Here is a 57,671-nt window from a genome sequence, read left to right as displayed (position 1 = left end):
CGAGGAGGCCGCCGAGGGCATGATCGACATGCTGGAGGCCGACGCCAACAATGCATTGCGGCGCGTCATCTCCGGCCAGGGCATCCACCCCTCCGAATTCACGCTGCTCTCCTATGGCGGTTCAGGCCCGCTGCATCTGGCCGGCTGCTCCAGGGGAATCGGCTTCAAGGACATCATCACCTTCCAGTTCGCCGCCGCCTTCTCGGCCTTCGGCTGCACGACGGCCGATTTCATGCGCCGCCATTCGGTGTCGACGCAGCATGACATCGGCGCGCGCGCCAGCGATGAAGAACTGATGGCCTTCGGTGCGAAGGTCACCAATGTCTGGGACGAACTCACCAAGGCAGCCGTCGACGAGATGATCGAGGACGGCCATGGGCGCGACAAGATCAAGACCGTGCCGTTCCTGATGATGCGCTATACCGGCCAGCTCGAGGATGTCGAGGTGATGGCGCCGCTCTCGGCCATCCGTTCGGCCGACGATATGCGCGGTGTCATCGATGAATTCGAGGCCGTCTATGCCAAGGTCAACCACCGCGTCTCGCGTTATGGCGAAGCCGGCTTCTCGATCACCGAGCTTGGCCTGATCGCCACCGCCGACAAGGTCAAGCCGGTGCTGCTCAGGCGTCCGCTCGGCAAGTCGGATCCGGCAGCCGCCCACAAGGGTGTGCGCGAGGCCTATATCGGCGGCCGCTGGCACAAGGCCAATCTTTACGAGATGGATCTGCTGCAGCCCGGCCACGAGGTCACCGGCCCGGCTATCATCGAACATCCCGCCACAACGCTCGTCGTTCACCCGCAGGACCGTGTCCATGTCGATGAATGGACGCTGCTGCACTACACCCACGCTTGAGAAGGGCGAACGCCATGCTGGACAAACCCGCCTCCGCGCTCCGCATCCGCGAACGGCTGATCGAATCCGAACGGCTCATGGAAGAGACCGGCTGCTACGACGGCATCACGGAACTTTCGCTGCGCAACCAGGATCCGCTCAAATTCGAGACGCTGCACACCAAGCTGCGCGCCTATTGTGTCTCGGCCCGCGAGATGGCCCGCCGTATCTCCGCCTCGCCCGGCGTACGTGAGGTCGGGGAGATGGTGGTCGCCATCTACACGCCGGAAGGCGATGCGATCGCACTCTCCAACGGCATCATGGTGCATGTGCACACGATGAGCCGCTTCATCAAGTGGATGATCAGACAGGGCTATGAGGAAAACCCCTGCATCCGCGACGGTGACATCTTCGCCAACAACGATGCCTTCATCGGCACCGTACAGGTGCCCGATGTGATGGACGTGGTGCCGATCTTCCACTCGGGCAAACTGGTCGGCTGGGCGGGCGCGGTCTGCCACGAGCTCGAGGTCGGCGGTATCACGCCCGGTGGTGACGTGGCGCTGGCGCAGGAGCGCTTCACGGAAGGGCTGTTCGTCTGTGCCGAAAAAATCGGCGAGAACGACGAGATCCGCCGCGACTATGTCATCCGCTGCGAGCGCAATCTGCGCATGCCGATCTATTGGGTCTTGGACGAGAAGGCCAAGGTCGCCTCCTGCATCGACATGCGCGAAAGCGTCAAGGCGCTGATCGACGAGATCGGCTTGGACTACTGGATGAAGGTGTCGAAGGAGTTCATCGAGGAAGGCCGCCGCGCCCAGCTCGCCCGCACGCGCCAGCTCACCGTGCCCGGCATATACCGCGGCCACACTTTCTACGGCCACGTCACAGCGGGCAAGCCCGGCTACCAGCCGCTCGGCGACCCCGACTGGCTGTACAACATACCGATCGAGATGGAGATCACCACCGACGGCAAGATCATCATGGACTTCGAGGGCACGCAGCCCTGGGGCTACCATTCGATGAACTGCACTCCGGCCGGCATGGATGGCGGCATGTTCGTGACGCTCACCCAGCACATGAATTTCGAGGGGCTGGTCAATGACGGCGCCTGGATGGCGACCGAACTGAAACTGCCGCACGGAACATGGACCAACCCGGACAACGAAATGGTTGCGACCGCCACCTCCTGGGCCTTGCTGCTTCCGGCCTATGGCGTGTTCCAGCGGCTGTTGTCGCGCTCCTTCATCGGACGCGGCTTTGTCGAGGAAGCCTTCGTCGGCCAAGTCAACAGCCCGATGATCGAGATGGGCGGCACCAGCCAGTACGGCAAGCTGTTCGGCATGGCGCATTTCGAATGCGCGGCCGCCGGTTCCGGCGCGCTGGCGATCAAGGACGGTCTCGACACCGCCTATGTCGGCTGGAACCCGGAATCCGACATGGGCAATATCGAGATCTGGGAACAGAACATGCCGATGGTCTATATCGGCCGCTCGATCGTTCCCAATTCCGGGGGCGCCGGCAAGTATCGCGGCGGCTGTTCCTTCCTGTCGACCTGGCTGGTCAGCAAGACTGATCATCTCAGACTGGTGACTTCGGAGCATTCGTCCCGCGTGTTCGACAATGGCGGCATGTGCGGCGGCTATCCGGCGCCGACCTGCCAGAAGCATCGCGCGGTGCGCAACTCCAACATCTTCGAGCTTGCCGAAAAAAGGGCACCGCTGGCGCACCACACCGGCACCGATCCGCATCGCTCGGAGCTTGAGCTGCGGCTGCAGGGCGAGCATGTGACGATGGAGGGCCCCTACATCACCGCCCCGCACAAGACCGGTGACGTCTTCACCCATTCCTACAATGGCGGTGGCGGCTATGGCGACGTGCTGGAGCGCGATCCGCTCAAGACAGCGTTGGATGTCGAGAACGGCTATCTCACCAAGGAAGCGGCCGAGGGCATCTTCGGCATCATCCTCGACGAGGATGGGGATGGCTATCCCGTTGCCAACATCGAGGCCACCAAGCGTCACCGCGCCGAGTTGCGCGCCAGGCGGATCGCGCAGGCAAAGCCGGTGTCGGAGTGGATCGCCACCGAACGCGACCGTGTCGAGAAGGCCGACTTCGCGCCCGAGGTGAAGAAGATGTACGCCAGCGCGATCGGGCTTTCCTCGCGCTTCACCAGGGAATTCAGCGATTTCTGGAACGTCGACGCTAAATCGATCTTCATGCCGGGAGCAAAGCCATGACCTCGTACAGCAAGGAAGTCATCGCCGATCTGGTCGCGGGCACGCTGCCCTGGCCGCAGACGCGCCGCGTGATGAGCGCCTACAAGGACGACGATCGTTTCTTCAAGTACGTCGCGGTGCTGCAGGATCGCGTCGGCTGGAAGGATCCGATCCTGCTGCCGGTCTCGGATCATCTGTTCATCTGCCAGAGCGGTGACGAGCGGGTGACCCGCTGTGAGTGCGGCCACTCCTTCGGCGACTATCGCGAGAACTGGAAGCTGAAGGCGGCGATCATCGTGCGCAACACCGAGGAGACGCTGCGCGAAATCTATCCTAACAGCGATATTCCCGATCCGCAGTGGATGGAGATCCGCGAATTCATCTGCCCGCAATGCGGGACCATGCACGAAGTGGAAGCGGCCGCGCCTGGCTACCCAATCGTGCATGATTTCGAGCCGGACCTCGAAGGCTTCTATCGCGAATGGCTGGGCAAGCCGCTGCAGCCTTGACCAAGCCGGTTGCCAAGCCTTGGATAGGTTCGTCGCGGCTTCCGAAATGACGGTCGGTGGCGACGCGTTGTGATTCGATTGCGGAGATCCAGTTCGATGACCAATCTCTCGGGCCGCGGGGCCATCGTCACCGGCGGTTTTTCCGGCATGGGCTTCGCCATCGCCACCGCGCTTGCCAAGGCCGGGGCCAATGTCGCCGTCGGCTCCTACGTGGCCGCGCCGGGCCCGGGAAGGACCGATGCCGCCTACTATCCGGGCGCCGGCGAGATCGAACGGGTACGCTCGGCTTTGGCGGCGCATGGCTCAAGTGTCCACGCCGCGCATCTCGACGTGCGCGACAGCGATCTCAGCAATCGTTTCGTGGCCGAGGCGGAGGCGGCGATCGGGCCGGCCGACATTCTCGTAAATGCCGCCGGCACCACCGCCGAGCAGCCGGTCGTGGGGCATTCGGACGAACTCTGGAACAAGATCGTCGACACCAATCTTACCGGTGCCTTCCGTGTCACACGCGCCGCGCTGCCGGGCATGATCGGACGCGGCTGGGGCCGCATTGTCAACATTGGCTCCACCGCGGCCTCGGTTGGCTGGAAGGACAATCCTGCCTATTGCGCCTCGAAGGCCGGTCTGCTCGGGCTGACGCGCTGCGTGGCGCTGGAAGGTGCCGCACACGGCGTCACCTGCGTCATGATCAGCCCGACCTGGGTGGAGACGGAACTGATGCGCCGCAACGTCGCGCAAGTGGTCGAGCGTGAGGGCAAGGGCCGCACGCCAGAGGAAGCCATGGCCGAAATCGTTCGCGGCAACCCGCAGCAGCGCATGCTGCAGCCGGAGGAAATCGCGGCGCTCGCGGTGTTCCTGTGCTCGGACGCCGCCAGGGGCATCACCATGGAGAACATCCAGGTGACCGGCGGCGCTTTGTGGTAACGCCGACGCGAGGATCCAATCGAATAATCTTGGGTTGGCGATTTGCCTGTAGATAGGCAGCATGACGACCGCCCCGAAAAGAGCGATGACTATCATCAGCCCGTAGCCTCGCCGGACAATTTCGCGCGGGCAACTTTCGCGACACCCAAACCAACGCCCGGCCGATGTCGTGCCGCTGTTGCCTTCCTATAGCTGAGCGATTTTGTACGAAATCGTACCATTGATTGATCGGCGTCTTGGACAAGATCAAGATGAAGCGGAGGGTGATGGGAGGAACCGCATGAGCATCGCCAGATGGGCAATAAGACCCGTCGGTACCGCTAGGGAGTTTCTGGCATCAGAGCTTCGAAGTGCGCGATATGGCGATATCGTCTCGGTTAAAGCGGCAATAGAGGCCGCTCGCAGGAATGCGCCCTATTTGCAAGATACGGATGACGAGTTGACGGAGAAGATCGTCGATCTGGCACGGGAACTGGGGCTAGCCGTCCTTTTTGACTCTCGCGAGTGATCGATGGCCGAGGGGCTTGGCGCTGGTCGATGCCCCTTGGTACGAAACCAACAATTGGCTCATGGCTGAAAATGCGCAATCCTTGGAAAATGGAACGCCGATTGGACGACAAGCTCGATTGCAAGGCATGCGGGACTATCCAGATGGACATTCCCGACGACGCCGAGGAGTCGACGCCAATTCACTGCAGCAAGTGCGGTGCCTTTCTTGGCGAATGGGGCGAACTGCAGGATGATTTCCATCGCCAGGCCCGCGGTTCCGAAGCCTTCGACCTGCGCAACGGAAACATTATCAAGAAGTAGCGGCAGTCGCTGGATTCATGCAGCTCGGTTCTGGGCAGCTCGGTTCTGGGCAGTCTGGTTCTGGGCAGCCTGGTTCTGGATTGCTGGCCGATGCCACCGACCCGCTCCACGAATGCCTTGTGGACATTTACAATCCTGACCGCCTCAATCTCCCGCTCTTGTCGGGGCATCACCGCGCGATAATTTCCCTGAAGGCGTGGGTGCTTCTCACTCTCGACAGGAGCCTGCCATGAAACATCAGACACTCGACCAACTGTACGCCGTCGCCAAGGTCGAATCCTCGGCGGCATATTCGGAGATGACGCGGAACCAGCGTATCGAACGTTGGGCCGAACTTCTCGAACAACATCCCGAGCGACGTCTTGCAGCGTTTACAGGCACCGAATATCTGCGCCTGGAGGAGCGTGACAGCGTGCGTGGGGAAGGATCGGCAATTGCTGTCGCCCTCGAAGATCCGGTGCTGCGCGCATCGGGCCTGAAAGACGACACCTATGGTGAGGCAAAACGCTTCTTCGGGCTGAGCGACTGGCAACTGCACGACATCGTCTGCGATTGTCACGTCGGCGCTACGATGAAGGCGGGCTGGGCTGCCAACCGGGTCCGCGCAACGATTGGCGGGAACAGGTTTATTGCCTGGCTAAGGCAAAGGATAATGCACTGAATGCAAGAGGGGATCGCAGCCTGCCACAGCACGATCCCCTGCCTTGCTCGACGCCCGAGTCAACTCTAATCAGGGTTTGGTCGCGGGAGAGCGCCGCCGCTTTTCCCCATGCTCCTCAAGCTGCCGGTTTCGCTGCCGCGGTTGCCACGCCCAGTCACAAATCCGGGCAGGGGGTTAGCGGTCCGATATCCAGCGTTGTGAGGGGCGTGAGATCCTTCAACCGCAGGGCCGGGCGGCCAAGCATGGGCTCCGCGATAGCTGTTCTGTATCGAAATTTCGCATTGGCCAGAACGGTCAGATGCTCTGCTTCTTCGCGCGAGAGGCCGTAGAGCACGTTGCAAGTGAATTCCGCCGGAATCTCGGAATGTAGATCATACACCATCCAGTTGTCGGCCGGATCTTGCAACGCGATGAACCTCAAGCGGGCCTCCATGGTCAGCTAGGCCCAATTTAAACGAGATGCGTTTTGTTCCGCCTCTCCATTCGGACAGTGGGCTTCCGCCATGGGGTGAAGCTCAGCGACCGAAGGGCTGAGGAACTCGCCACGTCATTCTCGCCACGTCATTCAGGACATGACGGGAGCTTGGCGATCGCAAGCACATGCAGCCAGCCGCTTAGGCCCAAGAACTGAAAAGCCATGATGGCGGCGGCCACGCGGCGAGGCTCTACACCTGCAGAATGCGGTCTCAAAACTCACCGCGCGCTGGCTGCGCCACATGACGCCGCTTCGCTCGTGCGATGATGAATCGTCAAAAACGTACCATCGCGACGGCCATGGAACATTAGGGTCATCTAATGGTTTTGGTGCGGCAGGGACCCAACGCCCGGCAAGTCCCAAAAATCCCAGGGGCGGCCCGTCGCTGCCGTGAATGGGGCGGCGGGTTTTCTTGGACTGGTCGCCTCGCGAACGCGGAAGGCAACGGGCCTCCGTGACGACAGGTTACCCGGCGGAATGGGGGCCGACACGATACTGCAACAAACTCTGGGCATCATTGTTGTCTCAACTTTCAAGGAGCCGTGACGAGGTCGATCAAATGCGAAACGATGGAGAATTGCTTGCAAGAGCATGCGCGTTGGGCATCAACATCTATCAACGCTCAAAAACAGTTTGGGTGGCCAGGGGAAGCTATCGTGGCCGTACTTTCGAGGTGAAGGGGCGTGCTCCAAAGCCAACGATCGCTTTGTGGAAGGAAGCGACACGTTATAGAGGTTCGGCGTTTTAAGCTCGAGCATCCACAGCCGCCACACAGCTCAAGCTCGGCGGCTCGCGGCAGGGACCAGAAGCGCGAATGGTCTGTCCCTGTTGCCGGGACGCGCGGACCTGACTTGGGTTGTGAACAGTTTTCTTCGCCAGTTGACTTTACGAGTTTTGCACGAAACCCTACAAGGAGTGCTGTCGTTAGCAAATATTATGGGCGCTAGCGCTTGGGAGCCATAGACTTACTCCTGCCCCACACGGAGGCATTGGAGCGATGTCCCAACAATCCGAAAATATTGCATCGCTGTTGCGGCAATTGCGGATGTTGGAAGAGCCCGCCGAAATCACATGTGCCTATGCCGAGGTGATACGGGGTGCTGCCGATGACATCGCCGATGAATTTCCATTCGACGATGTCGAAACGTTGGCAATGCTGATTGAAGACGATATCGACGACGATGAAGAGGCAGCGCGTACTGCTCGCGCTATTTCCCTGGAGCTCCGTCGACGATTGGCCGCTGGTGTGAGAAAATGGCCAAGACTGAAGATTATGTGATGAAACGAGACGGCAAGTCTTGGCTCCGTTTAGTCTTCGGCCGATTGAGCGTCCCATCGTCGATATGAACGGCTTGGCTGGCGTGTCGGCTGCTTGGATCGACTCCGGACCTTGCTCGTGCCGTCACGGGTCCGCGCCGCTCGCGCCATCAAATTGCAATCTGATCCAATCCGATCTCTTTGCGGCCTATCGACAACTCAGGTCTTTAGGTGGCGAGCAGATCGATTAGGCCACGCGGTGTCGTAAGGCGTCGCAGTCGAGATGTCATTGTAACCGTTTGACGACAAACGCGCGCTTTGGGAGCCAATGGCCGGTGCGGCTGCGCTGCGTTGGGCAGCTTGATTTGCGCCACACCGGCCACTGCGGGTTGGTTTGGGTGTCCCCCGCACTGCTCAAATTATAGACATATTAGCAATAATGCAAATAAGACTGAAGTCCCATGGGCGATGAGGGTGCGGCAGGCCGCTACCTACCAGGATCATGGCGTTGCACGGTCATAGCGACTGTTGGGATGCTATGACGGATTCGTACGAAGCGGGCATCTATGTCAAATGCAAATGACAGCGCCCCAATATGAACGTAGACCAAGCTATGGTTTGCCAATGAGGGAGCATCTTCGCCCGTAATTTTTAGGAGCCAAAGGCCAGAGCAAATGCATCGCGATCACGACGAGATTTTCCATCGGGCGGATGCTCTTGGGGTTACGATCCTTCAACGTTCAAAAACAGTGTGGGTGGCCACGGGAAGCTACCGAGGCCGACTTTTCGAGGTGAAAGCCCGCTCGCCCGCGATTGCACTCACGTTGTGGATGGAAGCCGCTCGGTATGCTGGTCAGCGGATTTAGTGACTGGATCTCCGACGCCTAAGCATCCATTCGCAGCCCAGGCGCCGGCCATCCCGGCTCATGCGTGGTCGGCCCGATTGACCTGTCGATCATCGGGCACAAGCCTTAAGACCGGGACGGATAGACGGAATTGCTATGTGCCTGCCCAAAGTGCAGCACTGCACGCAACCATCGCCACAACATTGTCAGATAGTTAACAAATGGTTGCCTCTGAACTTTGAGGTTTGTCGGTCCGGACGTCAAGAATGCGACGAACAGTCAAACCGAGCTGACGATCCAACTCCCCGGAGTTTTAAATAGATGCGTCATTTTCTACTTGGCGACGCCACACCGGAGCGCTGGTCATCGCGATCGATGTAGGTGACTGTTGCGACCGATCACATTGAGTTGCAAGTTTTAGGCAGATATCCAAGAAATCGCTAATACGCCTATTTTGAAAGAGAAATGAGTAAAATTGCGTCTGAAAATTTTTTCACTAATTATAAAACATGCCGACGGGCTCACCCTGGAACAAGACTCGATCTTCCCAAAAAAATACACGACAAGATCCTCAGGGGCTGAATGTCACCCTGTTAAGGAGGCTTATCATGATCATTCGCATTCTTACCGCAATTTCTCTTGCTGTATCTGTCGCATCCGTCTCGACGACTAGCTTTGCCGAATCGACGACCAAAATTAAGTCTGTGGAAGCAGGCAAGGCAGGTCGCGCCGCAGAACCCGGAAAGGCAGGGCGCGCTGCAGAACCTGGCAAGGCCGGCGGTGCTGGCGAAACCGGTGGCAAGGCCGGCGGCGCCGGTGAGTCCGGCGGCAAGGCTGGCGGCGCCGGTGAGTCCGGGGGAAAATCCGGCGGCGCTGGAGACGGTGGCGGCAGCAAGGGCGGCTGACCGCCCTGCCGATCCTGCCAGGTCGTAAAGAGCGCACCCTTGCCAGCGTGCATGCTGGCGGGGTGCCTTCGCTGTTGGTGACCGAAGACCAGGCTGGAAGTTTCGCTGCTTGAAGAAGATCACTCCGGATCGGGCGCCTGCAATTGGACTGCAGCGCCGGGAAGGGCCCAGCTGGTGCTCTCGACCCACGCGCAGTGATTCATGTTGGATACCCACGTGCGCTCGTGCGCTCGTCGAAATTCCAACAGCGCTTGCAATTCCACCTTGCCTCTCTCGTAGCTGGATTCCGGATCGCCGAGCGTAAGCTTGGCGGCAACCAAAGAGCACAATTTCGCGTGCTGCAATCCCAATTGAAGGAATTGCACCCGCCTTGACGCTTGCTGGTCTGCCGCCGCGGAGGAGGCTGCCTTGTCGAGCAATGCTTCGGCCGGCGCAAAGCTCTCCTCTGGATAGATCGCATGCGCCGCTTTCGCCCAGCTTCGCCAACGCGAAGCCCCAAGAGCCTCGAAGGTGTCACGCAGCCGGGCACGCCCACCGGACGTATACGCCTCCCAGAAGTCGAAATATTTCCTCACGTCAGCCGCCGCGGGTCCGAAGGCGGAGTAATATTCGGACAGCAGGGAGCTGGCAGGCATGTCGGGGTGGATCTGCAAGCGGAGCAACAGGTAAAGGTTTGGGCCTTGTGTCGCCCAATGACCTGTCAGCGAATCGAAATCGGTCCCGATCATTCCGTTGTTCGCGGCGCTCTGAAACTCGTCGGCGAACTGGCTGGAAAATATGTGCGGCATGCAATATCCGTCCAGAAAATAGTTCGTCCGCATGAAAAGCCTGGCCTCGGTTTCCGCCCATCCTCGCCACTGGGCTTTCATCCAATCCTGCTCGTCGCCGCTTCGGGGATAGAACCAGGATGACGGGCAAAATCCGATCATGATGTTCGGCCCCAGTTTTATGCCCGAGGTCGGAGCGGCGAAGTAGTTCATGTAGGCGTAGCCCACGACAACCGAGTTCGAATTGTATTTCGCGGCGATCTGCTGGATGGCTTGCCATGAACGCGCATATCTGTCGGATACGAAAGGCTTGCTGGCGATCTTTGATTTCGGCGGAATGAATTTTCGATAATCCGGTGGTTCCGGACCATCGAGCGCCTTGCATGCATCGCATTCGCATTGGCCAGGCGCGTCATTCTCGACAGCATTGACGAAGGTTGGAAGGTGTCCAGGGGTATCGCCTCGATGCTCGCGCCACTGCGCGACAATCTCTTCGCGCAGACCCGGATTGGAAATGCACATGGAGAAGCGCGCACCCAGCCTTGAAGGGCCTCGTTTGCCGTTGACCAGTTGAAACCATTCAGGATGCTCGGCGCCATACTGCCGCCACCAGTCCACGAAGGCATGGCCGTACTTCGCCGGGATTCGGCGGCCCATGCGGTTGCGACGCAGAAATGTTGCCTGCGCGTCCATGTATTCTTCGGCCGCCGCGGCAGTGAAGCCCAGCTCGGGATGATCCTTGGCCTTCAAGCCCGCAGCCGAGCGCACGTGGCGCTGCATGAATCGAGGCGTTACGACATGGTCTTGAAGAGGAACGACCACGGACTCCGCTCTTGGAACGAACGTTCCCAGTTCGCCTGGCCATAGCCACCGAACCGCGAAGTAGCGATCGAGAAGTTCGTATGCGCCGAAGAGCGTTCCGGCGGAGTTGTCCTCATCAAGAGGGCTGCCGCTCGTGTCACGCCCCGCGATACAGAGATGGCGGCCGACGGTGCGGATTGCACACGACTCCGGCTCCAATGCGCCGGAATCGATGCCGGCCTTTCGGGCAAACCGGGTATCGCCCAGAAAGATATGGGCTTTGCCCAGGCTTGCCGACGTCACTTCGCTTTCAGTCACCATGGCAGGCTGGAAGCCGGTCGCTTTCTCGATATGCCAGCCGAGCTCCACGGCAGCATAGTGGACGGAGTCCTTCGGCCTGTCCGGGATAACCAGCGTGACGGCGGGTCTGCCTCCCGCCACCAACGTCACACCATCGCCTGGCTGAGCGTACGCGCCGGCTGCCTTGCCAGCGCCCAGCCAGTGCAGCAAGCCGAATATGGCTCCCTGCCCAAACGTCCTTCGCGACAGTGCCCGCATAGCAAGACCTTACCTACGGCCGATCATCCAACAAGGTGGACCTTCTTCTGGACAAGGACGGTGCAGGCTTCCATGAATCGCGGGGGACGCTGTCGGTCCCTCCGGAGATGAAGAGGGCCAAACCGCGCTGAATTCTGCCCGAAGGAGAAGGGACTTTTGGCGATCCAGGCATGCGCACCATCCGATGAAAATTGCTCGCAGCATGTTTGGTGCGGCGGGCGATCAAGCGTTGCGCACCAAGCGAAGCGGCTGCTGTTACGCGCAGATCATGAGGTGCATGGTATCGCCGCTAGACCCAACGATCCCAGACAGGCTTTTGGGTGTTCTTGCTAGACTTTTGGTCGGGGGAGTGCCTGGCCCCTTGGTGGCTTGCAATGATCGTCGGGGACCGGATCGATGCCGCCGCTCGCGCCAGCGGCGGGGTTGTTTCGATTGCCGAATGGGAGGTTCGGATCGGCAAGTGTTAAAATGGTCACATTCCTTGGAACTCCAATCTGGCATCCCTCGTTGCTTCTTACATGGCGCGGGGGCTGGAATGTATGAATGCAAATGATCCACAATGGCGAACGCTCGCCGGCGCTCTAGGCGTCACTGTTTATCAGCGCTCAAAAACAGTTTGGGTCGCGGCCGGGAAATACAGAGGTCAAGATTTCGAGGTGAAAGCCCGTTCCCCACAGGTTGCGCTCGCCCTGTGGAAGGAGGCCGCGCGCTATGCCGGTTCGGACTGGTGACCGGTGATGGGACTTGGTGCTCGCGCGGATGAATTGCGCCAGTTGGTGGACACGGATGCCGATAAGGGAACAACCATTACCGGCACCCGATAGTCTCAAGGTTTTATCGGCCTAGCCAGCGCCACCGCTGCCCTTGCCGCTCTCGCCGGCGCCCCCGCTGCCCTTGCCGCTCTCGCCGCCAGCCTTGCCGCCGGTCTCGCCAGCGCCGCCAGCCTTGCCACCGGTTTCGCCAGCGCCGCCAGCCTTGCCGCCGGTTTCGCCAGCGCCGCCAGCCTTGCCACCGGTCTCGCCAGTGCCGCCAGCCTTGCCGCCGGTTTCGCCAGCGCCGCCAGTCTTGCCGCCGGTTTCGCCAGTGCCGCCAGTCTCGCTCGAGGCAGCGCTAAGGGTAGTGGCCGTACCGCCGGTCTCGCCAACCTTGCCGCCGGTCTCACCAGCACCGCCAGCCTTGCCGCCAGTCTCACCAGCACCGCCAGCCTTGCCGCCAGTCTCACCAGCACCGCCAGCCTTGCCGCCAGTCTCGCCGGCACCGCCAGCTTTGGCGCCGGTCTCGCTAGGCGAGCTTACCTGGACGCCAGACTCCCCGGCTGCGCCGGCATTGGAAATCCCTATGGTTCCCAGAGCAAAGAACGCCCCCACCAGCAACTTCGCCGTAGTTGTAACTTTAATGGTCATATCGTCTCCTGATATCAAAGCTCCCCCGCGTACTTAATAATCAGATTCTCGAAGAAAGTTTATTCACAATCATGATCGAGTCAGACACATTTAATGACAGTTTGACACGAGATTATACCTGTAAAATCTCGATTTCCATGAAGTAGTAAAAAGCCAAATGCCATCATGCCTCTATCGTAATTGTGTAGCAGTCGGCCGTTGTTAAAATGGGCGACACCTAGGATGGTGGAAATATGCATCCGATATTTCAATCTCCGCCGTGTAGAAGGCGCATCGGTGTTGGCGATCTTTAAGAAAACATCAAGCAAACGCAGCACGACGGGCCGCGATGCCAACGGATGGGTCGCATTGGCTGTCACTGCCGGTTACCACTTTTGGGTGGATTCAGCGCCGCCAAGGGCAATTGACAGAAATGGCCCCTGCGGATGCCATTGAAGGGTTCCAAAGGCGGGGAGGATCAGGAGCATCTGCTCCCGATTTGATGTTGGAAAGTTCGGCAAACGAGTGATCCAAACGGGCCCCGCATTTGGCCACGGACGATAACCATCGTCAGTCGAGAGCGGATCCATGGCCACTGACCCCGTCCATCACCTGGAATCAACTGCCAAGATTGTTTCGGCCTTTGTCAGCAGGAACCGGGCCTCGCCTTCTGATCTGGTGGATCTGGTGGAGAATGTCGGCCGCGCTTTGCAGGCCCTCGCGGGAGGCACGGAAAAAAGCAAACCAAAGATCGTTCCCGCCGTACCAATCAGCAAATCGGTGACTCCGGATTTCATTATCAGCCTGGAGGATGGACGCAGGATGAAATCGCTGAAGCGGTATCTGGCGTCGCTTGGAATGACACCGGCCGACTATCGCAGGAAATGGGGTTTGCCGCCTGACTACCCGTTGGTGGCGCCGAATTTCACCGCACTGCGTTCGCAAGCGGCAAAGAGGATCAGGCTTGGACAACGGACCGCCAGTGATCAGACCTCACGAACCTGACCGTATGGTCCTACCGATGACGATTTTGCCGCGCCTGCTGCCCGATCAATGTCGCCATGATTGAGGATTGCGATGGCGTTCCCCAAGGCGCTTGTCTGGAGGCAGATCTGTGCATCGTGGGCGCAGGTGCGGCGGGCTTGGCGCTCGCCTCGCAGTTCGAAGGAACACGGCATCGCATATCCATCATCGAAAGCGGCGGTCTGACATACGAACACCGGCGCCAAAGACTGTCGCGCGGCCGCTCTGTAGGCAGACCCTATGAGGCGCTGGACCTTTGCAGGATCCGCCAGTTCGGCGGAAGTACCGGCAGGGCCGGTTGGGGTGGGTGGTGCAAGATGCTGGACCACGCTGATTTCGAGCCTCGGTCCTGGATTCCGATGAGCGGATGGCCTGTCGATCGCGACTCGCTCCTCCCTCACTATGAGACGGCAGCCGGTTTGCTGGGCATCGACGACTTGCAAGCCGAATGGCCTGCCTCCGCGGCTCTGCCTATGACCGGGCCACTGTTTTCCGAACGATGCTTTCTCAGTCCCATCCCGGATTTAGGGGCGACATTGCGCGCCAGGCTGCAAAGGGCAAAAAACGTGCAGGTTTTCCTGCACGCCACGGCCTTGCGGCTAGACACCGACGCCTCAGGAAGATGGGTTCGCTCCATCGAGGTGGCCAGCACGCCAAACCGGCGCTTCCGGATCCAGGCACGGTCCTTTGTGTTGGCCTGCGGCGGGATCGAAAACGCGCGCCTGCTCCTGGTTTCAAACCGGCAGATGCCGAATGGCATAGGCAACCAGCACGACCTGGTCGGCCGCTATTTCATGGAGCATCCGCGCGTAAAATGGGGGAGCCTGCAGGTCGGCCATCCCGACACCGCGCTGGCCCTTCACGTGCCATCCATTGTGGCGCGAAGGCCTTATTTGTCGGAGCAAGAGCACTGCGGCGTGAGCGGTGCATTCGGGCTGGCGCTGCGCCCGGAAATTCGTGAAAGTGAACGCCTTCTCGGCTCCCGGACGTGGATCAAGCCGGGACCTTGCGCCAATGATCTGGGTGGCTCCGAGGCGTTGCATTATCTTGCTTTCTGGCTGCGGAAGGGACGCCTCCATCGCGACCTTATCAAGAGTGGCCGCACCATCCTCAGACATCCCGCAGCGTCGGTCGCGTCGGCCATCGAGCGCCTTGGGCACTCACGCGGGCGCGTAAGACATTTTCATTTTGACACGATCCTCGAACAAGAGCCGGACCCGGAAAGCCGGGTTACGCTCGATACAAGACTTGACGAATTCAATCTTCCGCGCGTGAAGCTGGAATGGAGGGTGGGGCCTCTCGTTCGGCGTACACTCGAGCGCATGCAGACAATCATCACCGAGGAGATGCGGCTGCTGGGCCATAGAAGCGACGTTCAATTAAGCGCCCACGAGACCCCGACTTGCGGAGACGATATCCCATACCGATGGGTGAGGCACCACATGGGCACAACGAGGATGAGCGCCGATCCGAGGACTGGCGTGGTCGATGCCACGTGCCAGGTTCACGGCCTCGGGAACCTTTTTGTCGCCGGGAGCTCCGTTTTTCCAACCGGGGGAAACGATATGCCCACCCTGACGATCGTCGCGCTTGCCATTAAATTGGGCCGACACCTGCGGCAATGGCTCGAGTAGAGGTCAATTCCATATTGGAGGAGCTCACGGAGGCCGCTCGGAGGCTTGACCAGCCTGGCGGCTCGTTGCTCGGAGTCCGGCACGAAGTGTCTCCCAAGATACACCTTTACTTCACAATGGCATAATTTCAGATTTACTTTACGTGCTTTGGATACGGACGCGAGAAATTACAGTTTTAAAAACGACGTCACGTTAAATCCTCTTTTGCAATTCGTTATAGATTGCACGCGGCTCAGCCCCCGGCACCCTTTTCGTTGAGGATACACCTTTTGGTGGAGGCAGCCTTGACACTACGCATTTAGCGACCTGGGGTCTAATCCTGCCAAAAAAATGCGATTATATTCACGGTGTGCGTTTTGTCACACCGCCTCGCCAACCCACAAGTTATTACTAATGCATTAAGGAGGTGGGTCTTCGAAGCGAATTTCTCCGTTGGGGTGATTTTCGCGGGTGTTAGAGTTGAACCTTTGGGTTGGGGAAAAGCTATGACAATTCTGTCCATTAACGATCAGCCGGTCAAAACCGACTTGGCTCCCTATTCATCTGTCGCAAATGCCAATCATATCGGACCTGCTCCCTCACGGGAGGAGATGGAGATAGCGATCATCGATGACAGACCGCTGATGTGCGACTGTTTCGCCAGAAGCCTCGAACTCATCGAGCCATCATTTCGTATCCAACGCTATCCTACGGTCGAAGCGTTCGACGCTGCCAGCCCGGAGGAGACCGAACGCGTTTCGACCGTCTTGCTATGCGTCATGTGGTCGAATTCTCAGGCGGACTATCATCTGTCGCGGATTGCCCATCTCAAGGCAACCAGACCCTCTCTGGGAATCGTAATGCTCTCGGATATCGAAAGCTTTGATGATATTGTCAAAGCAGTGGAAAGCGGGACACGCGGTTACATCCCAACAAGCGTCAGCTTGCAGGTTGCTGCAAAGGCTATTCAGCTTGTCGCGGCAGGAGGGACTTTCGTACCGCCGAGTGTCCTCTTTAGTTCGGGCCAGGCGGTCAAGGACAGCCAGCCCGCCAAGCAGCCGCAGGGCGACAATGTTTTCACGTCGCGCCAGATGGCGGTGATCGAGGCGTTGCGGCGGGGCAAGGCAAACAAGGTGATCGCGTATGAGCTCAACATGTGCGAAAGCACGGTCAAGGTGCATATTCGCAATGTCATGAAAAAGCTTCGCGCGAGAAATCGTACCGAGGTAGCCTACATCCTCAACACAACGCCTTATGATGGTGTGAGCATACGGAATTGAGGCATGGCTGCCGCCTCGGTCAAAAAATGATGATTTCTTTTGCCCGCGGCAACCGTGCCGGTTGGCTTTGTCAGGCCCTCGAATTGGAGGGCCTGACAAAGCCTCGACATTTTGCAGGGTGCGAGGAAAGTTGAAACAGCCGCCAGATCGATATGCTGTTCCACAGACGGAGAGGGAGACCACTCCCGCAGCCGAAAGGAACACATCGCAAAGCCCGGACTTGGGCGATATCGAGCACTTCCACGCCGTTCGCCCTTCCACGCTGGCCGAGATGAACCGACGCTGTCATTGGTTCCATCTCGAAGACGGCGATGTCTTGATTCCGGCTGGTGAAAGGGTCGATCGAGTATTTTTTCTTCTGGAGGGCGAGCTTCGCTTCCCTGTCTATACCCGCACAGGCAAAATTGTATGGCTCCCATCGGCGCACGAGGGATCGCTCGTCAATGAAGTGGCTCTAAGCGGGGACCTTCTTGCGGTGCCTTATTCGATCGAAGCCGCGGGACCGTGCACCATTGCCTCCATCGGCAATCGGGCCTTCCTGGATATAATCAAGGACGATCCCGAGGCGCTTCAGGCCATTATCCAAATGCTGGTCGAGCGCCAGCACTCGTTTGTCGAGCATATCGTTGAACTCTCGACACTCAGCGTTCGATCGCGCGTGCATAGCGAACTGCTGCGCTTGTGTGTTGAAAGTATCGACACGGACGGTTCGGCGATGATTTCTCCCATTCCCACGCATACGGATCTGGCCAATCGCATCGGCACGCATCGGGAAGCGGTGGCGCGCGAACTCAGTTATCTGCAGAGTGTCGGGATTGTGCTGCGCCGCGCAAAGGAACTCTTTGTGCCCGACGTGTCTCGCTTGACGGACCTGCTCTCCAAGTCCGACGATTAATCAGCCATGGTCTCATGATCGGCCATGGTCTCAGGCCATGGACAGGCGCAGCCCTGCATTATCCCCGCAGCCATGCGAAGCGTTTGGTGCCTAAGCCAAGCCACGTCCGAACGGCATTCTGCTGCGATGTCGAGCGGTAGATCTTCTGATGATAGACCAGCTCATAGGGCCACAGTTCGAGGCTGCGGTTCGCGAGATGCGTGAGTATCCAGGTGATAGCGCTTGCAGCGACAATGAAGGCGCCCACCGAGACGACGACATTGGCGGTGAAGAGGTGAGCGTGCGAAAAGATGGAGCGGGTCAGAAAATACGTATAGGGGTGCACCAGATAAAGGCTGTAGCTGACCGTCCCGAAGTAGCGAAGAAGCCGATTGCCGAGAAGCAGCGAAGTCAAGCTGCTTCGCGACACCGCAAGGCCGAAATAAAGCGCCGTCGCAGCGACCAGCAATGGCACTTCGGCATTCTGGAAATCGGACCAGTGATAGTCGTAGTGGCCGCGAGTGGATATAAAGACGCACGTTGCCAGCGCCGCGCTCTCGGCCAGTCGATGGTGACCGACACGCATCCAATCATATCGATCGTAGGCGAGACGGATCAGGCCGCCGGCAACGAAATACAGGGCAATCGGATATCTGGCGATAAAGAGCACCGCGAGGAGACCCAGAGCGGCCAACCCAAGCTTGTTGGGGCGACGGATGGCAGAGAACACGAAGGCACAGGTGAACACATAGAACCAGACTTCGAACGTCAGGCTCCAGGCATTCGGCGTCAGCTGCTCTGTGTGGGCGAAAAGATTCAGGAACGTCAGTCCGGCGAGAATTGCGGTGAGATTGTTGGTCTCGGGATAAAGGTTTGTCGCGGCGTTCAGCGCGACGTAGAGCACGCTGAGAACGAAGAACAGCGGGTAGACGCGCAGGAACCGTCGGGCGGCAAACTCACGGGGACTGTAGTGCAGCGCACTCGGAAGGATCACGAAGCCACTGATGGCGAAGAAAAGGCACACACCGAAGGTGCCGAAATTCCAGAAAGGCCCAATGGCCGCTACATAGGCGGAGTTCGAGGCGTAGATATGCTCCGCCGTGCCGCCCAGGAGATGCGCGAAGAACACCATAAGCGAAGCGACACCACGAAGCCCGTGCGCAGCCACATTGAATGACTTGTCGGAAACTGGTTTCGCGGATGCGTCGCGCAGGACATGCGGTGCGTCCGATGGTTTCAGGGAAGGGGGATGCGCAACAGCCATTTGAGCCTTCAAATTGGACCCCGCAGACCATTCCAACCTACACCGATCCAGATTTTGCAATGCTCAGGAATTCGAAGGACACCCCTGCCCAAAAGTAGTGGGCTGGCGTGGGAAAACTCCACCCGATGATCGAGCAGCCGCGTTGCGGGATCGCGGACATTAACGGGACCCGTCTTCGCCGCAGGCGAGGGCTGAACCGCAGCCGGGGCGGGGCGTGACCTACACCGGATCGGAATTGGCGGGCTTTTCGGCAGCCAGGACGCCAAAACGGCCGCAAGTCGCCACGTCGAACCGCTCCATTCGGGAAAAGCCCCGGACCTTCGCGCTTCCCTCTTGTTCCAGAGGCCATTTCGATCATGTTCGCGGGGCCACGGCGTAGTCCGATTTAGCCGCAGGTTACCTCCTATTGCGGGCGGACAGCGGTTCGAGAGTGCCGTTATACAGCATCGGTATGTCACGCTTTCAGGCTCATCGGCTCAGCCTCGCTGCCGGCGTGATGTTGGACGGTCGAAAACCCTCTCGTCCGGCATCGCTCCATTCAGCACAGGCGGCTCCAACCTATCGAGCCGACATCGATGGTTTACGTGCCATTGCTGTCGTGTCGGTTGTGCTGTTTCACGCCGGTTTCACCAAGGTCGGCGGCGGCTATGTCGGTGTCGACATTTTCTTTGTCATCTCCGGCTACCTGATAACGCAATTGATCGCCAGGGATCTGCAGGCAGGCGAGTTCTCGGTCTGGCATTTCTACGAGCGGCGCATACGCCGCATTTTTCCCGCGTTGTTCGCCATGCTGGCGGTCTGTACGCTGGCATGCGCCTTCATCTTCTTACCCGATGACTTCAGACGTTTCGGCCGCAATTCCGTCGCCACGGCTCTCTTCTCGTCCAACATCGGGTTTTGGCTGAAGACGGGCTATTTTGATGGAGAAACGTACGACCAGCCACTCATCCACACCTGGTCACTGGCGGTGGAAGAGCAGTTCTACATCCTGTTTCCGATATTCCTTGTCTCGATCTGGCGCCTGGGAACCGGCAATGTTCGCAGTCTCATTGCGAGCCTCGCTGGAATTTCGTTCATCGCAACCATCGTGGTGATGCAGTACGACGATGCTGCCGCTTTTTACCTGACCCCATTCAGGGCGTGGGAGCTTTTGTTGGGCAGCCTCATGGCGCTCGAAGCCTTCCCACGCCTCACCAAGCGCTGGCAAAGTGAGGTGGCGACCTGGGCTGGACTGCTCCTGATCGCCGCCGCCGTGCTGGGTTATTCCGAGACGACTTCATTTCCTGGTATCGCGGCGCTCCTTCCGTGCATCGGAGCTGCCCTTGTCATTCACGGAGGACGTGAAGCGAGCTGCTGGGTCACGCGGCTGATTTCGACAAGGCCGTTCGTCGGCGTGGGCCTGATAAGCTACTCCCTGTATCTTTGGCATTGGCCGCTGATTGTCCTGGGCAGTTACCTGGCAATCGACGAGCTGAGTTCGCTTCAGTCTGTTGGCCTGGTGACTGCCTCGTTCACTCTGGCGCTCCTGTCCTGGCGATACATCGAGCGACCGCTCAGGGTGCCGTCGCGCGTAAGCCGCCCCGTGTCCGTCTTGGCTGGAGGTACTTTGGCCATCGTCGCCGTGGTGCTAACCGGTGCCGTGATCTACCATGACAATGGCTGGCCGACGCGCTTCTCCAAGGACGTGAATGTGTTGTCCAGCTATGCTTTCTCCGCCAACCCTGAAGCGGATAAATGCGCAAACGTGTTGCTTCAGCTTGCGGCAAAGTCTCCCTGTACAATAGGCACCTCTGAAAATGCCCGCATCTTCCTGTGGGGGGATTCTCACGCCGGAGCGCTGTTCGGCGCGATGTCCGAGTTGGCTGCGAATGGCGCAAGTACGGTCTACGGCGCCACTCCCCGCTGCCCCCCTCTGCTTGGTGTCGGAAGCGACGGAGCGTGCATCCAGGGAAACGATCTTCGGCTCAAATACGTCCTCGGCCGCCCAGAGCTGAAGACCGTTATAATCGCTGCCAGGTGGTCTCTCTACCTGGAGGGCCGTGCCGTCGAACTTGGACCGGCAGAACGCAACGGCGACCTTCCCCAGTTGCAGGACCGCAACGGCGTTCAATTCGACCGCTTCTCAAACGAGGCGCGCGAGGCATTCGAAATATCCCTGAGAAAAACTGTGCGTCGGCTCCTCGAAGCCGGCAAGAACGTGATCATCGTCTATCCCGTCCCAGAAGTGGGTTATGACGTCCCCTCCACGGCGGCCCGACTCGTAGCGCACGGACATGACCTGTCTGGCTTCAACGTGTCGGAGCGCCTCTACCGGGAGCGGCAGCAGATTGCGTTTGGCGTTCTGGACAGGCTGGGCCAACATCGCGGCCTCGTTCGCGTGTATCCAACGCAGGCGCTTTGTCCGCAGGAACGGTGTGTTGTCATGATGGGCGGAAAACTGCTGTATTTTGACAGCCACCACCTCAGCATCCCAGGGTCCGAGGCACTCGAGCCATTGCTTGCAAGAGCTCTGCGACAAGGCGCCTGAAGTTCCGAGGCTCAAAGCGCGTAGCGTTTGACGGAAACGCAGAAAGCCGTCTTGCACTTTGCTGGAAATCGCTTTTAGCGGAGGTGCCGGCGGCCCTGAGCGTCGACGATGGTGTTGTCCGCGACGTTTGCACTGATGTGCGCGCCGTTGTGGATCAGGCAACCGGCACCGATCTGGACGCCCAGCAGCACCGTGGCGCCCATGCCCACGACAGACATGGCCCCGACGCTCACCCCGCCGGCGACGATGGCGCCCGGGGTCAGATGCGCATGGTCCTGCACCACGCTGTCGTGGCAGACGACACTCCCCTGGTTGACGATGACGTTGTTGCCGATCGTACAGCGCGGGCCGATGCTCGCGCCGGCCAGAATATGACAGCCATCTCCGATCCTGGTCGCCTTGGAGACGATCGCGGATGGGTGGATCACAGGCGGCAGGATGAAACCCATGGCCGCGGCGCGTTCGAACATTGCCCGCCGCGCCTCGCTTGACTGGGCTCCGCCGATGCCGATGAAGGCGTAGCGGGTGCCCTCGGCAAGCAGACGCTCCAGGCTCTCTTGCGTACCGATCACCGAAATGCCGGCGCAGACGTGGTGGCCAACGGGCAAGGCCTGGTCGGTGCAGCCGAGGATCTCGTATCCGGAGCCGTCGAGAGCATCGATCAAGCACGCGGCGTGGCCGCCGCCGCCGATGATGACCGCCCGTCGCGTGGACGCGGAAGGAACGGCGGACTGCGCCCCGTCCGAACCTGCGACTATTGGCTCGGAGCGGCGGCCGGCCGCGGCGCGCACCTCGGCTTCGCCGATGCGGCCGTTGGAGGGCGTGACATCCGCCAGATCGATCCCGAGCTCGGACGCGGCCTTGCGGGCCTTGGCCGTTATCGTGACCTCTTTGACAGCGCTATCGGCTGGGCTGGCCGCTGCGGATGCGCTCGCATTTTCGTCGACGATCTCGCACAGCGTTGAGCCAACGGCGACGAAGTCGCCGATCTTGACGTCGAGCCGGCCGATTACCCCTGCCTCGGGGGCATTGACCTCAACGGCAGCCTTCGTGGTCTCAAGGACAAAGAGAAGAGCCCCTTGCTCTACGCCTTCACCCTGCACGACCTTGATCTCGATCAACTGAAGATTGTCCTCGTTGGCGTTAACCCGCGGGGCCTCGACAAGCACAGTCATGAAAGCTTAGCCTTTCTTGAACAGATCGATGCAGGCCGCCTGGATGGCGTTCACACCTGGCAGCAGATCGTCCTCCCATTCGCGGCTTGAGGGAATAGGATGGTTTGGCCCGGCCAATGCGCTGAAGTGCTTGACCCTACCGATCAAGGCGCGCGCACACTCGGACGCGAAGCCCCAGCCAGGAGAGCCCTCCTCCACGACGAGAACGCGGCTGCACTGGCCGACCTGGCTCAGGACCTCCTCGCCGGGAAAAGGCGACAGCTGTTCAACGGCCACCACGGTGGTTGCGATTTCCTCCTCTTCGGCGAGCTTGTTTGCAGCAGCAACCGCGTGCTCGACGCAACCCCCATAGGTCAGGATCACGATGTCCGAATCCGCCGGACGTGGAAGGGCGGCCGTGCCGAGCACGGGCCTCGAATACATGACCTTGTTTTCGATTATCAGGTGAGGGGACCGAGAAGCGAGGGCCCGGTGCAGGAGCGCGCCTGGATCCGCATACTCATGCGTTGCAAACACGGTAAGGCCCGGCACGCCGCAAAAATGCTTTTCCAGGCTTTGCGAGTGCGTCGGCCCATAGCCGCGCCGTCCACCCATGGGCGCGCGAATGATGATCGGCACCTCGACCTGATCGTTGTACATCCAACGAAACTTGGCTGCGTGGTTGATGATCTGGTCGGCGGCAAGGGCGATGAAATCTCCGAACATGAGTTCGACGATCACAGGCCTGCCCTTGAGGGCCATGCCCGCCGCCATGCCGACAATGCCACCTTCGCTGATCGGCGTCGTCCAGACACGATCCTGATACGCCGTGGACAGGCCCTTGGTCACTTTGAAGGCGCCGCCATAGGGGTCGAGGACGTCCTCGCCCATCACCACCAGCCGTAGATCGGCTTGCATGAGATCGTGGAGCGCGCGATTGATCGATTCGACGACGCGCATGGGTCAGCCTCGCGCCAGGGTTGCGGCAGCCGCGGATTCGACGGCGCGATCCACGGCAGATCGACAAAAGGCGTCGATCTCCTCGAACTGCGCGACACGCTGGCGCATCGGGGGGATCGGATCCCGGGCTCGAGCCTGTTCAAGCCGCAAGGGCGACCGGGTATCATCTCCCTTGCTGTGGGGACCGATCCGTTCGGTCCGCAGATAGAGCCAGCACGGGCGGCCCTCGGCGCGAATATAGGCTACAGCCTCCTGGGCAAGCTCACATATCTCGACGGGGTCGTTGCCGTCATAGGCGAACGTGCGGATGCCGAAAGGTTCGGCCCTGGCGATGATCGAACCGGAAACGGTGAGATGTTTTGGGGTGGTTTGGGCGATGTCGTTATCCTCGACCACAAAAAGCACCGGGGCACCGAAAACCGAAGCGAGGTTCAGGCTCTCGTAAACAGCCCCTTCACCCATCGTTCCATCGCCCAGGAAGACCACCGCGACGGCGCCCTCGTCCTTTCGTGCCAGCGCGCAGCCAACCGCCACGGGCGCTATGCCGCCTTGGATTCCATTCGAGTGGAAGTTGCGAAAACACAGGTGCTGACTGCCGCCGCGCCCCCCGCAAATGCCGGTTACGCGCCCCATGATCTCGGCAATCAGGCCCTCGACTTCACCCGAGTAGGCAATGAAATGACCGTGGCAGCGGTGATTGCTCCAGACAATGTCGCGATCCCGGTCAAGAGCGTTCACCACCCCCACCGCATTGGCTTCCTGTCCGATGGATGTGTGCGTGGTGCCGAACAGCAGCCCCTGGGAAAACAGCTCCAGCAAGCGCTCCTCGACAAGCCGGATGAGGATCATCTGCTGATAAAGCCGGGCCTCGGTCGGCAATTCGAACCCAAGCAGCGTCCTTTTTTCCTGAGGAAGGGTAAGGTTCTGCAATGCTGAAGACGGCACCAATTTCAGCTCTCCAAAGGAAGGCGCCGGAATGGCTCCATCTTTCCTGATGGCGTGCTCGTTCATCAGGCCGCCTCGAGCTGGCGCGAAGCCGCGACAAGGATGGACCGCGTCGTCGACGCTGCCGCCGCCGTTTCCTCGATCGTCCAGGACGGGTCGACCAGGAACGCGATGCTCGTTTCACCAAGCTGCCGCGCGACGGGCAGTCGCTCGGACGGCGCCACGCCGGCATCCGCGAAGGCATGCTCGAGATAGATTTCGGAACAGCTGCCCGAGAAGCACGGAACGCCTGCCGCGTTGACGGCCGCGATCAGCTCGTCCCGCGACCATCCCGAAGACAACATCTCCGGCTTGATATAGAAATAGCATCGATACCAGGCATGCCTGTGTGCCGGATCGAGCCGGGGCGTGTACAGCATCGGCAAATCGGCAAGCGTGTTTATCCAGATGGCAGCATTGCGCTCGCGTTGGTGAATCCAGTCGGGCAGGCGTTCGAGCTGCCGCAAGCCAAGCACGGCCTGGATGGACGTCATGCGCCAGTTGGTGCCGATGCTGTCATGCAACCAGCGGAATCCGGTCGGCCGATGAGGGGCAAAGACCACATTATAGTTCTTGCCGTGGTCCTTGAGGCTCCAGGCGGCAAGCCACAATTTCCTGTCGTCCATCGCGACAAGCCCGCCTTCGCCGCCCGTCGTGATGATCTTGTCCTGGCAGAACGAAAATGCCGCTATGTCACCGAAGGAGCCGATCGGCCGTCCGTTGTATTCGGCTCCATGCGCCTGGGCGCAATCTTCGATCACCTTGATGCCGCTGCGCTTTGCAAGTTCCATGATCGGCGCCATGTCGCACGGCCATCCGGCGATATGCACGACAATGACGGCCTTTGTCCGCGCCGTTATCTTCGGCGCGATCGTTTCGGCGGAAAGATTGCCCGAGGTCGGGTCGACATCGGCGAAGACAGGTGTCGCACCGGCAAACATGACGCAAGCGGCCGACGCGACGAAACTGCGGGGCGTTACGATCACCTCGTCGCCGGCGCCGATGTGGAGGATCTTCATTGCAAGATCCAGCGCGAGGGAGCCATTGGCCAGCGCCACGGCATGACGTCGGCCGAGGCTGCGCGCGTAAGCGCGTTCGAAGCTCTTCACATGGTCGCCGGTCCAGGCGTTCACCCGGCCAGACCGCAGAACGTCCACGACATCGGCTATCTGTTCTTCGTCGTAAATCGGCCAGCGTTTCATCTCGGAACACTCCAGCTAGAATTCAGATGACATTTCTAAGAAGGACAAAGGCCTCGGCCGCCCTCAAATGGACGGCGGTGCCCCTAACGATCGCCAGCGCCCGTAATGTTTCGATCGAACGCTCGTGCGGGAAATTCTTGATCTGCGAAGCAAACATCGACGCAGCTTCGAGTTTGCGGTCGAGTGTCGCCTGGATGTCTATGAAGACATTCGGCACGAAGCTCGGCGTGACATAGGGTGCATTCCAGTTCGTTTCAGACACCGTCTCGTAGGCCATGATCGTCCGCGGGTAGTGCGATTGGGTGGGACGGGCGGCAACCAGCGACGACAGGAAGATCAGCTGGTGGTCCATATGAACATCGCCGACGAAGGGTATAAGCAAGGTGTCCGGCTTGACCGCCTGCAGCAGAGCTTGCAATGCCGCATTGACGGTCGAGTGCGGTGTCTGGCCGAGCTGCGCAGCGGGCAGATCAAGCCAATGCGTGTGTCGCACGCCCAGGCCGGCATGAGCCGCCTTCGCCTCACCGCGGACCTGCTGCGTCATCTCCTCGGTGAAGGCAGGCGGACAGCCTCGCGTAACAACCGCGACATGGACTTCCCCGCCTTCCGCGGCGACCCGGGCTATCGTGCCGCCACACCCCAGAACCTCATCGTCGGGATGCGGCGCGATCACCAGGAGCCGACCAAGGGCCGAGCTCATGACAGAACCGTCCCGGCGGGCATCGCCTTCAAAGCGTGATCGACATGGCGGCGGTCAATGCGTTCGCCCAACAGGGCCACCAGGACGGTCAGGATCAGTATCTGCAGATCGAGCCAGAGATTGCGGTTGCGCACATACCAGAGATCAAGCGCCAGCTTTTCACCGTTGGTGAGACGAGTATTGCCGTTCACCTGTGCCCAGCCAGACAGGCCCGGACGGATCGTGCAGCGAATACGTCCCAGGTCGCCGAAGTCGGCGATGGTGGCTGGAAGCAACGGGCGCGGCCCTATGAACGCCATGTCGCCCTTGGCTATGGAGACAAGTTGAGGCAGCTCATCGATACGGATGGCGCGCATCAGCCGGGTGGCGGGCGTCTCGCGCAAGGCGTCGGGCAGCAGCACTCCATCCGCATCGCGCCCTTCATGCATCGTACGAAACTTGCAGATGACAAAGGGGCGGCCTGCCAAGCCGCTGCGGGTCTGGCGAAAGAACAGTGGACGACCGACACTCGCCCAGACAATTGCGGCAGCCACCATCCATAGCGGCAGGCTGAGGATCAAAAGCACCACCGCGGCGAGACGGCTGGGCATCGCCCGGCCTATCGGCACGCGAGCGGTCAGTTCGGGAGACCGGGCCATCGGATTGCTGAGACCGATCATTGTGACGGCCCCACCTGGACGGGAGGCGGTGCCGCGACAGGAGCGTCAAGACGGCTGGCCAGGTCCAGGGCATTGTCCAGACGGTTTATCGACACCAGGATCGTGTCTCCGGCTACAATCGGATCGTCGAGGGTCGCCACCTTGGTGGCTATCTGGCCGTTCTGCTTGCGGCGGATTTGGTAAGTGAACGCGATGGTGTTGTTGGTGCGTGTCTGTTCCGCCGCCAGTGTGCTCAGCAGCAGGATCTGCTCCTCGGTCGACTCGCGAACCGAGACCAGGCGCTCGATTTCAGAATTGTGGGCCTGAAGCTCCGTCAGCGCTGTGTGCGTCCAGGTCTGGGTGGCGTCGTCCAGGTCACGCTGCAACTGGCTCAATTCCCGGCGAACCGTCGACGCCTGATTGTAGATTTCAAGCAGATGCGACTGCTGCGTGGTCGCCTCGCGCTCGGCGTTCGAGAGATCGGTAAGGGTGACGATGCCTTTCTTGTTGAGGGCCCTGACACGCTCGAGATCGGCTTGCGACGAAGCGATCACAGTCTTCTGTATGTCCGATAGCTGTTCAATATTGGCGAGGGCGATGTTCACTTCGTCGATCCCCGCCAACAGCTGCTTGCGACGTGTGGTCAGTGCGTGTTGATCTGTTTCAAGGATCCGCTGTTCCGTCGGAAGCAACGTTGCGAGCAGATTGGCATTCATGAGGCCTCTGATCTTGGGAGGCAGATCCAGCTCCGAGATCTTGTCGTTGTTTGCCAACTGAGCCTTGATGCGCGCGGCGGCGACGGCTTCCTTGGCAATCTGCACCACGCTTTCATCAAGGGTTCCGCGCAGCCGGGCGCGCGTTACCACGCGATCCTCGGCAGTGGCTCCGCCCGTCGACTGACCACCGGCAAGCGCCACCGCCTGCTCCACCGTCAGTGCTGGCTGGTACGGAAACGAGCCCGGCGCCTTGACATCCCCAAGGACAAAGATCGGACGGAAGCTGACCACCGCCAGGGCTATATGCGGGTCATTGAAGAACTCACGGTCGATGAACGCCTTGCGGATATGCTTCAAAGCGTCAGGCACCGTCAGGCCGCCAACTTCAAAGCTGCCGATCAGCGGAATGTTGACCGCGCCATCGCTGGCCACTGTCAGCTGTTCGGCAGGAAGCGCGTCGTCAATGAAGTCGAACGAAACCACATCGCCGACCGAAAGCTTGTAGCCGTCGTCAGCCGCGGCCCTGGCAGCGATCGGGCAAGCCAGGATCGCCACAACAGCGGGGACCGTGATCCGGGCATGTTTCAGCGCTTTCGCGAGGATAACGGTCCACGAGCCTATCGATCGCCCGCTCCGTGCCGGATTGCAAAAAGACGCCATGGAAGCCCACCACAGAAATTTCCTGTGAAGACCCTAGCGACACCTGTGCGCGGACAATGAGTCATACATTTGGTGGAGCAGTGACAACCTTCGGTCTCGTGCCCACCCAATTTGGCTAACTGGATGTCGATCGTAACCAACGTATGGTGCGGCAGGATACTGTCGGCCGATTGAACGCTTCCTTGTGGCGGAGCGCCGCAGACAGCTGGGAAGCTTGCGTGCACACAAGTGTTCTTCACACGATCACCAGTCTCGACGTTGGCGGCGCCCAGGTCATGCTTGCCCGTTTTCTTGGCCGGATCGACCAAAACCGCTTCTCGTCTTCGGTTCTATCGCTGCTTTCACCTGGGCCGTTGGCCGCGCAAGTGAAGCATACAAATTCCGGGCTCGCGTCGATCAGCATGACGGAGCGGCCGCGGCCGCGCGATGTCTTTCGGCTGACCCGGTCGATAAGCAGGGCAGCGCCCGATCTTCTTCACGGATGGATGTATCACGGCAACGTCGCGGCAACGCTCGGCTCGGTGCTGGGGCTCAACTTCTCGCCGGTAATCTGGAGTATCCATCACACGGTTCGCGATCTCGCCGACGAGAAACCGTTGACGCGTCGGCTGATCCGGCTCTCGGCCCGGCTGTCGAGCCGCGCCAGCGCAATCTCATATTGCTCGCGCGTGGCCGCCGACGATCATGAGCGTCTGGGTTTTGACCCGCGCCGCAGGGTGGTCATTCCGAACGGAACGGATTGCGATCAGTTTTCTCCCGCCGCCGACGCCGGTGCGAAATTGCGCCGTCTGTTCGGCTTGCCGCCCGAACGGCTGATCATCGGCCATGTGGCACGGTTTCATCCCATGAAAGACCAGATCAGCCTGGTTCGGGCCATCAGCCGTGTGTTGGCGCAGGGATATGACGTTCAGGGCGTGTTTATCGGGGAGGGGCATGCCGACGGGCCGGTGCGGCGCGCCGCCCGCGATCTCGGCATAGACGACCGTATTACAACACCGGGCATCCGCAGTGACGTTGCCGATCTCATGCCGGGCTTCGATGTCTACGCGCTTTGTTCAGCGTGGGGCGAGGCTTTTTCCCTTGCTGCCGGCGAGGCGATGGCAAGTGGCGTGCCGGCGGTGGTGACGGAGGTCGGCGACTCCGGCTGGCTCGTCGGCGACAGTGGAGTGGTCGTTCCGCCCCGGGACAGTGAAGCACTGGCCGCCGGCTTGATCAGGCTTGTCGGCCTTGAGCCGGCCCAGCGGCGCGCTCTGGGCCAACAGGCGCGTCGCCGCGTCATGGAGAACTTCTCACTATCGCTTTACGTCGATCGGCACCTGGAACTCTACGCAACAGCTCTGGGGCGTCGTCGCCTTATCTCGAGCTGACAGGAGTGACTGGTGGTTGTCATGCACGCGAATGGTCGAGATCATTTTCCCGCCGGCGGGGACGATGCGATGCGCCGCAAGCGGATCGTCGTCATCGCAAGCCTGACGCGTTCGCTCGTCAATTTTCGCCTCGAATTGTTGAAAGCCATGGTCGCCGCCGGGCACGAGGTCATCGCGCTCGCCCCCGACAATGACGAGCAGGCCATCGCCAGGCTGGGTGCGATTGGCGTCAGCTTCCAACAGATTCCGATGGCCAGGACAGGCACCAATCCGCTGGCCGATCTGCGAACGCTCAAGGCGCTCTACCGGCTGATGCGCCGCCTGGCTCCCGACATCGTCCTGCCCTACACGATGAAGCCGATCATCTATGGCGGGCTGGCGGCGCGGCTTGCCGGAGTGCCTCGGCGGTTTGCCCTCTTCACGGGATTCGGCTTCATATTCAGCGGCAGCGTTACGGGCCTGCGTGCAACTGTCCTGCGCCGGTTGAGCATTGGCCTCTACCGCTCGGCCCTGATGGGCTGCGAAGCCGTTTTCGCCTACAATGAAGCCGATGCTCTCGACATCCGGCGCCACAGGATGGTTTCCGCGACCACGCCGGTGATCAAGGTTGCGGGTTCCGGGGTGGACCTGACACTGTTTGCAGCCAGCCGCCCCCCACCCGGGCCACCCATCTTCCTCCTGATTGCTCGCTTGCTGCGCGAGAAAGGGATTGCCGAGTTTGCCGCCGCCGCGCGCATCCTGAAGGCCAAGCACCGTACCGCGCGTTTCCAGATTCTCGGTCCGTTCGATCCCAGTCCCCTCTCCATCTCGAAAGCCGAAATGGACCAGTGGACCAGGGAAGGAGCCGTGGAGTATCTCGGCGAAACGCACGACGTCAGCCCGTACCTGACCGCATCCACGGTGTTTGTGCTGCCGTCCTACTATCGCGAGGGCATTCCCCGCAGCGCACTGGAGGCCTTGTCGACGGGCCGGCCGATCATCACGACCAACGCGCCCGGCTGTCAGGAAACGGTTATCGACGGCGAGAACGGGTTTCGGGTCGAGCCACGCGACGTGAATGCGCTTGCCGCGGCGCAGCGGGCTTTTCTCGAAGATGAGGAACTCGCCGCCAAAATGGGCGCCAACTCAAGAAAGCTCGCGGAAGAACGCTTCGATGTGCACAAGGTGAACCATACCTTGCTCGAGGCGATGGGGCTGTAACAGGGCGCCCGTGATCGTCTGTGCGGTCACGGGCTATCGGCGAAGAAATAACGCCGGATCTGCTGCCGCCTCATGTAGGCCTTCCGCAGGGCGCCGCGAGCCTGTTGGAAAGGGTCGACGCGGTTGAACACCCAGCCAATCGATGGGCCGCCGGCGAAGCGCAGGCGCTCGACAACCTGGGAAAGGGCTTCTTGAGTGGTGCTGTCGAACGCGGCCACGACGACGATTGTGTCGACCGAGGCGGCAATCCTGATTGCGTCCTCAACAACGAGCACGGGCGGTGCATCGATGATCACCACATCGTACTCAAGCCGGAACGCCTCCAGCAATTTGGTGAGCTGGCCGGAGTTGAGGAATTCCGGCAGCGTCTGGTCGTCGGCGGACGGCGCCAGAATATCGAGCTGCGGGATATCAGGCAGCGTCTGGACGATTTCCGCCAGAGCGCAATCGCCTTGCAGATAGTCGCCGAGTGTCCTGCTGGCGGAGCCCAGCTCCATGGCGGTGTGAAGGCTGCGGGTTCGTAAATCCAGATCGATCAGGGCGGTCAGCGCGCCATCCATGCCCGCTGCCATGGCAAGGCCCATGGCTGTCGTCGTCTTGCCTTCCTGCGGCAAGCCGGAACTGACCAGAACGACATGTTTGCTCCGCCCACCGTTCATCCGGGCGCAGGCATTGTAAAGCGATCGGAAAGCGTCGGAGAAAGCAGACCGCGGCCGTGACAACAAGGTTTCGAGAGGGGGCAGGGCGGGGCGCAGGAACTTCTGAGGCAACCGCGGAATTGACGCCAGCAGGGGAGCGCGTATCAGCTTCGATGCCCGCCGCAAGTCCCGTATCCGGACTTCCATGCTTTCAAGTGTCAGCACCAGAATCAGGGCCAGGACAAGCGACGCGGCCAAACCGCCCGCAAGCATCAGACGAAGCTTGGGAAAGGAAGGGCTCGTCGGGATCTCGGCCATGGAGACGGTTCGCACGCCGGGTTCGACCGCTTCCGAAAACGGATCGAGACTGCCAAGTTTACCGGACACGAGGTCGTAGAGCTTTTGCTCGGTCGCCAGATTGTTGTTCAGTTCACGCAGCTTGGCCTCCGCCAGGCTCCTTTGACGCAGCTCCTCGTTGGAGGCCTCCAGGCTTTTGACAAGTTGGTTCACCCGGCCTTCGTCGACGCGCACGTCATTTTCCAGGACTGCGATCGTTCGCAGCATCTCTTGAGAAATCATCGCACGGACGGCCGCTACTTTCGCATCGGCCTCCTGGACCAGGGGATGATTGCGGCCGTAATTGCTGGCCAGCTGCGCGCGATCCCTCATCGCTGTCGCTTCATCGTTGCGCAGCGACGTCAGGAAGTCCGATGAGAGCAACGGGTCGACGCCGGCTCCGGTGTCACCGTTCTTGGCCGCTAGCCTGACCTGGGCAAGGCGCGCCTGTGCTTGCGTGTATTCACCCCTGGCGATGCTGAGCTGTTCATTGGCCTGCTGGATTGAGGCGCGTAGCAGATCATCGCGTGGATCACTGGAGACGCCATGCTCGGTCGCGTATTTGGCGATCTGACCCTCGATCGCGGCAATCCGTGATGCGAGCTCGGTCGATTGCTGCCTCAAAAAGCCGACGGCATCCTTGATGTCCTGCCGCTTGTTGTCACGAGACCATTCCACGAACAGTCTGGCAGTTGCATTGGCGATCTTGGCCGCGGTCGCTGCGTCGTCGTTGAAGAACGAGATCGTCATCGCCGCGCTTTCACCGGAGCGATCGACTGACAGGTTCGCCAGATAAGCCGAAATTGCCCGGTCTTGCTGAACATCCTTGGGCGGCAGAGATGCGGCATCCTGCGGGCCCGAGCCGGCGACCAGCGAGAATAATCTTTGCGGTATCCAGACAATCAGGCCGACTGCCTGTGACAGCACACCGCCGCTCGAATCCGAAGTTCCTCCGGCGGCGGCTGGCGGCAGATAGGTGTTGAAGTCCGGATCTTGGATGAGGTCGAGCCGGTCGACCACCAGGCTGGCGAATACGCGAGAGGCGATCAGATCCGCCTCGGTGTCCATCCGCGACTTGTCAGGCTGCTGGTTCGGCTGCGCCTGCGTGGTGTCGAGAGGATTGGGATCGTCGGTTTCGACAACGATCATGGAACGAGCCGTATAAGTCTTGGGAAGTTCCACCGCGGCGATGAGCGCGAGTGCGGTGCCTGCAATGACGATCGCAACGATCAGAAGCAGGCGTCTGCGGAAAAGACTGTAAAGTTCGCGCGCGCCGAACGTCCGCTCCTCCAAGGGTTCGGGTGACTCCTGAAGGAATGGCCCCAGTCGGTTCCACACGCTGTTTTCGTCTACCAAGCTCACTGATCGCGCCCCTGTTCTTATCGATCTCACCGGGTCTTCAAGCCGGGTTCGAGACCCAACCAAGCGACAAGTTTTTAGCACGGATACACGGACGCCAGCGCGTTCAAGAGGCTTAGTCGCGGCCATGGGATTATCCGAAAGGATAGCGTACGTGGCCGCGGGCATATCTTGGCATATGTACCGAACTGCACGTCCATGGAGGCTGGTGAAAAGAACGCTCACATAGTTTTCAGGAGTGACGATGAATCATGCCGGGGTCCCTCGCGGGTACTGGGCAAAGCCCGACCGCAGGCCGGCTGCGGCGTCGTTGTCAAATGGGACCGGCAAGATCGCCCTATGGCTGGCAATGGCCTCCGTCTTTCTCACCCCCTGCAACATCCTGCGGGTCGACACGTTCTACTTCACCGCCAGCGATGCCTTCGCCCTGGCCGCCGTCTTTGCCATGGTCCTGGGGAAATCCCTTTCGCCCGCCCCTCTGGCAGCCGGGACGCTTCTCTGGAACACCGGGGTTGCGCTTCTGTGCGGCATGCTGCTGCTCAGCAGCCTGATCAATGGTGATCCGCAGCGAGGCTTCATCATCTCGGCGCAGTATCTGTATGCCTATTTTCTCCTGGCCTTCATGCTGGCGTCGAGGCCCTGGAGCGAAACGGTTCTGCTTACGAAGGCGCTTATCTGCTCGATCGGCTTGATGTGCATTCACGGTATTGTGGTCATCGACATTCTCAGGCAACAAGGCACCTACCTGACCAGCGGCAATGGCCGCTTTATCGGCTGGGTCGAACGCGAGAATGAATGCGCGACGCTGATTGCGCTCGCGGTCCCCCTGTTGTTGTGGCTGGTCGCTTCAGGGGGTGCCCGGCCCCGCTGGGCCTGGATCGGAGTGCCGCTCTTTGCGTATGGCATTGTCCTGACTGGTTCCAATACCGGGCTGATCGGCCTTGTCGTCGCGCTCACCGTCTTCGTTGCCATGACGGGCTCCTGGCGCCGCATCATTCTGTTGGCGGTGTCGTCGCTCGGCGCGTTCTTTGTCGTCGTCACGTGGGGCCGCGACTTCCTGCCCCCGATCTTCCAGCGCCGCGTGCTGAATGCGCTGCAGAGTGGCGACATTGACGAGGCTGGCACGTTCGCGGACCGCATGCGACTTATCCGCGAGGCCATCACCAAAGCGGACAGCAGTTCGCTGCTTGGCATCGGCGCCGACCAGTATCGACATTTCAGCGAGCTGCATGCTCCAGTCCACAACGTCTATCTCTTGATATGGGTCGAGGCGGGGCTGGCTGGGTTGATCGGTTTCCTGCTCATGCTGGTAGCCGGAATAATCATCGGCATGCTCGCTGCCCGGCTTCGCCAGGGACGAATATCCGCCATTTGCACCCTGACGACGGTCCTTCTCTTCGCCGCGTTGGCCAACGCGCTGCCGCATCTCTACAGCCGGTTTTTTGTCGTGCCCCTGCTGCTTGGGATAGCGCCCAGTGTTGCGATTTTGCGCGGAGGGCCAGTGCCAGGAGCGGTCGCAGGCTTCCTGCGTAGCGCCCGCTCCACCCGTGGCCGGCTACAGCTTCTTCAACGCGGACCAAATTAGGGGTGCACAGCGGCTGAGTTTTGCCAGCCTGACAAGGCCGATCGGCGCTCGCGAAGGCCCGGTCGGAATCTCCATATGGATAGGGCCGATGACGTGCAGCTACTTCCCCGGCGCGGACGCCTGCGGCGAGATAAAACGACCGAGGGCAAACACGCCGTCGATAAAGTCCTGTCCCATTACAAACCGGCCCTCAACCCAGCGCCCCTGGGCATCCTGACTGTCGATGAGCCGACGCACCTTCGAACTTAGGTCGCCGGCGCTCAACTCATCCATGCCACTGATCCACAGCTGTTGGCGGGAAACCGGCAAGCCGCGCCTGGCAAGCTCCAGCCGGGCGAACACCGGCTCGATCTCGGCCCCCGTTTTCATCCCGTAGTGGTGCAGGAGGTTCTTGTCGTCGAACGTCACCTGGTCATCATCGTCGACGTAGACCGGGCGGTTGGTGTTGAGTTCATAGAAACGTGCCCACTTGCCGTCGGGCAGGCGCGCCGCTTGCAACCATTTGGCCGCGGCCTCGGCCGCGTCCAGCAGCCGCGCATCCTTGTTCTGCTCGTTCAACTCGATCAGGTAATCGATATTGCCGGCGGTTTCGCGCGAGACGACACCTGGCGGCTCGAACTTGCGACCCCACACTGGCTGCATGGAACGATCGTATCCCTGGGCCCAGCCCTGTTGCGGCGCAGGGAGCTGGGCCGCAAGGAGAAAATCGCCGACCTTTTCGGCTGCCTGGAGATATTTGGGATCACCGTATGTACGGTAAGCGTTGAGAAAGAGACGGCCCATATCGCGAGGGAGATTGTCATTGACGATGAAGTAGGGCGGACTGTCGGGCTTCTGCCACTCGTGCGACCAACTGGCCGGAATACTCGCCTTGGCGGCCGTCTCCACATCCGCACCCGGCGCGGCTCCCTTGAAGAAGACCGGAAAGGCCCCGTTCGAATACTGCACCCGCATCAATCGATGAAGCGCCTTATCGATGCAGGACCGGACATCCGGATCCGAACCGCCGCTCGCCCGGTCGAACCACATCAGGAAATTCAGCACGCTCTGTGTGTTGTTGTCGTCGAGAACGGTCTCGTTGCGATGCGGATTGTCCTTGATGTCGTGACAGGCGTTTCCATCTGTCTTCAGTGCGCGGTAACACCACGTGGCCGCCTTTTTCGGGTCGGTCTCGATGCTGTAAAACCACCCGCCGGACTCCAGCTGCGTCTTGACCAGAGCCGTTGCCACGAGTTGGGCCGACTGAAGCCATTGCTTGTCGCCGGTAACCTCGAAAATGCGCAGGAAGGCAGCTCCGACCGCCGGCGTCCCAGGCGGTTGCACCCAGCCAACGCTTGTCGGCACGGCACCGCCTTCGCCCACTCTCCTTTGGCCATCGAGCGAATATTTCCATACATAGGTTCCGGCCACACCGAGGTGATCGCGGAAGTAGGCGCCCGCGCGCTCGATCGCGCCCCGTGCCTCGGCGACGGTCGGTTGAGGCTCGCCGGCCAAGGCGGTGCCGCAGGACAGCGCGACAACCAGAGCTGAGGCGATACGTCTTCGCACGGCCGCTCCCGCCGGCATCAGGCAGCGGCTTCGCGTTGAGGCGTGGCCGCCTTGGCCGAGCCGCGGATCACGTGAGGCACGAATGGCGTCGCCGCCGCAGGTTTTGTTTCCTCTCTGTGGTAGCTGGGAAGCAACCGGGCAACAAGGTCCAGCACGCCCCCGGTGTCGCCAGCTTTCGCCAGGCGGCGCAGCTGCGAGAATTCCTTGCGAAGGGTCTCGAGCGGCACCGGATTGGGCACCGCGCCCAAGACTCCGGAGATCGGAACGTCGACACGTCTTTCTCTTTCGTCGAAGAGTTCCTCGAACAACTTTTCTCCGGGCCGGCAACCGACAATCTTGATCTTGATGTCTTCATCCGGCCGAAAACCGGCGAGCTTGATCATGCGACGCGCCATGTCGATGATCTTGATTGGCGCCCCCATGTCCAGAACGAAAATCTCGCCCTGTCCCAGGCTCTTCTCCAAGCCATGGGCCGATGCCTGCAAGGTGAGTTCAACCGCCTCCCTTATGGTCATGAAGAAGCGCTTCATCTCCATATCGGTTACGGTCAGCGGACCGCCATGGGCGAGCTGGCGCTTGAACAGCGGGATCAGCGATCCACTCGAACCCAGGACATTGCCGAAACGAACGGTCATGAAGCGGGCTGGGGTTTCGCCGGCGACGTAGGCCAGGTCCAGGGACTGGCAATAGAGTTCAGCCAGGCGCTTGGTGGCGCCCATGACGCTGGTCGTGTTCACGACCTTGTCCGTGGAGATCTGGACCATCGCCTTGGCACCGCAAAGGCGGGTCGCCTCTGCCACGTTCATCGTACCGATGACGTTGGTGAGAATGCCCTCGCAGGGATTCAATTCGACCATCGGCACGTGTTTGAGCGCCGCTGCATGGAAGACCAGGTCGACGCAATGCCGTTGGAAGATCTCGCCCAGGCGAACCGGGTCGCGTACATCGCAGATGTATGGCTTGCGGTGCACATTCGGGAACTTCTCCGCCAGCTCCAGATCGATGGCGTATAGATTGTATTCGCTGTTATCGATCAGGATCAGTTCCGCCGGACCAAGCGCGGCGATCTGCTGTGTGAGTTCGCCGCCGATCGAGCCTCCGGCGCCGGTGACGACGATGCGGCTGTTTTCGATCATGCGGGACAACGCAGCTTTATCGAGCACTGTCTGGGGCCTTTCCAGCAGGTCGGTAAGCTCGATCGGGCGCAACTCGAAGCGGCTCTCGTGCTTGGGATTGCGCAGCTCCAGGACGGGGGCCGGCCGCGAGACCGCGATGCCCAGGCGTTCGGCCCGGTCGATCAGCGCTTCGAGCGCCGGGTCGACGAGACCAGGCATCCTTTCGGTAAAGATCACGTGCCGGGGCTTGATGCCGCGGACTTCCAGGTAGCTGATCACCGTGTCGAAGTCTTCGATGCTGCCAAGGACCGGCACGCCGCGCAGGAAATACCCCTCCGTCGTCGCGGCATTGTCGAGCAGGCCGACGGGCCAATGGCGTGCATCCGGATCCCGCTGCAGTGCCCGGATATAGTGATCAGCCGCATCACCCGCACCGATCAGCAGCACGGGAACCATGTCGCGTCCGTTTCTCGCCCTGTTTGCGGCCGGGCCAAAACGGCCTGTCTCTATGAGCTTGGAGCGGATGCGGACCGAAATGAGCAACGGCACGAGCAAGAGGACCTCGATCACCATCACCGAGCGAGGGATCGAATCGAGCCGTGTCGCCACGAACATCATGAACACGAAGGCGAGCGACGCGACGATTACCGCGCGCAGGATACCGAGCATGTCGCCGACCGAAGCATATCGCCAATTGCGGGTGTAAAGGCAGGTCACCGGGAAGACCACGGCGCATGTAAACAGGAAGCAGGGAAGTGCGAAAAGCAGCGAATGGTAGCTTTCCGGACTGGTGACCTCTCCATCAAGGCCCAATCGCATGAATGAAGCAAAGGAGAGGGCCGCGAGCGCCATCGCCAGATCGATGATGTAGAGATGAAGATTCTTGCCGACGGCCTTGGCGCGCCCGACCACCCTGCGACGCAGGTACGACAGAACATGAACGATGGTACGCGGTTTGCTGACAAGACGGCCGACAGCGATTGCGGTGGCTATCAGAAGCGATTGGCCTCCGAGCGGACCGATTGCTTCAAACGGCTGATCTAACTGGCTCATCCTAGGACCTCGACAAAGCTTAGCCGCCGCGCTCTGGGAGAGCACGTCAAGATTATCGGCTGTTTGCACCCCGCAGACACAAATCCGGGCTTGCCAAGACCTTGTTCAATCAAGAACAGGTTGGCCTGCTATCGTTCGGATTCGAGGCTACGATTTATCGTTGCTATGGAGCGCCTTGCCTGCTTTTGGCGCAACACCTGCTTTTGTGCAGGGAGTAGCTATCGGAACCGCGAGAGGAACTTTCCCGAGTTAATCCAAAGAGGTACTTCCGCCAGTCTGGACAAGCCAGCCAGACAGGTCCCGCTGCACCAGCGTGCCCAACTGCTCGACATCGGCGGCGTAAAAGTCGACGAGCTGGGATCGAAGTCTTGGGGGGAAAGGCGGATAAGCAATCTTTCCCGCCAGGGCACCCCGTGCCGCCTCGAAGAGAGAGGTGTTCCGGAACGGACGAACCAGAGGTTTCAACGGCTTCATCATGTTGCGCAGCTGCGGTCCGACCATAGCTTCGCTGCGGTCCTTCACTTTTTTCGCCACCGGCAAAGCCACGTCGCTCTCAGGGAGGTTCAAAAACGTCCTGACTTTGCTCAACTGTTCGACAGGCCTTGCGACTGTTTCCTCGAAAAACAGAACCAGCAGCCGATCCTTCGGATAGAGATCCAGATAGGCCTGCAACTGTGCGCTATAGAGGCCGCCGGCGAGAAAACGCCCAGGCGAATCCCTGCCCACGTCAAGGTAGGATTCTATGTCGCGGTCGACCTCGCCGCGGCGAAAGAGCATGCAATAGTCCGAGTACGCACGCTCGACCGGGTTGCGAAGCTGCACGATCAGCCTGACATGGGGGAGCAGCCGGTGAACCCGTTGCGGTGCCGACGGAGTGTCCAGGTAGGAGTTCGACTTTTCACCGACGAGCTGTCCAGGACGAGTTTTATGAAATTGGCGGAAGTACCAGTCGTCGCCGCGATCGTAGTGGCGACTGAAGTAGTGCAGCTCGGGATCCGGCATGCTGACGTCCGGATCGGCCTGCAGCGACTGCTGCAGCCAGGTCGTGGCGCATTTCGCAGCGCCGATGATGAGGAAGTCGATATCCTCTGCCTGCATTTTAGAACCCTCTTGGATCATTTCTCACCTGTCGTACTGCAAGCCAACCTGGCCGCCGCCGGAGCGCGGAGCGCTTGCCCATAAACTTCCATGACCTTTTCGACGTGCTGCTGCGTGCTATAGGAAAAGCAGGCTTGCTTGCGGGCCGCCTGGCTGATGCGTGCCCACAGCGAAGGGTCCGAAAGCAACCGTCGCAGCGGCTCCATGAAAGCTTTGGTGTCTTCCGGAGCGACCAGAAATCCCGTCCGTCCATTCTCGATGGCTTCCGGGTTGCCGCCGTGATCGGTCGCAACCACCGGCGTGCCGAGAAACATCGCTTCGATCAGGGTCCTTCCAAAAGGCTCCCCTATCGCGGGAACGACCAGAACATCCGTCGCCGCCAGGAATGGCTCGATAGGGCTGCGAAAGCCCATGAAACGTATAATCCGATCCAGCCCGCGCTCGACGCAAAGCGCGCGCGCGGCAAATTCAAGATCATGCGAGCCTGCCGGCGAGTTGCCGAACACGCAGCCGACGATCGGGATGTGCGGATGCTCGCGTCGGAAACGTTCAATGATGTTGATGAAGAGAAGCGGACGCTTTCGCTCGATCAGGCCGCCAATGAAACTGAGAATGTGCGTGCCTGGCGCGAGGCCGAGCTCTTCCAGAAGCTTTGCCTTGGCCGCGGCCCTGTCAGGGATGTCCAACGGGTGGTCGAAGGGGCTATGGATAACGCTGAGGCGTCCGTTGAGGGATCGGATCGGATGCTTCGGCCGTGAGAATCGCGACACCGTCACCATGCGATCCGCAATGAACGGCCCGAGAATATTGGCGCCTTTTGCATCGGGATCGCCGCGATGATGCCAGACCAGCCGGGCGCCCGCAAACCGTGCGGCAATGCCCCAATTGATATGCGTTCTTCCATCATTGGTATGAATGATGTCGAACCTCTGCTCCCGGATGAAGCGGCTCAAATGCGGCAGCGTGCTGGTCAGATAGGTGGCGACACCTCCCCAGGTCGTTCCTTTCGCGGGCAATGTCGTCAAAGGAGGCAAACCCATGAAGGGCTGGCCCTCCATCTTCAGAAAGTCTGCGAGCGGCCCCGTGATGTCCTGAAGCACCAGGACCGGTGCGACCCTTGAGGTGTCGAGATTCTGGACAAGCTTCAGTGCCGAGATGTGACTTCCGCCGACATCGTCACCGACAAATGGAAAGCAAACCCGAATTCGACCGGTCTCAGCACTCATCGCCTGCTACCCGGTTGCGCTTCCAAGATAGCTGCCACGATCAAGGTAGCTGACGATCAGTTCGGCAGCCTCCTCGGCGCTCAAATCTGGGGTGATCGTGATATGAGGAGCCTCGGGGCGCTCATAGGGACTGCCGATGCCGGTGAAATTCTGTATCAATCCGTTTCGGGCGCGTTGGTACAGACCCTTCGGGTCACGTCGCTCCGCCACTTCCAGCGGTGTATCGACAAAGATCTCGATAAACTGCCCTTCGCCGAAAAGGTCGCGCGCCATCCGGCGTTCCGCCCGGAATGGTGAAATGAAGGAAGCCAGCGCTATCAACCCCGCATCGACCATCAGCCTTGCGGTTTCAGCGACACGACGAATGTTCTCGACGCGGTCAGCGTCGGTAAAGCCGAGATCCCGGTTCAGGCCGTGGCGGACATTGTCGCCATCCAGAAGGTAGGTGTGCTTGCCGATCGCGTGAAGGCGCTTCTCCACGAGATTTGCGATCGACGACTTGCCGGCGCCGGAGAGGCCGGTGAACCACAGCGCCGCCGGCTTTTGACCCTTGGCGATCGCGCGCGCGTTCATGTCCACGTCCAGCGCCTGCCAATGAATGTTGCTTGCCCTGCGCAGGCTGAAGTCGATCATCCCGGCGCCAACCGTGTGATTGGTCATCCGGTCGATGACGATGAAAGCACCAGTCTCATGCACCCGGCTGAAAGGATCGAAAGCAAGCGGCGCCTGTGTCATCAAATTGATGACGCCAACTTCGTTCTTCTCGAGCGTTTTCGTGGCGAGCTTTGCGAAATTGTTGATGTCCAGCCTGTGTTTGATGTGCGTGACGCTTGCACCCACGACGCTGGTGGCAAGCTTGATGAGATAGGGGCGGCCGGGGATCAATGGCTCGTCATGCATCCAGAGCAGATGCGCGGCAAACTGGTCGGAGACTTCCGGTCGCTCGGCCGCGGCTGCCAGAACATCGCCGCGGGAGACATCGATCTCGTCTTCGAGCATCAGCGTGACCGCCTCGCCGGCGCCGGCTTCGGCGAGGTCGCCATCGAAAGTGACAATTCGCTTCACCAGGCTCGTGACGCCTGAGCGCGCCACCGCCACGCGGTCTCCAGGCCTCACCACCCCGGCCGCGATCGTGCCGGCAAACCCACGAAAGTCGAGGTTGGGGCGATTGACCCATTGCACCGGCATCCGGAACGGGGCCGCACGGCGGTCGCTGTCGACCTCGACGGACTCCAGATACTCGACGAGTGTCGGGCCCTGATACCAGGGCAATTTCGCGCTTCTGGAGCGAACATTGTCGCCATAACGGGCAGACAGGGGGATGGCCTGTAACGAGACGAAGCCGAGCGGTTCCGCAAAACTTCGATAGGCCGCCTCGATCTCATCGAACACGGCTTGCGAATAGCCGATCAGGTCGATCTTGTTGATCGCCAGAACGACGTGCCGGATTCCGAGCAGGGAGACGATGAACGAATGCCGGCGGGTTTGGGTGAGGATCCCCTGCCGCGCATCGACGAGAATGACCGCTAGGTCGGCATTGGATGCGCCCGTGGCCATGTTGCGGGTGTATTGCTCATGGCCGGGTGTGTCGGCGACGATGAACTTGCGCTGCTCGGTGGCGAAGAAGCGATAGGCCACATCGATCGTAATGCCTTGTTCACGCTCACTGGCGAGGCCGTCAACCAGAAGTGCGAAGTCGAGATCGTCGCCCGTCGTGCCGTGCCGCCGGGAATCGGCCGCAAGGGCCGAAAGTTGATCCTCCATCAGCAGCTGGGTGTCGTAGAGCAGCCTGCCGATCAGTGTCGACTTGCCGTCATCCACGCTGCCGCAGGTGAGAAACCGCAACAGGCTTTTCCGCTCATGGGCAAGAAGATGCTGGGAAGCGGCCTGGCTCTCCAGGGAAGCTTCGAGATCCGCGATTTGAGCAACACCAAGCATCAGAAGTACCCCTCACGCTTTTTCTTTTCCATCGATGCCGCTTCGTCATGGTCGATCAAACGGCCCGACCGTTCGGACGTCCGGGTGGCAAGCGTTTCCTGGAGCACTTCGGGAAGAGTAGCGGCCGTGCTTTCGGTGGCCGCGGTCAGCGGATAGCAACCAAGGGTGCGGAAGCGCACCGAACGCATTTCGGGCACCTCGCCCGGGCGTAGCGGCAGACGATCGTCGTCCACCATGATCCACTGTCCGTTGCGCTCCACCACCGGGCGCTTCGCGGCAAAGTAGAGCGACACGATGGGGATCTTCTCCCTCATGATGTATTGCCAGATATCGGTTTCGGTCCAATTCGAGAGGGGGAAGACGCGAACGGATTCGCCGGGCCTCAGCCGGCCGTTGTAGAGGTTCCACAACTCCGGACGCTGGTTCTTCGGATCCCAGCCATGGTTCTCGCTGCGAAGCGAAAACACCCGCTCTTTCGCACGGCTTTTCTCTTCATCTCGCCGCGCCCCGCCAAAGGCGGCATCGAAACCGAACGAGGACAGCGCCGATTTCAACGCTTCCGTCTTCATGATCTGCGTGTAGATCGATGAGTTGTGGGTAAACGGCGTGATGCCCTCGGCAAGACCGGCTTCGTTGCGACGCACCAGCAGATCCAGGCCAAGCCGCGCGACGGTTTCGTCGCGGAAGCGGATCATTTCCTTGAACTTCCAGGTGGTATCGATGTGGAGCAAGGGGAACGGCAGTTGCGAAGGGTAGAAGGCCTTCATCGCCAGATGCAGCATCACCGCCGAGTCCTTGCCCACGGAATACAACATCACTGGGTTGCGCAATTCGGCCGCCACCTCTCGAATGATGTGGATCGATTCAGCCTCGAGCCGCTGCAGATGCGTGAGGGTCGGCGATGACGGACCAGGGCGTCGCGACGCTATGGGCACGGTGGTTGAAGCTTGGGTCGCAAGGGTCATCTAGATTGCCTTTGAAGGAGAAAGATCTGCCTGATTGAGGCTGTCCACCGGCCGTGTCGGCCTGTCGGAGTGGGTGGTCTTCAACGCTTGTTTCAATGAAAACGCCAAACCCGAGGTCCACAATATGCCCAGCACGATGTGGGCGATGTTGCCGCCCATCGCACCGATGCGCGGGATCAGCAGAAGTGCCGTGATGTGGAAGGCGGCCGTCGCAACAATGACAATCCGCAACACCTCGCGCTGTTTGCCCATGGCCAGCAGTGCGGAGCGGGCGGCGGAGCCCGAGAGCACGAACGCGACCGCCACCATCTGCACGATGACGAGGTTGGCCGCGCCGAGAAAAGCAGGACCCGCGGTCCACATGAGCAGCGGCCGGACGAACGCCGCGACGATCAATATGCAGAGGATGCCAAAGCCGAACAGCATGGCTTCGGCTTGAAAGACCGCGCGTTTGAATTTTCCGATGCTTCCCTGCGCCCAGAAGCGGGCCACGTCGGGATAAAGAACGTTCTGGACCTGTGGACCGACCTGCTGGCCGACGCGCCCTATGCGCTTGGCGATTTGATACAAGCCCGCTGAAGCCGGGTCGGCCAGGAACCCGACCAGCAGCGTATCGAGCTCCTGAGCGCTCACGCGCAATGTGAGCGAAATGTTCGAAGACCAGGCGAAATTCCAGATGCCGGGAAAGCGGCTTGTGATTCCGGCCAGAGGCGCGCTGAGGATCTTGCGAACGCCCTGCCTGTGCAGGGCGCGCATCGTCAGGGTCAAGAGTGTCAGGGATCCGAGGATCTGTGTTCCCGCCCAAACCGCGGTGAAATAGGCGAGATCAGCCTTGAGCAGCACCCCGAGCAAGCACAGCAACACCCGCAAAACCGCATTGAGCAGCTGCCCGTAGGCCAGGAGGCGGAAGTTGCCGGCCATGCGCTGCACCGCGACCGGAACGCCCGATATCTGGAACAGCAGGACGCTGGAATACAGGACAAGAAGTTGCACGACTTCCGCGGACCAACCGAAGAACGGCGCGAGGAGAAGTGCGGCGCCCATGGCGATGACCCAGGCGCAAACGGCGGCGCCAACATCGATAAGCAGGCCAAATTTCATGAGAATGCGCAGTGCATCGCGATCCGAGGACGCGTCCAGGCCCGCCGCATATTTGATGATCGGCTGCCAGGACTGGAAACTGACAACGCGCTCGACCACGCGGGTGAACGCGATAATCAACGCAAGCTGGCCATAGTTCGCCACGCCAAGGGCGCGCGCCGAAAGCGCAAATGCCACGAGCCCGAGCAATGAACCGAGAAAATTGCCCGTCAGAAGGTGTGCGATATTGGCCAGGCGCGTGCGGCCGGCGCTCCTGCGTTTGAGGGCCTCCATCGCACGTCCGATCAGGCCTGTGGTCATCGCAATGGTTGCCAAACTCACCCCACACTCCGTCCTTGCGGAGCAATGCAGATCCAGGATTCGCGCCAGATCGCTGCTGGCGTCACCCATCATCGGCGGAAAAGAAGAGCCCGCCACAACCAAGTTTGGCTCTGGAGCAACCTCAATCAGTCAGCATCTGATCGCTGCTACGACTGATGGCCTAGCCCATTAGCGGTAAGGAATCCCGAGCGCGCCGGGTGTGGTCATGTATCGGACCCGCGTGGCGTGTCTCACCGCAGATACGCCGGCACGATGCGCGGCGTGCCCGCCAGCCTTGCAGATCGAACGATCGTGGGGGTGAATGACGAACACGAAGTTGAGACGCTGAACCAATGCAGAGCGCTGAAGACTGCCGTCTTCGCCGCAGGCTGCGGCAACCGCGACCCGGACGATCCCGGGGGCGAGGCAGGCTCGAACTGACGAACTTAGGACAAAGTCTTCAATTGTACCGCGAGAAGTGGATTCCACCGCGGCAAAGCAACTCCTTGGCGGCCGAGGTCAACCACTCGGAGCAGGTCCGTTCAATCAGTTCGGCTTGCGCGTCGGTGAGGTAGTCGGCGAAACCTCCGACCTTTCCGCGGCGCATGCGCCGGCTTTCGGCGTCGCCTCTGTCATACACATGCGCCGGCAGGCCCCCCGCCACCTCATGTTCACGCATCGCTTCAAAGCGGGAAGCCTCGATGGCCTCCTCGAGGTCAGCTGCGGACGGATCGTGCCGTAGGAATCTCAGAATGCGCGAGGACGTGCCGACAGGGTCACCGGTCAGTTCTTCATAGCTCAAGACGGCATGCCTGTGATGTTTCAGGCCCTTCGCCCAGCTGTTCAGATACACGATAAGAGCCGGCAGGCCCTGCTGATAGTCGCAGATGAAAGCATCCATATCGCCTTCGAATCGATGCTTGTGGCGCGTCGCGTGGAAATAGGCCGACACCACAACGTCGCGAGGATCGCGAACCATGAAAATGACCGGCCGGTGCAGGAATAGCATATGCCTGTAGTTGAGGTGCGAAACGAGGATAAGCGGCACCCGGGAGCGCTGTTCAGTGTAACGGAAAGCCGGAATCCCACGCTCCGGATCGAGGTCGAAGTTCGGAAGGACTTCGAACATGCGGAAGAGGTCGACATTTCCGTCGTGAGCCGTCCGACTGAAGTAGTCCGACAGGATATGCCTGAACCAGGTTCGCCCGGATTTCGGATAGGAGACGAGGAACGCGTCCGCTCCGGAGGCGGCCCAGGTCATCTTGATGCGCGTTTCCATTTTGCGCAGGGCGCGCTGGGTGGTTAGCATGGCGAGAGCTCTTTATTGCCGCGCGCCGCCAGGACGGCGTGAATGACCTGGTCCCAGTTCTGCATCACATATTCAGGCGTGAACCTTGCAGCACTTGCCGCTGCGGCCGCGCCGAGTTTTTTGCGGAGTGTTTCATCGCCAAGCAGCCGCCGCAGGCCCTGCGCGAGCGCGTCGACACTTCCGTTCTCGACGAGAAGTCCGTCCTTCTCATTATCGACCATCTCGCGAGGACCCCACTGGCAGTCGAAGGATATGACGGGCAGGCCGGCCGCCATTGCCTCCAGCAGCACAATCCCCCAACCTTCGTAGCGGGACGAAAGGACAAAGGCGTCGGCGGTCTCCACCCAGATGCCAGGCCGGCTGGTTACCCCGGGCATTTCAACGCAACCCTGCAGGCCCAGGCGATCCCGCTCGGCTTCCAATTCGGCACGGTCGGGACCTTCGCCCCAGATGACCAGCTTCCATTCGGGAAAATCGCGGCGGATGTTGGCGAATGCCTTCAGCAGCAGGTCGAAGCCTTTCTGCGGGACCAGGCGGCCGACAGCGACGAGCACGGCGCCGTTCCGGCGCGGTTTGCCTGTTGCGGGAAGATCGACAGGATTGGGAATAACCCAGCTGCGCCTTCGCATGGCAGGGCTGAAGTAGTTCAGTGCGCCAGTGGTCATGGTGACCAATCCGAAGGCGGATGGATAAAGCTTTGCCCGCAGGAACCGCCAGACCGGGCCAACATCCTGCAGCGCGGGATTGTTGCGCTCCGAAACCACGACGTCGAGGCCGAGGCCCCGGCTTGCCGCCAGCGACATCACGTTCGTGCGCGTGAGAAAGCTCAGGATCACATCCGGAGCCAGTTTCCTGAGCGTTCGACGCAGGAGAAATATCCGGCGTGCGCCGGCGCCAATTGCCCCCAGCCTGGACCGCTTCATCTGCGGCAATCCCAACCGCTCTATCCTGACCGCGGCATCGAAATGATAGTAAGGCGGGGGACCGGGGGCCTCGAATGTAACCAGCGTCACATGCCAGCCCCTTGCCGCCCACTGATTGGCGAGAACATTGACGACATGTTCGGTGCCGCCGGCGCCCAGTCCAGGCAGGACGATCACCACATGCGGCCGGTTGGAGCCGACGCGCAAGGATTCACCCGCGACGGCATCGCGATCCAGAAGTGTCAGGCCCGCGCCCCAGTCCATCAAACGTTCCAATCTCAACTCCGATCCGCCCAACTATCCAGCTTTTTGCCGCTGCGAAGAGTTGCACATTGGGATGCATCGGAGACGATCGGTTACCTCTAAAGTTGGACTTGGGCGTAGGATCGAAGCGCACAATAGAAAGGGTCAGTGTCTCACTGTCGCCGCGGCACTGTATTGGAGTCCGAATTCATGCGCATAGCCTTTGTCGGTGCGGTGGAGGGGTCCCGTGTTGCGTTTGACGCCCTCGTCGAAGCGGGCATGACGCCCTCGCTGCTTGTCACCTTGGCGGACGACGCTTCCGCACGCCATTCCGATTTCGTCGATCTGTCAGGTCCGGCGCGCGCAGCGGGAGCCTCGGCCCATCTGACCAAGAATATCAACGCGCCCGACACAATCGCCTGGCTCACGGAAGGGCGCCCCGATTTGACGCTGGTCGTCGGCTGGTCGCAGATCTGCCGGGCCGAATTTCGTGCGATCGCCCGCCTTGGATCGATAGGCTTCCATCCGGCCCCACTGCCGCGCTTTCGGGGCAGGGCGGTAATCCCGTGGACGATCATCGCCAACGAGAAGGAGACCGGGTCCACATTTTTTCGGCTCGACGAAGGCGTCGATAGCGGTCCCATTGTAATGCAGAAGCTTTTTCCCGTGGCCGAGGACGAGACCGCGCGTTCACTCTACGAAAAGCACAAGCAGGCCCTGCGGGAAATGACACCTCTCGTGGTCTCGGCGATCGCTCGCGACAACAACGTGGGCATTTTGCAGGACGACTCGCTCGCCAGCTACTGCGCCAAGCGCTCGGCGGACGACGGATCGATAGATTGGACGCAAACGGCGGAAAGCATTCTTCGCCTTGTCCGCGCTGTCGGCGACCCCTATCCAGGCGCCTTCACTCTCGACGGGGGGAGCAAGATCTTCGTCGACCAGGCACGCATGTTTGCGGGGCGAGGGCGCTACATAGGGCTGAGCGGCCAGGTCCAGGCTCACACCGGCAGCGGTTTTGCCGTGCTTTGCGGCGACGGAGAAACCATCGAAGTCACATCCTGGCGCGGTACCAAGCCCAAGCTACATGCCAAGCTGGTGTCTGCCTGAGAGGGCTATGTTCGCTGGCTGCTTGGAGCGAAAAGATGCCTAGGCTGCGATTGTCGGGCGCGATGGCCGTTCTTGCAGATACCAGCGCACGAAGGCAGCCACCCCATCCTCGACGCTGGTCTCGGGGCGAAAGCCTGTCAGGGTCTGCAGGAGGCGCGGGTCGGCATATGTCACCGACATATCTCCTGATTGCATCGGCAGGCTTTTCCGGATGGCGCGTTTGGCGAGGCAGTTCTCGATTGTCTCGATGAAAGACAACAGCTCCACCGGCTGGCCGCCGCCTATATTGACCACACGCCATGGCGCCACGGGTGACAGCGTATCGACGACATCAGGGCCCGACACCGGCTGGCCGCAAACGGGCGCGCATCCGATGAGCCGAACGATGGCTTCAACAAGATCGCCGACATAGGTGAAGTCGCGTCTCATCGCGCCTTCGCCATAGATTTCAATCGGGCGACCGTTCTCGATGGCGTCAACGAATTTGAAGAGCGCCATGTCGGGTCGGCCCCAGGGGCCATACACGGTGAAGAAGCGGAAGGACGTCGTTGGAACCTGGAAAAGATGCGAATACGAATGGGACATCGCCTCCACCGCCTTCTTGGTGGCGGCGTAGAACGTCAGCGGCCAGTCGGTCTGGTCGGTCTCGACGAACGGGGTCGTTTCATTCGCGCCGTAGACCGAGCTGGTGGAGGCAATCAGCAGATGCCGTGGCTTTAGATCGCGGGCAAGCTCAAGCACGTTGAAGGAACCGACCAGATTGCTGTCGGTGTAGCTTCGCGGATTGTCGATCGAGTATCGCACACCGGCCTGCGCGGCCAGATGGACAATCACATCGGGGTTCGCCAAGTCTGCCGCCCGCCGCAGGGCGTCCATGTCTTCCAACTGTCCGATGTGGAAGCGAAAGGCGCCGTATCGCTGCAATAGGGCATGTCGGGATTGCTTCAACGTGACGTCGTAATAAGGCGTCATCCCGTCGAAGCCGGTCACGGAGTGACCTTCGTCCAACAGACGGCGCGCCAGATGAAATCCGATAAATCCGGCGGTTCCGGTGACGAAATACCTCATTCGGCGGCCGCGGCAAAAACAGATATGTCCTCTGCCACACCCTCGCCTATGTTCACGTACTCGAAGCCATGCTTGCAGACCTCTTCGCGCCTGTAGATGTTGCGAAGGTCGACCACGACCTGCTTCGACATGGAGCGTGACAGGCGTTCAAAATCCAGGGCGCGGAACTGGTTCCACTCGGTGACGATCACCAAGGCATCGGCGCCCTTGGCACATTCGTATACTCCCTTCGCGTAATCGACGGTCGCACCGAGCATGAGCTTGGCCTGTTCCATGCCTTCCGGGTCATACACGCGGACATGCGCCCCAAAATCGATCAAAGCCTGGATGATCGAGAGGGAGGGTGCGTCACGGACGTCATCCGTGTTGGGTTTGAATGTGAGGCCGAGCACGGCTATCGTCTTTGCGCGCACGTTGCCGCCGCAGGCGAGGACGATCCTGCGGGCCATTGTGCGCTTTCGCTGGTCGTTCACGGCGACGGTTGTTTCGATCAGCCGCAGCGGCGCACCGCTATCTTGCGCCGTCTTGACGAGAGCCAGCGTGTCCTTGGGAAAACAGGATCCCCCGTACCCTGGTCCTGCATGCAGGAATTTCGAGCCAATGCGATTGTCGAGCCCGATACCTCGGGCCACCTCCTGCACGTTCGCGCCCACGTTCTCGCAAAGATCCGCGATTTCGTTGATGAATGTAATCTTGAGCGCCAGGAAGGCGTTGGCCGCATATTTTATCAGTTCTGACGTGCGACGTCCGGTGAACATGATCGGCGCCTGGTTGAGATAGAGCGGCCGGTAGACTTCCGCCATCACCTCGCGGCTGCGTTCGTCCGACGGCAGGCCGATAACGATCCTGTCGGGCCGTTTGAAGTCGTCGATGGCAGCCCCTTCGCGGAGGAATTCCGGGTTCGACACAATTGCCACATCCGCCGCCGGATTGCAGTTGCGGATGATCCGTTCGACTTCATCTCCGGTCCCCACCGGCACTGTGGATTTGACACAGACCACCGTGAAGCCGCGAACCGCGGCTGCGATTTCCCGCGCCGCCTCGTAGATATAGGAAAGATCGGCGTGACCGTCGCCTCGCCGCGAAGGCGTCCCGACGGCAATGAACACCACATCCGCGTCTGCGACCGCTGGCGCAAGTTCGCTGGTGAAGGCGAGCTGCCCGGTCGCGGAATTCTTGCTGACGAGGTCTTCGAGACCGGGCTCATAGATCGGCATTCTTCCAGCCTGAAGATCGACAATTTTTGCTTCTGCCTTGTCGATGCAGACGACTTTGTGACCAAAGTCAGCCAAGCATGCTCCAGACACGAGACCGACATACCCTGAGCCGACAACCGCAATGCGCATGAACTCGCCACCCCTGATGATGATACCGTTCGATTAAGCCTGCAGCGATCAAGAAAATGGAGCGCGAAATCGGGTATGGCATTACCTCTTCCGAGACCGCCGCGATCTGAAAACGGCGGCCGGCACCGTCTGACTACGCTTAATGTGGATGGTCTTGTCGCTGGACTGGACCCGAGCGATACCTCCCCGCCAGAACGTCAACGAAGGACAGGTGTCCAGTCGCCTTCGGCGCCCGTTCGCAAACGCAGTTGAAATGGTTCACTGTTGTCCGTTTCCGTTCAATGCCTTCACGAGAGTGCATTGAGACTGGCGGAATTTCGCGGTCGATGCAGCAGCGAACGCTTGGTCCATGGCTGATTTCCGGCTCAAGCCATTGTGCAGGAACATCTGCCCTTTCTTTCGAAAGAGACCTTGCTGCTCACAAAAAACGGCAGCAGACCACCCTGGGCCGCTCCGATCTACGGAATTGGAGACGTACGAACAATCGTCGGGCCGAGACGATTTCTTCTGGCACCCCGCCAAAGCCTTTTTGGCTGCTTCTACCCCCGAGCGATGTCCCCAAACCGCGATCCAGGTCCCGTCCGTTGATCCGGATATCGCTTCCCAAGCGTGTTTGCCGGGATCGAAACGCATCAGCTGATCGAACTCTTTCTTCGTCAATTCCGCGGTCTGCGGCCGCTTCGCCTGTCGCTGCCAGGCTCTCAGAGCGTCCAACGTCCGCTGACCAATCCTGCCGTCGGGAATACGAGTCAGGAAATTGCTCTCGAACAGCCGCGCCTGGGCCCGATAGATTTCTGCCTGGCTCAGTTGGGACTGCGCGATGGAGTGTTCCGACATCATCATCAGCGCCAAGCACAGTGCGCCGGCCCTGGCACGGTGACTTTTCATCGATCTCTCCACTCTGGCGGTATTGGTTGGAGGGCCCCCTCATTTCCGTGGCCGCAATGGAGACCTGCCGTCAGGCCCGGCTCAGGCGACGAAGTCAATGCGCGTAGTTGGGAGCCCGGTTTGTCTTCGAACCAGCAGTTGCAACGGTGGCCGGTTTTGCGAAGAGGAAAGCTCCATCCTGGGAAAACAGATCCACCGGCATCATTTGGAATTCGCGCTGCGAGTGCGGTACGTCCAATTCCCTATCGACAATACGCCAGAGGTTGTCGAAGAACGACCCGTCGGCAAGCCGTACACTTCCCCCCTTCAACGGCTTGGTGGAGGAGAAGACCGTTGCGGGATTGGCCCACATGTCGGCGATTGCCACGTCATAGTAACCAGGATGGGTGGCGTTGGGCTTGATGATGGCGAAGGGCGTGTTCTTTTCAGGCCAGCCTATCCGTCCCACAGTCAGGCATTCGCCTGGCTCGGGCAATCTTGCCTTCACCAGATAGGCCAGCGCCGCATCGATGCCGCCGATTTCGGAAACGACGTGTGCCGTCAATCCCGCCCGGGCCAGGTGCATCAACTCTTGCGCCTGTCGCTCATAGATATCGGCCAATGTCAGGAAAGCCAGCCATTGCTGGTGTGGGCAGTCGTGCTTGGCCTGGCAGAGAAGCCGCCCCGCCTCCAAGGCGGATTCGATCCTCCTTTTATCCGCTTCAGCGAACGCTTCCCGCGCCGGGCGGATGTGCTCTGCCAGTTTCGTCAGTTCTTTTGAAATGCTCTCCATTTCCTTCTCCTCCCCGATCGATATCCAGCCAGCCCCTTATTATTACGTTGGCTTGGCCTTACACAGAACTCCTCCAAGGGTATTGCCAGAGATGCTATTAAGGCTCACCCCGCCTATTCTGTTGGGGATGGCTATACTTTCGGCTTCACCTGCATGTTGGCTTTCACGCCGACGTTCGACAGCGGAGCGCTGCACATCGGGCATGGTGGTCCACGGCAGGACACTCTCGAAATATCGCGCCGGATGCCGGCGCGTGTTCCAGCGGTGGAGTATGAGCCGATTGAAAATGGGGCCGACCTTATCATTTCGGGGAGGGGGCCTACCCGGCCTGATCCGATTATCCGCTCACTAAGTGGTAGCTGCACGACCGCAAAGATTCCGAATGGCGGCGGAGGCGAAATTCCACTGAGCGAATAGACGTAGTGGCAGGGATCGTTCAAACAACTTGCGCACGCCAACCTCTTGGAGCCTTTAGCGGGAGCAATCCTGGTTGAGCGGGAGGGACTCCCCTGAACTCGATGACCGCAACATTCGCGACCACAGCACCCGCGCAGGCGGGGTGGCGGTTCAGGCAGCCGAGTGTCATTCCGGGTTTCGGATTGACGCTCGGCTTGTCGCTTGCCTACCTCACCCTCATCATCCTCATCCCGCTGTCCGGGCTGATCTGGCGCTCGGCCGCGCTTGGCTGGACCGATTTCTGGGCGATCGCCACCGACCGCCGCACCATCAATGCGCTGGAGATCAGCTTCGGCACCGCCTTCCTCGCGGCGATCGTCAATGTCGTGTTCGGCACGCTGGTCGCCTGGGTGCTGGTGCGCTACCGTTTTCCCGGTCGCCGCATCGTCGATGCCATGGTCGACCTGCCCTTCGCCCTGCCGACCGCGGTCGCCGGCATCGCGCTGACCACGCTCTATGCGCCGAATGGCTGGATCGGCAAACTCCTGATGCCGCTCGGCCTCAAGGTCGCCTACACGCCGCTCGGCATCGTCATCGCCCTGGTCTTCATCGGCCTGCCCTTCGTCGTGCGCACCGTGCAGCCGATCATGGAAGAGATCGACAAGGAGGTCGAGGAAGCCGCCGCCACGCTCGGCGCCAGCCGCTTCCAGATCATCACCCGCGTGCTGTTCCCGGGCCTGGCGCCGGCCATCATCACCGGCTTTTCGCTGGCCTTCGCCCGCGGCGTCGGCGAATACGGCTCGGTCATCTTCATCGCCGGCAATTTGCCCTACAAATCCGAGATCGCGCCGCTTTTGATCGTCATCCGGCTCGAGGAATACAACTATCCGGCGGCGACCGCGATCGCGGCGATCATGCTCGCTCTGTCGTTCGTCATGCTTCTGGTCGTCAATCTGGTGCAGACATGGAGCCGCAAGCGCTATGGCTGATCCCGAAATCAAATCCTGGGAACCCTACCATGAGAGCCGTTCGGCGGCGGTGACCGAAAGCCGTCCGGCGCAGGCCGTGCTGATGGCGATCGCCTTTGCCTTCCTCGGCGTCTTCCTGCTCTTGCCGCTGATCATCGTCTTCCATGAGGCGCTGGCGAAAGGCGTCGGTGCCTATACGCAGGCCCTGGGCGAAGCGGACGCGCGCTCGGCCATCCACCTGACATTGCTCGTCGCCGCGATCTCGGTGCCGCTCAATGTCGTCTTCGGCATCTCCGCCGCCTGGGCGATCGCCAAGTTCGAATTCAAGGGCAAGGCGTTTTTGACCACGCTGATCGACCTGCCCTTCTCGGTCTCGCCGGTAATCTCGGGCCTGGTCTATGTGCTTTTGTTCGGCGCGCAAGGGTTGCTCGGCGATTGGCTGAAGGGACATGGCATCCAGATCCTGTTCGCCGTGCCGGGCATTGTGCTGGCCACCGTCTTCGTCACCTTCCCGTTCGTCGCCCGCGAGCTGATCCCGCTGATGCAGGAACAGGGCAATGGCGATGAGGAGGCGGCGCTTTCGCTCGGCGCCAATGGCTGGCAGACCTTCTGGTTCGTCACCTTGCCCAACGTCAAATGGGGGCTGCTCTACGGGGTGCTGTTGTGCAATGCGCGCGCCATGGGCGAATTCGGCGCGGTGTCGGTGGTGTCGGGCCATATACGCGGCCTGACCAACACCATGCCGCTGCATGTCGAAATCCTCTACAACGAGTACAACGCCGTCGGCGCTTTCGCCGTCGCCTCGTTGCTGGCCGGGCTGGCGCTGGTCACACTGGTCTTGAAAACACTGCTCGAGATGCGCTACGGCGCCGAACTCGCCGCGACGCGCGGGCACTGACAGATGCATGTCGCCCAAAAGTGGGAACCGGTTTTCGAGCAACGACATGCATGAATCAAAAGATATGTCGCCCAAAAGTGGGAACCGGTTTTGGGGCAACGACATGCATGAATCAAAAGATATGTCGCCCAAAAGTGGGAACCGGTTTTGGGATGAGGACATGCATCCATTACAAAGGGGCTGTTGATGGAAGTTCGCGTTGCCAATGTGCGCAAGGAATTCGAGCGGTTTCCCGCGCTCCACGACGTGTCGCTCGACATCAAGTCGGGTGAGTTGATCGCGTTGCTGGGGCCATCCGGCTCCGGCAAGACGACGCTGCTCAGGCTGATCGCCGGGCTGGAGCGGCCGACCCGGGGAAAGATCTTCTTCGGCGACGAGGACGCCTCGCAGAGATCGATCCAGGAGCGCAATGTCGGCTTCGTCTTCCAGCATTACGCGCTGTTCCGGCACATGACGGTGGCCGACAATATCGGCTTCGGCCTCAAGGTCCGGCACGGGCCATCGCGGCCGCCGGCGCAGGAAATCCGCCGCCGCGCCTCCGAGCTTCTCGACCTCGTCCAGCTCTCGGGCCTGGAAAAGCGCTATCCGGCACAACTCTCCGGCGGCCAGCGCCAGCGCGTGGCGCTGGCACGCGCCATGGCGATCGAACCCAAGGTGCTCTTGCTCGACGAGCCGTTCGGCGCCCTCGATGCGCAGGTGCGGCGTGAACTGCGCCGCTGGCTGCGCGAAATCCATGACGCGACCGGCCACACCACCGTCTTCGTCACCCACGACCAGGAAGAGGCGCTGGAGCTTGCCGACCGCGTCGTGGTGATGAGCCAGGGCCGCATCGAGCAGGTCGGCACCGCCGACGACATCTACGACACGCCGAACTCGCCCTTCGTCTACGGCTTCATCGGCGAATCGAGCTCGCTCCCCGTCAAGGTCGAGAACGGCGAGATCTGGCTCGCCGACCGCCCGATCGGGCTTGCCGCGCCCGGTGAGCCCTCTGGCGACGCGACGCTGTATTTCCGCCCGCACGATATCGACCTGCTGGACGGCTGCAGCGGCTGCATCGCCGGTACGGTGACCGCCAGCCGCCGCGTCGCCGGCACACGGCGCGTCGAGCTCGAAATCGGCGGCGAACGCCGGCGGGTCGAGATCGAGCTGCCGGTCGACCACCCGGCGGCGCAGAAGAGCCGGGTGGCTTTCCGGCCGGGACGCTGGAAGCTGTTTGCGGCGTCGACCGCGATCCAGAATCGCACGTTCGCGTTTGCGAGCGGCAAGAAACGGGTTTTGGAAAAGCCCGAGCGGCTAAAGCCCACTACGCGCGCCGCCTGAACTGGGCCTGTCATCGCGTCGGCTTCAGGATCGACGCTTCTTCGTGTCTGGAGCCGGCGCCAGCATCGTGAAAGCGCGCCCGATCTCGTGATCGCCCTCAGCCACGATGGTCGCCGAGATCAGTACATGTTCTTTTTGCAGCAGGACCGAATGGGTCATTCTCCCGGCGGCCATCATTGTCGTCGAGTACCCGACAACGGACCAGCCCGAGGCAAGAAGACGACTAAGCTTGTCGTCCGATTGCAGTTCTCCAGCAGCCATAAGGTTCCTCCCGCGAGACCGAGAATTTGGAGGGTGTGCAGACGCTGCCACTCCCTCGTTCTCGGTTCGAGGCCAATCCGACGTTATAATCGGGTCACCATTATGGTTGTTCAACCGACGGCACGGGCATCAGGGGTGGAGAAGCCGTTTGGAAGCTTCTCCCGTTTCCACCAGCGGGCTTACTCGGGCTTGTAGATCTGGTCGAATATACCACCGTCGCCGAAATGATAAGGCTGTGCCTTCTTCCAGCCGCCGAAAAGCGGATCGTCGATGGAGATCAGCTTGATATCGGGGGTCTTGGGCAGATCCGCCGGCGCCACCAGTTCGGGCTTGGCCGGGCGATAGTGGTTCTTGGCGATGATGGTCTGGCCTTCCTTGGAATAGAGCCAGCCCAGATAGGCTTCGGCGACCTTGCGCGTGCCCTTGGCATCGACATTGGCGTCGACGATCGCCACCGGCGGCTCGGCCAGGATCGAGGTCGGCGGATAGACGATCTCGAAATTGTCGGCGCCGAATTCATCGAGCGCCAGATAGGCGTCGTTTTCCCAGCCGATCAGCACGTCGCCGATGCCCTTTTGCGCGAAGGTCACGGTCGAGCCGCGCGCGCCGGTGTCGAGCACCGGGGCATTGGCATAGAGCTTGCCGACGAATGCCTTGGTCTTGGCTTCGTCGCCGCCATCGTTGGCGTTGGCGTAAGCCCAGGCCGCCAGATAGTTCCAGCGCGCGCCGCCGGAGGTCTTGGGGTTGGGCGTGATCACCTGGGTGCCGTCCTTGACGAGGTCGTTCCAGTCATGGATGCC

The 57,671-nt window shown here is 60.6% G+C and carries 48 protein-coding genes (1 of these 48 running past the window's edge); 21 read left to right on the top strand and 27 right to left on the bottom strand.

Translation table 11 applies throughout. The features are described 5' to 3' along the window. The 7 genes from FJ978_RS05065 to FJ978_RS05035 form a co-directional block, all read left to right on the top strand. Nucleotides 1–853, top strand: partial view of a hydantoinase/oxoprolinase family protein gene (locus tag FJ978_RS05065; protein WP_140571246.1) — the 3' portion only. 1,277 nt of this gene lie to the left of the window's left edge; the window shows 853 of its 2,130 coding nt (coding positions 1,278–2,130); its start codon lies beyond the left edge, outside the window; its stop codon occupies nucleotides 851–853. Between the two features lie 14 nt (nucleotides 854–867). Then, complete coding sequence (locus tag FJ978_RS05060; RefSeq protein ID WP_140570722.1) at nucleotides 868–3,072, top strand: hydantoinase B/oxoprolinase family protein; 2,205 nt, start codon at nucleotides 868–870, stop codon at nucleotides 3,070–3,072. After that, nucleotides 3,069–3,560 carry an acetone carboxylase subunit gamma gene (locus FJ978_RS05055; protein ID WP_023778419.1) on the top strand — a complete coding sequence of 164 codons (492 nt, stop codon included), beginning with the start codon at nucleotides 3,069–3,071 and terminating at the stop codon, nucleotides 3,558–3,560. The genes FJ978_RS05060 and FJ978_RS05055 overlap by 4 nt, the downstream gene beginning before the upstream one ends. A 96-nt stretch (nucleotides 3,561–3,656) precedes the next feature. Continuing rightward, complete coding sequence (locus FJ978_RS05050; protein ID WP_140570720.1) at nucleotides 3,657–4,484, top strand: SDR family oxidoreductase; 828 nt, start codon at nucleotides 3,657–3,659, stop codon at nucleotides 4,482–4,484. A 280-nt stretch (nucleotides 4,485–4,764) separates the two neighbouring features. Beyond that, nucleotides 4,765–4,992, top strand: coding sequence for a hypothetical protein (locus FJ978_RS05045; protein ID WP_013893280.1), 228 nt, complete (start codon nucleotides 4,765–4,767; stop codon nucleotides 4,990–4,992). Between the two features lie 101 nt (nucleotides 4,993–5,093). Continuing rightward, on the top strand, nucleotides 5,094–5,294 hold the full coding sequence (locus FJ978_RS05040) for a hypothetical protein (protein WP_041164058.1): 201 nt from the start codon (nucleotides 5,094–5,096) through the stop codon (nucleotides 5,292–5,294). Nucleotides 5,295–5,523: 229 nt separating this feature from the next. Then, the gene (locus FJ978_RS05035; RefSeq protein WP_013893282.1) at nucleotides 5,524–5,955 is read left to right on the top strand and encodes a hypothetical protein; all 432 of its coding nucleotides are present in this window, start codon (nucleotides 5,524–5,526) and stop codon (nucleotides 5,953–5,955) included. Nucleotides 5,956–6,109: 154 nt separating this feature from the next. On the opposite strand, the gene FJ978_RS05030 is transcribed toward FJ978_RS05035, so the two are convergent. Further along, complete coding sequence (locus FJ978_RS05030; protein ID WP_140570718.1) at nucleotides 6,110–6,376, bottom strand: hypothetical protein; 267 nt, start codon at nucleotides 6,374–6,376, stop codon at nucleotides 6,110–6,112. A 1,051-nt stretch (nucleotides 6,377–7,427) separates the two neighbouring features. Here FJ978_RS05030 and FJ978_RS05025 point away from each other — a divergent pair. Then, the gene (locus FJ978_RS05025) at nucleotides 7,428–7,709 is read left to right on the top strand and encodes a hypothetical protein (protein WP_140570716.1); all 282 of its coding nucleotides are present in this window, start codon (nucleotides 7,428–7,430) and stop codon (nucleotides 7,707–7,709) included. Nucleotides 7,710–9,140: 1,431 nt separating this feature from the next. Continuing rightward, nucleotides 9,141–9,437 (top strand): hypothetical protein, encoded by a 297-nt coding sequence (locus FJ978_RS05020; RefSeq protein ID WP_013893285.1) that lies wholly within the window; start codon nucleotides 9,141–9,143, stop codon nucleotides 9,435–9,437. 119 nt (nucleotides 9,438–9,556) lie between these two features. Here the strand turns inward: FJ978_RS05020 and FJ978_RS05015 are convergent, their stop codons facing one another. After that, the gene (locus tag FJ978_RS05015) at nucleotides 9,557–11,515 is read right to left on the bottom strand and encodes a DUF4838 domain-containing protein (RefSeq protein WP_181176865.1); all 1,959 of its coding nucleotides are present in this window, start codon (nucleotides 11,513–11,515) and stop codon (nucleotides 9,557–9,559) included. Between the two features lie 890 nt (nucleotides 11,516–12,405). Continuing rightward, nucleotides 12,406–12,966 carry a hypothetical protein gene (locus FJ978_RS32700; RefSeq protein ID WP_181180374.1) on the bottom strand — a complete coding sequence of 187 codons (561 nt, stop codon included), beginning with the start codon at nucleotides 12,964–12,966 and terminating at the stop codon, nucleotides 12,406–12,408. A 567-nt stretch (nucleotides 12,967–13,533) separates the two neighbouring features. On the opposite strand from FJ978_RS32700, the gene FJ978_RS05005 reads away from it, so the two are divergent. The 4 genes from FJ978_RS05005 to FJ978_RS04990 all read left to right on the top strand — a co-directional run bounded on the left by FJ978_RS05005 (nucleotide 13,534) and on the right by FJ978_RS04990 (nucleotide 17,756). Next, a complete protein-coding gene (locus FJ978_RS05005; RefSeq protein ID WP_013893288.1) occupies nucleotides 13,534–13,950 on the top strand; it encodes a MucR family transcriptional regulator in 417 nt (138 codons plus the stop codon). Nucleotides 13,951–14,087: 137 nt separating this feature from the next. Beyond that, the gene (locus tag FJ978_RS05000) at nucleotides 14,088–15,602 is read left to right on the top strand and encodes a GMC oxidoreductase (protein ID WP_181176866.1); all 1,515 of its coding nucleotides are present in this window, start codon (nucleotides 14,088–14,090) and stop codon (nucleotides 15,600–15,602) included. Between the two features lie 485 nt (nucleotides 15,603–16,087). Further along, the gene (locus tag FJ978_RS04995) at nucleotides 16,088–16,861 is read left to right on the top strand and encodes a response regulator transcription factor (protein ID WP_013893290.1); all 774 of its coding nucleotides are present in this window, start codon (nucleotides 16,088–16,090) and stop codon (nucleotides 16,859–16,861) included. A gap of 220 nt (nucleotides 16,862–17,081) precedes the next feature. Then, nucleotides 17,082–17,756 (top strand): Crp/Fnr family transcriptional regulator, encoded by a 675-nt coding sequence (locus tag FJ978_RS04990; RefSeq protein ID WP_140570710.1) that lies wholly within the window; start codon nucleotides 17,082–17,084, stop codon nucleotides 17,754–17,756. 58 nt (nucleotides 17,757–17,814) lie between these two features. Here FJ978_RS04990 and FJ978_RS04985 read toward each other — a convergent pair whose 3' ends face one another. Next, the gene (locus FJ978_RS04985; protein WP_140570708.1) at nucleotides 17,815–18,999 is read right to left on the bottom strand and encodes an acyltransferase; all 1,185 of its coding nucleotides are present in this window, start codon (nucleotides 18,997–18,999) and stop codon (nucleotides 17,815–17,817) included. 451 nt (nucleotides 19,000–19,450) lie between these two features. On the opposite strand from FJ978_RS04985, the gene FJ978_RS04980 reads away from it, so the two are divergent. Next, nucleotides 19,451–21,526: an acyltransferase family protein gene (locus FJ978_RS04980; RefSeq protein ID WP_140570706.1), complete on the top strand. Its 2,076-nt coding sequence runs from the start codon at nucleotides 19,451–19,453 to the stop codon at nucleotides 21,524–21,526. Nucleotides 21,527–21,600: 74 nt separating this feature from the next. Here the strand turns inward: FJ978_RS04980 and FJ978_RS04975 are convergent, their stop codons facing one another. Genes FJ978_RS04975 through FJ978_RS04945 form a run of 7 tightly spaced genes read right to left on the bottom strand, consistent with a single transcriptional unit; the run spans nucleotide 21,601 to nucleotide 28,540 of the window. Continuing rightward, entirely contained in the window at nucleotides 21,601–22,701 is a 1,101-nt protein-coding gene (locus FJ978_RS04975; RefSeq protein WP_140570704.1) for a NeuD/PglB/VioB family sugar acetyltransferase, read from the bottom strand. A gap of 6 nt (nucleotides 22,702–22,707) precedes the next feature. After that, entirely contained in the window at nucleotides 22,708–23,640 is a 933-nt protein-coding gene (locus FJ978_RS04970; protein WP_013893295.1) for a transketolase C-terminal domain-containing protein, read from the bottom strand. A 3-nt stretch (nucleotides 23,641–23,643) separates the two neighbouring features. Beyond that, nucleotides 23,644–24,651: a thiamine pyrophosphate-dependent dehydrogenase E1 component subunit alpha gene (locus tag FJ978_RS04965; RefSeq protein WP_140570702.1), complete on the bottom strand. Its 1,008-nt coding sequence runs from the start codon at nucleotides 24,649–24,651 to the stop codon at nucleotides 23,644–23,646. Then, complete coding sequence (locus tag FJ978_RS04960; RefSeq protein ID WP_140570700.1) at nucleotides 24,651–25,826, bottom strand: DegT/DnrJ/EryC1/StrS aminotransferase family protein; 1,176 nt, start codon at nucleotides 25,824–25,826, stop codon at nucleotides 24,651–24,653. Before FJ978_RS04960 ends, FJ978_RS04965 begins: the two co-directional genes overlap by 1 nt. Before the next feature lie 22 nt (nucleotides 25,827–25,848). After that, on the bottom strand, nucleotides 25,849–26,526 hold the full coding sequence (locus FJ978_RS04955) for a PIG-L deacetylase family protein (RefSeq protein WP_140570698.1): 678 nt from the start codon (nucleotides 26,524–26,526) through the stop codon (nucleotides 25,849–25,851). After that, nucleotides 26,523–27,185 carry a sugar transferase gene (locus FJ978_RS04950; RefSeq protein WP_140570696.1) on the bottom strand — a complete coding sequence of 221 codons (663 nt, stop codon included), beginning with the start codon at nucleotides 27,183–27,185 and terminating at the stop codon, nucleotides 26,523–26,525. The genes FJ978_RS04955 and FJ978_RS04950 overlap by 4 nt, the downstream gene beginning before the upstream one ends. After that, nucleotides 27,182–28,540, bottom strand: coding sequence for a polysaccharide biosynthesis/export family protein (locus tag FJ978_RS04945; protein WP_140570694.1), 1,359 nt, complete (start codon nucleotides 28,538–28,540; stop codon nucleotides 27,182–27,184). The genes FJ978_RS04950 and FJ978_RS04945 overlap by 4 nt, the downstream gene beginning before the upstream one ends. A gap of 218 nt (nucleotides 28,541–28,758) precedes the next feature. Here FJ978_RS04945 and FJ978_RS04940 point away from each other — a divergent pair, with 218 nt between their 5' ends. Continuing rightward, a complete protein-coding gene (locus FJ978_RS04940) occupies nucleotides 28,759–29,907 on the top strand; it encodes a glycosyltransferase (RefSeq protein ID WP_181176867.1) in 1,149 nt (382 codons plus the stop codon). 21 nt (nucleotides 29,908–29,928) lie between these two features. Further along, nucleotides 29,929–31,107, top strand: a complete 1,179-nt coding sequence (locus FJ978_RS04935; RefSeq protein ID WP_246678082.1) for a glycosyltransferase family 4 protein — start codon at nucleotides 29,929–29,931, stop codon at nucleotides 31,105–31,107. 26 nt (nucleotides 31,108–31,133) lie between these two features. Here the strand turns inward: FJ978_RS04935 and FJ978_RS04930 are convergent, their stop codons facing one another. Then, a complete protein-coding gene (locus tag FJ978_RS04930) occupies nucleotides 31,134–33,443 on the bottom strand; it encodes an AAA family ATPase (RefSeq protein WP_167313544.1) in 2,310 nt (769 codons plus the stop codon). Nucleotides 33,444–33,684: 241 nt separating this feature from the next. Between FJ978_RS04930 and FJ978_RS04925 the strand changes: the two genes are divergently transcribed. Beyond that, nucleotides 33,685–35,025, top strand: a complete 1,341-nt coding sequence (locus FJ978_RS04925) for an O-antigen ligase family protein (protein WP_140570688.1) — start codon at nucleotides 33,685–33,687, stop codon at nucleotides 35,023–35,025. 99 nt (nucleotides 35,026–35,124) lie between these two features. Here FJ978_RS04925 and FJ978_RS04920 read toward each other — a convergent pair whose 3' ends face one another. The 9 genes from FJ978_RS04920 to FJ978_RS04880 all read right to left on the bottom strand — a co-directional run bounded on the left by FJ978_RS04920 (nucleotide 35,125) and on the right by FJ978_RS04880 (nucleotide 47,877). Continuing rightward, nucleotides 35,125–36,573: a hypothetical protein gene (locus FJ978_RS04920; protein ID WP_181176868.1), complete on the bottom strand. Its 1,449-nt coding sequence runs from the start codon at nucleotides 36,571–36,573 to the stop codon at nucleotides 35,125–35,127. 17 nt (nucleotides 36,574–36,590) lie between these two features. After that, nucleotides 36,591–38,786 (bottom strand): nucleoside-diphosphate sugar epimerase/dehydratase, encoded by a 2,196-nt coding sequence (locus FJ978_RS04915; RefSeq protein WP_246678059.1) that lies wholly within the window; start codon nucleotides 38,784–38,786, stop codon nucleotides 36,591–36,593. A 204-nt stretch (nucleotides 38,787–38,990) separates the two neighbouring features. Next, on the bottom strand, nucleotides 38,991–39,839 hold the full coding sequence (locus FJ978_RS04910) for a sulfotransferase (RefSeq protein WP_013893307.1): 849 nt from the start codon (nucleotides 39,837–39,839) through the stop codon (nucleotides 38,991–38,993). A 17-nt stretch (nucleotides 39,840–39,856) separates the two neighbouring features. Then, nucleotides 39,857–41,065 carry a glycosyltransferase family 4 protein gene (locus FJ978_RS04905; protein WP_140570681.1) on the bottom strand — a complete coding sequence of 403 codons (1,209 nt, stop codon included), beginning with the start codon at nucleotides 41,063–41,065 and terminating at the stop codon, nucleotides 39,857–39,859. Between the two features lie 6 nt (nucleotides 41,066–41,071). Further along, entirely contained in the window at nucleotides 41,072–43,003 is a 1,932-nt protein-coding gene (gene cysN / locus FJ978_RS04900; RefSeq protein ID WP_140570679.1) for a sulfate adenylyltransferase subunit CysN, read from the bottom strand. After that, nucleotides 43,003–43,968 carry a sulfate adenylyltransferase subunit CysD gene (cysD, locus tag FJ978_RS04895; protein ID WP_023768899.1) on the bottom strand — a complete coding sequence of 322 codons (966 nt, stop codon included), beginning with the start codon at nucleotides 43,966–43,968 and terminating at the stop codon, nucleotides 43,003–43,005. The genes cysN and cysD overlap by 1 nt, the downstream gene beginning before the upstream one ends. Further along, nucleotides 43,969–45,390, bottom strand: a complete 1,422-nt coding sequence (locus FJ978_RS04890) for a lipopolysaccharide biosynthesis protein (RefSeq protein ID WP_140570677.1) — start codon at nucleotides 45,388–45,390, stop codon at nucleotides 43,969–43,971. A 439-nt stretch (nucleotides 45,391–45,829) separates the two neighbouring features. Next, nucleotides 45,830–46,678, bottom strand: coding sequence for a sulfotransferase domain-containing protein (locus FJ978_RS04885; protein WP_013893312.1), 849 nt, complete (start codon nucleotides 46,676–46,678; stop codon nucleotides 45,830–45,832). Next, entirely contained in the window at nucleotides 46,672–47,877 is a 1,206-nt protein-coding gene (locus FJ978_RS04880; protein ID WP_246678057.1) for a glycosyltransferase family 4 protein, read from the bottom strand. The genes FJ978_RS04885 and FJ978_RS04880 overlap by 7 nt, the downstream gene beginning before the upstream one ends. A gap of 177 nt (nucleotides 47,878–48,054) precedes the next feature. On the opposite strand from FJ978_RS04880, the gene FJ978_RS04875 reads away from it, so the two are divergent. Beyond that, on the top strand, nucleotides 48,055–48,954 hold the full coding sequence (locus FJ978_RS04875) for a formyltransferase family protein (RefSeq protein ID WP_013893314.1): 900 nt from the start codon (nucleotides 48,055–48,057) through the stop codon (nucleotides 48,952–48,954). Between the two features lie 39 nt (nucleotides 48,955–48,993). Here FJ978_RS04875 and FJ978_RS04870 read toward each other — a convergent pair whose 3' ends face one another. From FJ978_RS04870 to FJ978_RS04855, 4 genes are all read right to left on the bottom strand, one after another. Next, a complete protein-coding gene (locus FJ978_RS04870) occupies nucleotides 48,994–50,022 on the bottom strand; it encodes an NAD-dependent epimerase/dehydratase family protein (protein WP_013893315.1) in 1,029 nt (342 codons plus the stop codon). Then, nucleotides 50,019–51,368, bottom strand: coding sequence for a UDP-glucose/GDP-mannose dehydrogenase family protein (locus FJ978_RS04865; RefSeq protein WP_013893316.1), 1,350 nt, complete (start codon nucleotides 51,366–51,368; stop codon nucleotides 50,019–50,021). Before FJ978_RS04865 ends, FJ978_RS04870 begins: the two co-directional genes overlap by 4 nt. Nucleotides 51,369–51,626: 258 nt before the next feature. Further along, on the bottom strand, nucleotides 51,627–52,256 hold the full coding sequence (locus tag FJ978_RS04860) for a peptidoglycan-binding domain-containing protein (RefSeq protein WP_013893317.1): 630 nt from the start codon (nucleotides 52,254–52,256) through the stop codon (nucleotides 51,627–51,629). A 94-nt stretch (nucleotides 52,257–52,350) separates the two neighbouring features. Then, on the bottom strand, nucleotides 52,351–53,028 hold the full coding sequence (locus FJ978_RS04855) for a hypothetical protein (RefSeq protein ID WP_013893318.1): 678 nt from the start codon (nucleotides 53,026–53,028) through the stop codon (nucleotides 52,351–52,353). Nucleotides 53,029–53,546: 518 nt separating this feature from the next. Here FJ978_RS04855 and cysT point away from each other — a divergent pair. The 3 genes from cysT to FJ978_RS04840 all read left to right on the top strand — a co-directional run bounded on the left by cysT (nucleotide 53,547) and on the right by FJ978_RS04840 (nucleotide 56,610). Further along, nucleotides 53,547–54,413 carry a sulfate ABC transporter permease subunit CysT gene (cysT, locus tag FJ978_RS04850; RefSeq protein WP_140570675.1) on the top strand — a complete coding sequence of 289 codons (867 nt, stop codon included), beginning with the start codon at nucleotides 53,547–53,549 and terminating at the stop codon, nucleotides 54,411–54,413. Continuing rightward, entirely contained in the window at nucleotides 54,406–55,290 is an 885-nt protein-coding gene (gene cysW, locus FJ978_RS04845) for a sulfate ABC transporter permease subunit CysW (protein ID WP_013893320.1), read from the top strand. Before cysT ends, cysW begins: the two co-directional genes overlap by 8 nt. Before the next feature lie 186 nt (nucleotides 55,291–55,476). Beyond that, nucleotides 55,477–56,610, top strand: coding sequence for a sulfate/molybdate ABC transporter ATP-binding protein (locus FJ978_RS04840; RefSeq protein ID WP_013893321.1), 1,134 nt, complete (start codon nucleotides 55,477–55,479; stop codon nucleotides 56,608–56,610). Between the two features lie 24 nt (nucleotides 56,611–56,634). Here the strand turns inward: FJ978_RS04840 and FJ978_RS04835 are convergent, their stop codons facing one another. Then, entirely contained in the window at nucleotides 56,635–56,871 is a 237-nt protein-coding gene (locus FJ978_RS04835; RefSeq protein WP_140570673.1) for a hypothetical protein, read from the bottom strand. Between the two features lie 179 nt (nucleotides 56,872–57,050). After that, the coding region (locus tag FJ978_RS04830) for a sulfate ABC transporter substrate-binding protein (RefSeq protein ID WP_140570670.1) at nucleotides 57,051–57,671 on the bottom strand (621 nt) is incomplete at its 5' end.

This window comes from Mesorhizobium sp. B1-1-7 (assembly GCF_006442705.1).
In the GTDB taxonomy this organism is placed as follows: Bacteria; Pseudomonadota; Alphaproteobacteria; order Rhizobiales; family Rhizobiaceae; genus Mesorhizobium; species Mesorhizobium opportunistum.
This window is presented reverse-complemented; position numbering and strand designations above follow the sequence as displayed.

Bases quoted from the DNA above. Each gene is read 5' to 3' on its own strand.
- cysD (WP_023768899.1), bottom strand. From the start codon at position 43,968: ATGACCCTTGCGACCCAAGCTTCAACCACCGTGCCCATAGCGTCGCGA.
- FJ978_RS04935 (WP_246678082.1), top strand. From the start codon at position 29,929: ATGCACGCGAATGGTCGAGATCATTTTCCCGCCGGCGGGGACGATGCG.
- FJ978_RS05025 (WP_140570716.1), top strand. From the start codon at position 7,428: ATGTCCCAACAATCCGAAAATATTGCATCGCTGTTGCGGCAATTGCGG.
- FJ978_RS04870 (WP_013893315.1), bottom strand. From the start codon at position 50,022: ATGAGGTATTTCGTCACCGGAACCGCCGGATTTATCGGATTTCATCTG.
- FJ978_RS04945 (WP_140570694.1), bottom strand. From the start codon at position 28,540: ATGGCGTCTTTTTGCAATCCGGCACGGAGCGGGCGATCGATAGGCTCG.
- FJ978_RS05005 (WP_013893288.1), top strand. From the start codon at position 13,534: ATGGCCACTGACCCCGTCCATCACCTGGAATCAACTGCCAAGATTGTT.
- cysW (WP_013893320.1), top strand. From the start codon at position 54,406: ATGGCTGATCCCGAAATCAAATCCTGGGAACCCTACCATGAGAGCCGT.
- FJ978_RS04970 (WP_013893295.1), bottom strand. From the start codon at position 23,640: ATGCGCGTCGTCGAATCGATCAATCGCGCGCTCCACGATCTCATGCAA.
- FJ978_RS04955 (WP_140570698.1), bottom strand. From the start codon at position 26,526: ATGAGCTCGGCCCTTGGTCGGCTCCTGGTGATCGCGCCGCATCCCGAC.
- FJ978_RS04840 (WP_013893321.1), top strand. From the start codon at position 55,477: ATGGAAGTTCGCGTTGCCAATGTGCGCAAGGAATTCGAGCGGTTTCCC.
- FJ978_RS32700 (WP_181180374.1), bottom strand. From the start codon at position 12,966: ATGACCATTAAAGTTACAACTACGGCGAAGTTGCTGGTGGGGGCGTTC.
- FJ978_RS04910 (WP_013893307.1), bottom strand. From the start codon at position 39,839: ATGCAGGCAGAGGATATCGACTTCCTCATCATCGGCGCTGCGAAATGC.
- FJ978_RS04925 (WP_140570688.1), top strand. From the start codon at position 33,685: ATGAATCATGCCGGGGTCCCTCGCGGGTACTGGGCAAAGCCCGACCGC.
- FJ978_RS05035 (WP_013893282.1), top strand. From the start codon at position 5,524: ATGAAACATCAGACACTCGACCAACTGTACGCCGTCGCCAAGGTCGAA.
- FJ978_RS04905 (WP_140570681.1), bottom strand. From the start codon at position 41,065: ATGAGTGCTGAGACCGGTCGAATTCGGGTTTGCTTTCCATTTGTCGGT.
- FJ978_RS04965 (WP_140570702.1), bottom strand. From the start codon at position 24,651: ATGAACGAGCACGCCATCAGGAAAGATGGAGCCATTCCGGCGCCTTCC.
- FJ978_RS05020 (WP_013893285.1), top strand. From the start codon at position 9,141: ATGATCATTCGCATTCTTACCGCAATTTCTCTTGCTGTATCTGTCGCA.
- FJ978_RS05050 (WP_140570720.1), top strand. From the start codon at position 3,657: ATGACCAATCTCTCGGGCCGCGGGGCCATCGTCACCGGCGGTTTTTCC.
- FJ978_RS04975 (WP_140570704.1), bottom strand. From the start codon at position 22,701: ATGACTGTGCTTGTCGAGGCCCCGCGGGTTAACGCCAACGAGGACAAT.
- FJ978_RS04995 (WP_013893290.1), top strand. From the start codon at position 16,088: ATGACAATTCTGTCCATTAACGATCAGCCGGTCAAAACCGACTTGGCT.
- FJ978_RS04885 (WP_013893312.1), bottom strand. From the start codon at position 46,678: ATGCTAACCACCCAGCGCGCCCTGCGCAAAATGGAAACGCGCATCAAG.
- cysN (WP_140570679.1), bottom strand. From the start codon at position 43,003: ATGCTTGGTGTTGCTCAAATCGCGGATCTCGAAGCTTCCCTGGAGAGC.
- FJ978_RS04875 (WP_013893314.1), top strand. From the start codon at position 48,055: ATGCGCATAGCCTTTGTCGGTGCGGTGGAGGGGTCCCGTGTTGCGTTT.
- FJ978_RS04860 (WP_013893317.1), bottom strand. From the start codon at position 52,256: ATGAAAAGTCACCGTGCCAGGGCCGGCGCACTGTGCTTGGCGCTGATG.
- FJ978_RS04855 (WP_013893318.1), bottom strand. From the start codon at position 53,028: ATGGAGAGCATTTCAAAAGAACTGACGAAACTGGCAGAGCACATCCGC.
- FJ978_RS04985 (WP_140570708.1), bottom strand. From the start codon at position 18,999: ATGGCTGTTGCGCATCCCCCTTCCCTGAAACCATCGGACGCACCGCAT.
- cysT (WP_140570675.1), top strand. From the start codon at position 53,547: ATGACCGCAACATTCGCGACCACAGCACCCGCGCAGGCGGGGTGGCGG.
- FJ978_RS04865 (WP_013893316.1), bottom strand. From the start codon at position 51,368: ATGCGCATTGCGGTTGTCGGCTCAGGGTATGTCGGTCTCGTGTCTGGA.
- FJ978_RS05060 (WP_140570722.1), top strand. From the start codon at position 868: ATGCTGGACAAACCCGCCTCCGCGCTCCGCATCCGCGAACGGCTGATC.
- FJ978_RS05045 (WP_013893280.1), top strand. From the start codon at position 4,765: ATGAGCATCGCCAGATGGGCAATAAGACCCGTCGGTACCGCTAGGGAG.
- FJ978_RS04950 (WP_140570696.1), bottom strand. From the start codon at position 27,185: ATGATCGGTCTCAGCAATCCGATGGCCCGGTCTCCCGAACTGACCGCT.
- FJ978_RS04835 (WP_140570673.1), bottom strand. From the start codon at position 56,871: ATGGCTGCTGGAGAACTGCAATCGGACGACAAGCTTAGTCGTCTTCTT.
- FJ978_RS05055 (WP_023778419.1), top strand. From the start codon at position 3,069: ATGACCTCGTACAGCAAGGAAGTCATCGCCGATCTGGTCGCGGGCACG.
- FJ978_RS04980 (WP_140570706.1), top strand. From the start codon at position 19,451: ATGTCACGCTTTCAGGCTCATCGGCTCAGCCTCGCTGCCGGCGTGATG.
- FJ978_RS04960 (WP_140570700.1), bottom strand. From the start codon at position 25,826: ATGAAACGCTGGCCGATTTACGACGAAGAACAGATAGCCGATGTCGTG.